This window comes from uncultured Roseivirga sp., assembly GCF_963973945.1.
Taxonomy (GTDB): Bacteria; Bacteroidota; Bacteroidia; order Cytophagales; family Cyclobacteriaceae; genus Roseivirga.
Window position 1 is genome coordinate 865,071 of sequence record NZ_CAXBBV010000001.1, and the last position, 57,671, is coordinate 922,741.

Annotated in this window: 44 protein-coding genes, 1 tRNA gene and 1 pseudogene (2 of these 46 cut by a window edge); 31 read left to right on the forward strand and 15 right to left on the reverse strand. The window is 37.6% G+C overall.

Annotated elements, in window-relative coordinates:
* The 3 genes from AAC026_RS03785 to AAC026_RS03795 form a co-directional block, all read right to left on the reverse strand.
* On the reverse strand, nucleotides 1-409 hold the 5' portion of the coding sequence (locus AAC026_RS03785) for a hypothetical protein (RefSeq protein WP_339695135.1). Its footprint begins 149 nt before the window's first position; only the first 409 of its 558 coding nucleotides appear in the window; it begins with the start codon at nucleotides 407-409; the stop codon falls past the left edge of the window.
* A gap of 2 nt (nucleotides 410-411) precedes the next feature.
* Nucleotides 412-1,320: a 6-bladed beta-propeller gene (locus AAC026_RS03790; RefSeq protein ID WP_339695137.1), complete on the reverse strand. Its 909-nt coding sequence runs from the start codon at nucleotides 1,318-1,320 to the stop codon at nucleotides 412-414.
* 564 nt (nucleotides 1,321-1,884) lie between these two features.
* Nucleotides 1,885-2,106 carry a hypothetical protein gene (locus AAC026_RS03795; protein WP_339695139.1) on the reverse strand — a complete coding sequence of 74 codons (222 nt, stop codon included), beginning with the start codon at nucleotides 2,104-2,106 and terminating at the stop codon, nucleotides 1,885-1,887.
* 574 nt (nucleotides 2,107-2,680) lie between these two features.
* Here AAC026_RS03795 and AAC026_RS03800 point away from each other — a divergent pair.
* Nucleotides 2,681-2,840 (forward strand): annotated as a pseudogene (locus tag AAC026_RS03800) (IS1595 family transposase); the annotation flags it as partial.
* A 211-nt stretch (nucleotides 2,841-3,051) separates the two neighbouring features.
* Here AAC026_RS03800 and AAC026_RS03805 read toward each other — a convergent pair.
* Together AAC026_RS03805 and AAC026_RS03810 are read right to left on the reverse strand one after the other, a co-directional pair.
* Nucleotides 3,052-4,230 (reverse strand): RsmD family RNA methyltransferase, encoded by a 1,179-nt coding sequence (locus AAC026_RS03805; RefSeq protein ID WP_339695141.1) that lies wholly within the window; start codon nucleotides 4,228-4,230, stop codon nucleotides 3,052-3,054.
* Nucleotides 4,231-4,233: 3 nt separating this feature from the next.
* Nucleotides 4,234-5,217 (reverse strand): aspartate-semialdehyde dehydrogenase, encoded by a 984-nt coding sequence (locus AAC026_RS03810; RefSeq protein ID WP_339695142.1) that lies wholly within the window; start codon nucleotides 5,215-5,217, stop codon nucleotides 4,234-4,236.
* A 104-nt stretch (nucleotides 5,218-5,321) separates the two neighbouring features.
* Between AAC026_RS03810 and AAC026_RS03815 the strand changes: the two genes are divergently transcribed.
* The 4 genes from AAC026_RS03815 to AAC026_RS03830 all read left to right on the forward strand — a co-directional run bounded on the left by AAC026_RS03815 (nucleotide 5,322) and on the right by AAC026_RS03830 (nucleotide 14,394).
* Nucleotides 5,322-12,002: a lamin tail domain-containing protein gene (locus AAC026_RS03815; RefSeq protein ID WP_339695144.1), complete on the forward strand. Its 6,681-nt coding sequence runs from the start codon at nucleotides 5,322-5,324 to the stop codon at nucleotides 12,000-12,002.
* Between the two features lie 573 nt (nucleotides 12,003-12,575).
* Complete coding sequence (locus tag AAC026_RS03820; protein WP_339607342.1) at nucleotides 12,576-12,962, forward strand: TraR/DksA C4-type zinc finger protein; 387 nt, start codon at nucleotides 12,576-12,578, stop codon at nucleotides 12,960-12,962.
* Nucleotides 12,962-13,531, forward strand: a complete 570-nt coding sequence (gene scpB / locus AAC026_RS03825; protein WP_339695146.1) for an SMC-Scp complex subunit ScpB — start codon at nucleotides 12,962-12,964, stop codon at nucleotides 13,529-13,531. The genes AAC026_RS03820 and scpB overlap by 1 nt, the downstream gene beginning before the upstream one ends.
* Before the next feature lie 50 nt (nucleotides 13,532-13,581).
* The gene (locus tag AAC026_RS03830) at nucleotides 13,582-14,394 is read left to right on the forward strand and encodes a pseudouridine synthase (RefSeq protein ID WP_339695148.1); all 813 of its coding nucleotides are present in this window, start codon (nucleotides 13,582-13,584) and stop codon (nucleotides 14,392-14,394) included.
* A 119-nt stretch (nucleotides 14,395-14,513) separates the two neighbouring features.
* Here AAC026_RS03830 and AAC026_RS03835 read toward each other — a convergent pair.
* Nucleotides 14,514-14,586 (reverse strand) — tRNA-Phe (locus tag AAC026_RS03835).
* 99 nt (nucleotides 14,587-14,685) lie between these two features.
* On the opposite strand from AAC026_RS03835, the gene AAC026_RS03840 reads away from it, so the two are divergent.
* Together AAC026_RS03840 and AAC026_RS03845 are read left to right on the forward strand one after the other, a co-directional pair.
* Nucleotides 14,686-16,008 carry a 4Fe-4S dicluster domain-containing protein gene (locus tag AAC026_RS03840; protein WP_339695149.1) on the forward strand — a complete coding sequence of 441 codons (1,323 nt, stop codon included), beginning with the start codon at nucleotides 14,686-14,688 and terminating at the stop codon, nucleotides 16,006-16,008.
* Nucleotides 16,009-16,022: 14 nt separating this feature from the next.
* A complete protein-coding gene (locus tag AAC026_RS03845; protein WP_339695150.1) occupies nucleotides 16,023-16,820 on the forward strand; it encodes a (Fe-S)-binding protein in 798 nt (265 codons plus the stop codon).
* A 57-nt stretch (nucleotides 16,821-16,877) separates the two neighbouring features.
* Here AAC026_RS03845 and AAC026_RS03850 read toward each other — a convergent pair whose 3' ends face one another.
* A complete protein-coding gene (locus AAC026_RS03850; RefSeq protein ID WP_339695152.1) occupies nucleotides 16,878-17,726 on the reverse strand; it encodes a hypothetical protein in 849 nt (282 codons plus the stop codon).
* Nucleotides 17,727-17,731: 5 nt separating this feature from the next.
* Nucleotides 17,732-18,400 carry a DM13 domain-containing protein gene (locus AAC026_RS03855; RefSeq protein WP_339695154.1) on the reverse strand — a complete coding sequence of 223 codons (669 nt, stop codon included), beginning with the start codon at nucleotides 18,398-18,400 and terminating at the stop codon, nucleotides 17,732-17,734.
* A 142-nt stretch (nucleotides 18,401-18,542) separates the two neighbouring features.
* Here AAC026_RS03855 and AAC026_RS03860 point away from each other — a divergent pair, with 142 nt between their 5' ends.
* The 4 genes from AAC026_RS03860 to AAC026_RS03875 all read left to right on the forward strand — a co-directional run bounded on the left by AAC026_RS03860 (nucleotide 18,543) and on the right by AAC026_RS03875 (nucleotide 28,413).
* A complete protein-coding gene (locus AAC026_RS03860) occupies nucleotides 18,543-19,043 on the forward strand; it encodes a hypothetical protein (protein WP_339695155.1) in 501 nt (166 codons plus the stop codon).
* Nucleotides 19,044-19,082: 39 nt separating this feature from the next.
* Nucleotides 19,083-21,146 (forward strand): OmpA family protein, encoded by a 2,064-nt coding sequence (locus tag AAC026_RS03865; protein WP_339695157.1) that lies wholly within the window; start codon nucleotides 19,083-19,085, stop codon nucleotides 21,144-21,146.
* Between the two features lie 90 nt (nucleotides 21,147-21,236).
* Nucleotides 21,237-22,400, forward strand: coding sequence for an AIR synthase related protein (locus AAC026_RS03870; protein WP_339695159.1), 1,164 nt, complete (start codon nucleotides 21,237-21,239; stop codon nucleotides 22,398-22,400).
* Nucleotides 22,401-22,887: 487 nt separating this feature from the next.
* The gene (locus AAC026_RS03875) at nucleotides 22,888-28,413 is read left to right on the forward strand and encodes a hypothetical protein (protein ID WP_339695161.1); all 5,526 of its coding nucleotides are present in this window, start codon (nucleotides 22,888-22,890) and stop codon (nucleotides 28,411-28,413) included.
* Between the two features lie 9 nt (nucleotides 28,414-28,422).
* Here the strand turns inward: AAC026_RS03875 and AAC026_RS03880 are convergent, their stop codons facing one another.
* The 7 genes from AAC026_RS03880 to AAC026_RS03910 all read right to left on the reverse strand — a co-directional run bounded on the left by AAC026_RS03880 (nucleotide 28,423) and on the right by AAC026_RS03910 (nucleotide 35,364).
* Nucleotides 28,423-29,208, reverse strand: coding sequence for a Rossmann-like and DUF2520 domain-containing protein (locus tag AAC026_RS03880; RefSeq protein WP_339695162.1), 786 nt, complete (start codon nucleotides 29,206-29,208; stop codon nucleotides 28,423-28,425).
* 67 nt (nucleotides 29,209-29,275) lie between these two features.
* Nucleotides 29,276-30,571, reverse strand: a complete 1,296-nt coding sequence (locus AAC026_RS03885; protein ID WP_339695164.1) for an aminotransferase class V-fold PLP-dependent enzyme — start codon at nucleotides 30,569-30,571, stop codon at nucleotides 29,276-29,278.
* Nucleotides 30,572-30,665: 94 nt separating this feature from the next.
* Nucleotides 30,666-33,197 carry a cytochrome c biogenesis protein CcsA gene (gene ccsA / locus AAC026_RS03890; protein WP_339609254.1) on the reverse strand — a complete coding sequence of 844 codons (2,532 nt, stop codon included), beginning with the start codon at nucleotides 33,195-33,197 and terminating at the stop codon, nucleotides 30,666-30,668.
* Between the two features lie 21 nt (nucleotides 33,198-33,218).
* The gene (locus tag AAC026_RS03895) at nucleotides 33,219-33,617 is read right to left on the reverse strand and encodes a cytochrome c maturation protein CcmE (RefSeq protein WP_339609256.1); all 399 of its coding nucleotides are present in this window, start codon (nucleotides 33,615-33,617) and stop codon (nucleotides 33,219-33,221) included.
* Nucleotides 33,618-33,685: 68 nt separating this feature from the next.
* Nucleotides 33,686-33,946, reverse strand: a complete 261-nt coding sequence (locus AAC026_RS03900) for a CcmD family protein (RefSeq protein ID WP_339609258.1) — start codon at nucleotides 33,944-33,946, stop codon at nucleotides 33,686-33,688.
* 5 nt (nucleotides 33,947-33,951) lie between these two features.
* Complete coding sequence (gene ccsA, locus AAC026_RS03905; protein ID WP_339695166.1) at nucleotides 33,952-34,614, reverse strand: cytochrome c biogenesis protein CcsA; 663 nt, start codon at nucleotides 34,612-34,614, stop codon at nucleotides 33,952-33,954.
* 72 nt (nucleotides 34,615-34,686) lie between these two features.
* Nucleotides 34,687-35,364, reverse strand: a complete 678-nt coding sequence (locus tag AAC026_RS03910) for an ABC transporter permease (RefSeq protein WP_339695167.1) — start codon at nucleotides 35,362-35,364, stop codon at nucleotides 34,687-34,689.
* A 184-nt stretch (nucleotides 35,365-35,548) separates the two neighbouring features.
* Here AAC026_RS03910 and AAC026_RS03915 point away from each other — a divergent pair, with 184 nt between their 5' ends.
* The 20 genes from AAC026_RS03915 to AAC026_RS04010 form a co-directional block, all read left to right on the forward strand.
* Nucleotides 35,549-36,835, forward strand: coding sequence for a nucleotide sugar dehydrogenase (locus AAC026_RS03915; protein WP_339695169.1), 1,287 nt, complete (start codon nucleotides 35,549-35,551; stop codon nucleotides 36,833-36,835).
* Nucleotides 36,835-37,890, forward strand: a complete 1,056-nt coding sequence (locus AAC026_RS03920; RefSeq protein WP_339695171.1) for an NAD-dependent epimerase — start codon at nucleotides 36,835-36,837, stop codon at nucleotides 37,888-37,890. The genes AAC026_RS03915 and AAC026_RS03920 overlap by 1 nt, the downstream gene beginning before the upstream one ends.
* Complete coding sequence (locus AAC026_RS03925) at nucleotides 37,890-39,023, forward strand: DegT/DnrJ/EryC1/StrS family aminotransferase (RefSeq protein WP_339695173.1); 1,134 nt, start codon at nucleotides 37,890-37,892, stop codon at nucleotides 39,021-39,023. Before AAC026_RS03920 ends, AAC026_RS03925 begins: the two co-directional genes overlap by 1 nt.
* A 203-nt stretch (nucleotides 39,024-39,226) precedes the next feature.
* A complete protein-coding gene (locus AAC026_RS03930; RefSeq protein ID WP_339695175.1) occupies nucleotides 39,227-39,751 on the forward strand; it encodes an ArsR family transcriptional regulator in 525 nt (174 codons plus the stop codon).
* The gene (locus AAC026_RS03935) at nucleotides 39,744-40,250 is read left to right on the forward strand and encodes a UpxY family transcription antiterminator (protein WP_339695177.1); all 507 of its coding nucleotides are present in this window, start codon (nucleotides 39,744-39,746) and stop codon (nucleotides 40,248-40,250) included. The genes AAC026_RS03930 and AAC026_RS03935 overlap by 8 nt, the downstream gene beginning before the upstream one ends.
* A 103-nt stretch (nucleotides 40,251-40,353) precedes the next feature.
* A complete protein-coding gene (locus AAC026_RS03940) occupies nucleotides 40,354-42,990 on the forward strand; it encodes an SLBB domain-containing protein (protein ID WP_339695179.1) in 2,637 nt (878 codons plus the stop codon).
* An 85-nt stretch (nucleotides 42,991-43,075) separates the two neighbouring features.
* On the forward strand, nucleotides 43,076-44,131 hold the full coding sequence (locus AAC026_RS03945; RefSeq protein ID WP_339695180.1) for a hypothetical protein: 1,056 nt from the start codon (nucleotides 43,076-43,078) through the stop codon (nucleotides 44,129-44,131).
* Nucleotides 44,131-45,177 (forward strand): GDP-mannose 4,6-dehydratase, encoded by a 1,047-nt coding sequence (gene gmd, locus AAC026_RS03950; protein ID WP_339695182.1) that lies wholly within the window; start codon nucleotides 44,131-44,133, stop codon nucleotides 45,175-45,177. Before AAC026_RS03945 ends, gmd begins: the two co-directional genes overlap by 1 nt.
* Complete coding sequence (locus AAC026_RS03955; protein WP_339695184.1) at nucleotides 45,174-46,244, forward strand: DegT/DnrJ/EryC1/StrS aminotransferase family protein; 1,071 nt, start codon at nucleotides 45,174-45,176, stop codon at nucleotides 46,242-46,244. Before gmd ends, AAC026_RS03955 begins: the two co-directional genes overlap by 4 nt.
* Nucleotides 46,245-46,315: 71 nt before the next feature.
* Nucleotides 46,316-47,620 carry a hypothetical protein gene (locus AAC026_RS03960; RefSeq protein ID WP_339695186.1) on the forward strand — a complete coding sequence of 435 codons (1,305 nt, stop codon included), beginning with the start codon at nucleotides 46,316-46,318 and terminating at the stop codon, nucleotides 47,618-47,620.
* On the forward strand, nucleotides 47,617-48,828 hold the full coding sequence (locus AAC026_RS03965) for an oligosaccharide flippase family protein (protein ID WP_339695188.1): 1,212 nt from the start codon (nucleotides 47,617-47,619) through the stop codon (nucleotides 48,826-48,828). The genes AAC026_RS03960 and AAC026_RS03965 overlap by 4 nt, the downstream gene beginning before the upstream one ends.
* The gene (locus AAC026_RS03970; RefSeq protein ID WP_339695190.1) at nucleotides 48,828-49,940 is read left to right on the forward strand and encodes a hypothetical protein; all 1,113 of its coding nucleotides are present in this window, start codon (nucleotides 48,828-48,830) and stop codon (nucleotides 49,938-49,940) included. The genes AAC026_RS03965 and AAC026_RS03970 overlap by 1 nt, the downstream gene beginning before the upstream one ends.
* Before the next feature lie 17 nt (nucleotides 49,941-49,957).
* Nucleotides 49,958-51,868 (forward strand): asparagine synthase (glutamine-hydrolyzing), encoded by a 1,911-nt coding sequence (gene asnB, locus AAC026_RS03975; RefSeq protein ID WP_339695192.1) that lies wholly within the window; start codon nucleotides 49,958-49,960, stop codon nucleotides 51,866-51,868.
* Nucleotides 51,869-51,877: 9 nt separating this feature from the next.
* Nucleotides 51,878-53,035, forward strand: a complete 1,158-nt coding sequence (locus tag AAC026_RS03980; RefSeq protein WP_339695194.1) for a glycosyltransferase family 4 protein — start codon at nucleotides 51,878-51,880, stop codon at nucleotides 53,033-53,035.
* A 45-nt stretch (nucleotides 53,036-53,080) separates the two neighbouring features.
* Nucleotides 53,081-53,887, forward strand: a complete 807-nt coding sequence (locus AAC026_RS03985) for a class I SAM-dependent methyltransferase (RefSeq protein WP_339695196.1) — start codon at nucleotides 53,081-53,083, stop codon at nucleotides 53,885-53,887.
* Nucleotides 53,888-53,930: 43 nt separating this feature from the next.
* Complete coding sequence (locus AAC026_RS03990; protein WP_339695198.1) at nucleotides 53,931-55,013, forward strand: glycosyltransferase; 1,083 nt, start codon at nucleotides 53,931-53,933, stop codon at nucleotides 55,011-55,013.
* Between the two features lie 10 nt (nucleotides 55,014-55,023).
* On the forward strand, nucleotides 55,024-56,157 hold the full coding sequence (locus AAC026_RS03995) for an N-acetyl sugar amidotransferase (RefSeq protein ID WP_339695200.1): 1,134 nt from the start codon (nucleotides 55,024-55,026) through the stop codon (nucleotides 56,155-56,157).
* Nucleotides 56,154-56,774, forward strand: a complete 621-nt coding sequence (gene hisH / locus AAC026_RS04000; RefSeq protein ID WP_339695202.1) for an imidazole glycerol phosphate synthase subunit HisH — start codon at nucleotides 56,154-56,156, stop codon at nucleotides 56,772-56,774. The genes AAC026_RS03995 and hisH overlap by 4 nt, the downstream gene beginning before the upstream one ends.
* The gene (locus tag AAC026_RS04005; protein WP_339695204.1) at nucleotides 56,768-57,541 is read left to right on the forward strand and encodes an AglZ/HisF2 family acetamidino modification protein; all 774 of its coding nucleotides are present in this window, start codon (nucleotides 56,768-56,770) and stop codon (nucleotides 57,539-57,541) included. The genes hisH and AAC026_RS04005 overlap by 7 nt, the downstream gene beginning before the upstream one ends.
* A protein-coding gene (locus AAC026_RS04010; RefSeq protein ID WP_339695205.1) for a bi-domain-containing oxidoreductase crosses the window boundary here: on the forward strand, nucleotides 57,541-57,671 show its start. 1,987 nt of this gene lie beyond the right edge of the window; the window shows 131 of its 2,118 coding nt (coding positions 1-131); the start codon lies at nucleotides 57,541-57,543; its stop codon lies beyond the right edge, outside the window. The genes AAC026_RS04005 and AAC026_RS04010 overlap by 1 nt, the downstream gene beginning before the upstream one ends.

A 57,671-nucleotide genomic window follows, 5' to 3' on the forward strand; every position in this document is an offset into this window, starting at 1 on the left:
TGTCATCATAAATCATATAAGGATAGTCATAGGACATTTGAATGTTTCCAATATTTGATTGATAAGAAATTGGCACAATAAATAAATGATTATTTATCATATTCTTATGTTCAATAGCAGCTATTGCTTTTTGTATACAAGATGAACAGTCGCTACCAGTAAAATATAAAATTAGATGTGTATCTGGCAAAGTGTTATAGGCCGTATCAAGTATAAGATCATATTTTACAATTTTCTTTCCTTCTAAGGATTTCTTCATCTTTTCAACTTTTGAAAAAAAGGAACTTGTATCAATGCTTGAGTAAGAAACATCAGCGGTATCTAAATTATCAACTCTAGAACTACATCCTACAGAAAATAGTATCAAGAATAAATGGGCAATTAAAAAAGTGAAGGTAGAATACTTCATATTTAATTATTTAGCGAAAATTGTTCAATTGATTGGGTTGAGTAATTAAAAGCAACAAGTTTATTTTTGCCAACAGAAAAGCTTAAATAATACCCAGTCAAATTTAACTGATATATAAGGATCGGTTTTATTTCACTATCGGAGATAGAGCATTTCAAAATTTTATTAAAACTAACATTGCCCTCTACGTTGTGAGAGGTAATTAAAGCATACAAATTATCGCCTACCAATTGAACATCCCTTATTATAATCATAGAAGTATTGCGCTGAGGTAAAACCTGTTCTTTATATTTTACTAAACTATTTTTAAAGATTTCCAAGTAACTTAAGTCCAAACTTTGCATGAGTTGCCCTGTTTTACTATAGAGTTCTATCGTAGGGCTGTCTGATTGATAAGCAACTATTAAGTTGTCATTAATATCTGAAAGTATATGGCGTTCTACATCAAAAGACTTATTAGACCATTTTCTACCCAGCCCAAAACGCTTTAACTCACCATTGTCCATAGAATAAGACAGCAGGGGTTTTTCACTTCTAAAATCACTAATATAAAGAGAGTTACCAAAAACAGAAAAATCTGTACTTATACCAATGGCTGGCAGTTTATATGCCTGATTAAATCTACTGTCTTGAGTTGTATATTCTTTAACAGAACCTGAGCCATTGTCAAATATATATATACTACCATTGGACAAAGTGAAATTTCCTGCTGCATTTACTTCTTCTGGCCCAGGGCCAACGGTTTGCATCAAACGTTTGAAAATTAAGTCGTATGAGAAGATACCAATTAACCCAGTTTTTCCATCTAAATAATAGAATTCATCATCAGAAAACTCAATATCTTCGATTCTACTAAAAAAAATACTGTCCTGAAATGAATCTACTGAACTATTCATTGTTAATTCAATCATTTTCAAGTCTTCATTTCTTCTTGCACAAGAAGAAATGAAGACTATCAAAGAGCATGCGGACAACAGCCTTAATTTCAGCATCAAACTCATAGCAGCTCTATTGGACCTTCGCAATATTTACATACTTCATCACAACATACCTTTACATATGCTTGTGAATAACAATCTGAACCTTTGCATTCGATCCTTGATGGGTCACCTTGGCAGCTTGTATCAGTCCTACAGCCAGAATACAGATTTGACGGTGAAACGAGAAATATTATAATCACAATTGAGGATAATATTATTATAAAATTTTTTGTATTCATATTCAATTACTTATGTTTATAATGGTGTAGCTGGTTGAGGACATGTAAATCTAAGTCCGTCACATTCAATCCAAGGGACATCTCCACTGCTACCCGATTGACAATAGCTTGTGCCAATACAAAATGGTATCGCGGTAGTCTTTGGACAATCAACCTCTACCCAGCAACCGGCAAATAGTTGATTACCAATAAGCCCAAGTAGCGTGATTAGCGATAGAAAGTAAAATGATTTAAGTTTCTTTTTCATAGTTGTTAATTAATAAGATAGTAATGGACCTTCACAATAATGGCAAATGCCATTGCAACAAGCTCTTAAAAATGCTTGAGCTTCGCAAAAAGAATATTCCTCTGTAGCATTACAGTTAACTTCTTCTCCATTGCCACAATCCGCAGAAGCAATACAAACAGATGGATTATTAAAAGCGATAGAGTAAAACCCTAAACAGAGTATAGGTATTAAAAACGATATTTTTTTCATGTGCTTGATAGTTAGTTATTGTTGAACTACTTTAGGGCATCTCCAAACAATACCATCACATTCAACTGAATTTCCATCGGGTGTTGAAATTGATCTGCAGTCTACAGCACCACTACAACCTAAAACTATAACCCCACCACCTGGTGTTTCGCAGCCAGTGGACGCTCGACAAGACTCAAAGCTATATCCGAAATTAGCCAGTAGCATAACCGAAAAAAGGATTGTCCCGAGTAGGACACAAAATTTCCTAGTAACCATGATAAACAATATTTAGAAATACTAAATTTATAAAATTTTAATTTATACGGACTTTATCAGTATAACGAATACTACATTTGAAGCAATTCAAATAGTATACCCACTTTTTAAAAAGTGTACGGAATGAGCTCATTAATTGCGAATCGTACTATTCAATTTTATTTGATATTAAATATTTTAATCTGTAAAACCAAACATGATATAAAATAATTTTAATGTTGTATGTATAGATCATTTTTTAATATATGAATGTCTAATTGACTCTTGAATGGATTGTAGTCTTGTAGTTAGAAACCCTGAAACGGGTGTATACTACCTTTGCAATGCTAAGAGAGAGGTGTTAGGTAGCTCTCATAAGGCCGAGAGGTTACCTAAAGGCTTACCTTGACGAATTTGTCTACAAATTCAACAGAAGGTATTTCGGAGAAAAACTATTCGACAGGCTCGTCATCACCAATGTTACAGCTTATGATTAATTACGGATATTCAGAAAGATTTATAATCAACCCTGATTTCAATTACTGAGATCAGGGCTTTTTGTGCTAGCTAGCTCTGCTCTTCTTATTTTTCCTAGTCGGCTTGATCATAGGGTCTGTCAAACATTAGCGTGTTCTTTGGTGGATGGAGACCAAAAATCGAATGAAAGTGCTTAAATATTACGGTTTGCCTTGGCTTATGCTATGCACTTTATACTTTCTCACACAACACTGCCTTTTTACCCGTTTGATCAGTAGTGGCAAAAATATAGTGATTACCTCCATCTGTGAGCCCAGTTTTCTTTCTTATCTGGTCCACCGTCATGGGGTAATTCCGAACCGTAATATTGGCTTTCATATTCGGTATGGCTTTGCGAAGTTCTTTTTTATTGAAACTGATTTCACTAATCACTTTAAAACTTCTGCCAGGGAAATTGTTCGCTGGTGTTTTAGAAGTGTACAAATGCGAATTTACATGAAGCTTTATTAAACCAAATTGGCTAGCGATACTTTTAAAAGCACCTGCTTTCAAAATGGACACATTGGGTTCATATAAATAACTTTCAATGCCTCCATGGGCCAGATTAATACCCTGCTCTTCTTCATAGTTGAACTCAAATCCCACTTCGGTATTTGTCAAGTCAATGGCTTTAATGATTGGGTTTTCATTCGCCTTATCATCAATAATAAAAAGGAGCTCTTTCACCTCATTATTTACTGCAACAACATGCGCTTCGGTTACTACTCCAAGGTCTTTTATTGCACCTTTAATGTCCAATAGGGGCGAAGTCTTCATTAGTATTGACTTGCCTTTGGACTTCATTAGAGGAAGTAATGAAAGCACATTGGGCTCACAGTCTTCAATTCTAAAAACCTTCTGATCATGGTTTCCTCTTCTGGCTGGATCTAGAAATATGAGGTCAAACTTTTCGGAAGTTTGGTATAAGAAATCTTTCGCTTCGGCATTATAAAACTCCGCGGAGGTTAGGCCCAAGGAGTTCATGTTATGCCGCGCTATTTCTACCAAGTTGTCCTGCCTTTCAACATAAAAACCTTTTTTGAAAGACTTTGAAAGGAAAGAGAAATCGATGCCCATTCCACCAGTTAGGTCTACAAATTTTTCACCTGAGAACAGCGAAGCCTTATACTCCGCAGTAATAGCAGAAGATGATTGTTCTAAACTAAGTGGTGGAGGATAAATAAGGTCAGTTGCCGAATACCAAGTGGGTAATTTAGTTTTCGCCTTTTTTCTAGATTGAATTTGCTCAACGGCCTCTTTTAACGGAATATCGGCATGCTGTTTTGCCCGAAGCATTAAAGTAGCGGGATCATCGTTTTCATGATCCCGAATAAACTTTTGAACCGCAGGTGTTAGCAGTGCTTCAATCAAAAATTAGCTGTTTTTAGATAAGTATTCAGCAATTTGAACCGCATTGGTAGCAGCTCCTTTTCTTAGATTATCAGCTACAATCCACATGTTTAATGTGTTCGACTGGCTTTCGTCTCTTCTCAAACGCCCTACAAAAACAGCATCTTTTTTATGCGCTGTAAGTGGCATTGGGTAGAGGTTGTTTTTAGGATCATCCTGTACAATTACACCATCAGCATTCTCTAAAATACCTCTTAATTCCTCTAGGTTGAAATCATTTTCGAATTCAACATTTACTGCTTCCGAATGCCCACCAACTGTTGGAATTCTTACGGTAGTAGAAGTTATGCGAATGGAGTCATCACCAAAAATTTTCTTGGTTTCATTCACCATTTTCATTTCCTCTTTGGTGTAGCCGTTGTCCAAAAACACATCGATATGAGGCAAGGCATTCATGTCTATTTTATGCGGATAAGCCATATTTCCTTGGACTCCGTTACGTTCGTTCATCATTTGATCAACAGCCGCTTTTCCAGAACCCGTTACCGATTGGTAAGTAGAAACCACGATTCTTTTAATCTTGTACTTTCTGTGCAAAGGCCCTAAAGCCACCACCATTTGGATGGTCGAGCAGTTTGGGTTAGCAATAATTTTATCTTCTGAAGTAAGACTTGAGGCATTGATTTCAGGCACAACCAACTTGTGGTCAGGACTCATTCTCCAAGCAGAAGAATTGTCGATAACGGTTGAACCAGCAGCAGCAAACTTTGGTGCCCATTCTAATGAGGTGCTTCCGCCAGCAGAAAATATAGCGTAGTCAGGTTTTAACTCTACTGCTTTAGCTAAGCCAATAATTTCGTATTCAGTGCCCTTAAAAGACATTTTCTTACCGACAGATCGCTCTGAAGCAACAAGGAGTAACTCATCAAATTTGAAATTTCTTTCGGCTAAAACTTCTAAAATCTCTCCACCTACAAGTCCGGTGGCGCCAACTACTGCTATTCTCATTTTTTATTTCATTTTTTTTACACTCATAATCAGATGACTATAAGAAATGCAACCATATTTTTCGTACTTTAACAGGCTAGAATCTAAACACTTGTGAATCTCAGATGAGGTTAAGTATATCAATTGCCATAGCAGCTCTTGTTCTGCTTACCGCAAATATAGCGTTAAGTCAGATTAACACCTTTCCTTCTAGTGAAAGTTTTGAACAGGCTTTTACTACGGGCAATCCAGTGGCTTTTATTCCTAACTGGACGGGCAACGAAGTTCAGAATGGCTCAAGAATATTTCAAGGTGCAAACGGAAGAACAGGTACAAGTTCGCTGAATATTATCCCTACCTCTACTTTTTCTGGCGAGGTTTTAATTGCGCTGGACTTCACAGGAGTTAATAGTCCACTTTTGTCTTTTTACGCCTATTCTAAGCAAAATGGCGCAGGAACTTCAACCAGGCCAGTTTTGGTTAGCTTTTCAACCTCTATTGATGGCGGTAATAATTTCTTAGATAACGTGTCCATTGGCGATGCCACTACTTTCCCAAATGATAATACCACAAGCTATACCAAATATGAGTACGAGTTGCCCAGTCAGGCATCTGGCCAAAGTAATGTAATCGTCAAACTGAAAGTAGAAAGAGGTGATGGCTCAGGTTCGGCTGCCGAATTTGTGATGGATGATGTAAGCGTTGTTGAACAAATTTTGCCATTGACCATTAGTTCAACAAGTGCCCCTAGCTCAACTTCTGTAGTGGTTAATTTTAATCAGGAAGTAACGCAAGCCACAGCCGAAGACATAGCGAATTATAGTTTAGATAATGGAGTAAGTGTAGTTTCTGCTTCGCGAACAGCCACGAATCAGGTAGCGCTTACCACTTCGGCAATGCCAAATTCAAATTATCAACTAACGGTGAACAATGTTGAAGATGCGGCAAGCACCACACCAGCGGTTAATTTAACCTCTACCTTTAGTTATGTTGAACCGCTTTCAATTACGGCAATTCAGGTACTTTCTAAAAATTCGATTGAAGTAAGTTTCAATTTGAATCTCGATCAAAGCACAGTCGAAACTACATCGAACTATACAATTGATAATGGAATTGGCAGCCCAACTTTGGCCGTAAGAAGTGCAACAGAACTAAACAAAGTGGTACTTACGCTGGGTGTCGACCTTACGGAAAACAACTTTGGACTAACGATTAATGGCGTTAAAGATGAATCAACATTGGCAACTACTTCGGGCCTTAGCACTAACTTTTCTTACTTACCGTTGAAGGTTTCGAGTATTTCAACCCTTTCAAATACTCAGGTCGAAGTCATTTTCAATCAGAATGTTGAAGCCACTTCTGCCAATACAGCAAGCAATTACAGCCTTGATTTTGGCTATGGTGCACCTTCCTCAGCAGCTAGAAATGTAGCTGAATTTAATAAAGTAGTACTCACTTTTGGGGCAGAGTTAGCGAGTAATACCTATCAACTGACCATTAACAACGTGGCCAATGAAAGCGAAAATGCTTTGGCTTCTGCGCTACAGACTTCGGTTACCAACGCCACACAAACGGCTTATCGAACTTTAGTAATCAACGAAATTTTTGCTGATCCTACAGGTGCTGCTCAGCCTGATCCTCAAACACTGCCTTCTGGAACATCAGATGAATTTATAGAACTGTATAATGCTGGCAGCAAAGCCATTGATTTGGCCAATTTTGATTTAACAGGTGGGATCGTTGCTAGCTATGTGCTGCAGCCGCAGACTTATGTCATTTTAACTTCAACTTCAAACGTTGTCGATTTTCAAGCTTTTGGAAACGTAGTTGGTGTCACTTCATGGAATGGACTTTCTAATGGAGGCGAACAGCTCGTACTGAAAGATAACCTTGGCAATTTGGTCGATAGCCTAACTTTCAATATTAACTGGTATAAAGATGTTGCCAAAGCAGATGGCGGTTGGTCTATCGAGCAGATAAACCCTGAACTTGTTTGTAGCGATATCAACAATTGGCAAGCCTCAACTAATGCCCAAGGTGCTACACCTTCTGGGCAAAACTCAGTTTACGATAATAGTCCAGATGTAAAGGCGCCCAACTTGACTGAAGTTAGGGTTGATTCGCCAAGTCAATTGACTTTGTTTTTTGATGAAATTATGGATGATGCATCGCTTGATGGAGCGGTTTACACTTTGAGCAATGGTGGAGCAATTGCTTCAAAAACGGTGAACCAGACAACCCGTAAATCTGTGGTGTTGACTTTAAGTACACCGATGGTTTCAGGAACGATTTATACGGTATCATTAACGGGAGCCACGGACTGTGCTGGAAATACCATAGACACAAACACTTTAGAATTCTTGTTTGATAATTTGGCGCCAGTACTTGAAAGGTTTGTTTTTAAAGATAGCACCACTATTGACGTTATTTTTGATGAAGAGTTGAACCAAACTTTGGCAGAAACAGAAGCCAACTTTTCGATTAATTTGGGAATAGGAAACCCAACAAAGGCGATTGTTGATGCCAATAATAACAAGCGTGTAAGGTTAAGTTTAGGTACTGCACTTTCTGTTGGTTCGGCCCATCAATTCACATTTCAAAACTTAGCGGACACGCTGGGAAACACGGTTAGTCTAACCTCAGTCGACCTCGATTTTATGAATCAAATTGACACAGTTGTAGTACTGTCTGCTCAATTGCTTGATGTATATTTTGATGTTGATGTAGACGAAACCACGGCAGAACAATTGACCAATTATTGGGTAGATGGCAATATTGGAAACCCTGTTACCGCTTCGCTGGACAACACAAACCCGAGATTGGTTCACTTGGTATTCAACACCAACTTTGTCGAAAACAAAAATCAGTACATTGATTTTGAAGGAATTCAAGCCAGCAATAATAGCTACTTACAGTTACTCAATACCACTTTTGTTTATGACACCGATGACCCAGATATAGATTCTGTGGTGGTAGTTGACGAGCGTAACCTTAGGGTTTATTTTGATGAGATTCTTGATGAAACTTCCGCAGAGTCGGTAAATAATTACACTGCAAACAATGGTATCGGCAACCCCGCTTTGGTAACCAGACAGGGAGACAAACGCTCAGTAGTTCTGCAATTTGCACAGGCATTTGAGCAAGAAGTGAAGAATCGTTTATCCATTACTGGAATTCAAGATTTATCGGGCAATGCAATTTTAACCCAACGAAACGAAGACTTTACCTACGACCGACTAGCGCCTCGCTTGGTAGGAATTAGCCTTGCCAGCCCTACAAAAATTTTGGTAGAATTTTCGGAAGAAGTGGTAAAAGAGATTGCTGAAAACGCGGGAAATTATTCAGTTGATAACGGAATAGGCTCTCCATTAACCGCAATTCGTACAGAGAAAAATACCAACATTGTAGAGCTTACTTTCGCCACTTTAGGAAACAATTCTCAAAACACACTTCGCATTTCTAACATTTCCGATGTGTTTGAGAATGGGCTTCCAGTTGATTTAACGGCTACTTTTTCAAGCTTCAAACCGAACTTCGGAACGTTTACTGTGCTGAATGACACCACGATTCAGATGCAGTTTACCAAAGCACTAAATAAAACTTCTGCCGAAGATATTGAGAACTATGGTTTCGATAATGGCCTAGGGTTGAAGTCGGCAGTGCAAGACCCCGCGGATGCTTCATTGGTTACGCTGAACCTTACAATTCCTTTAAAAGAAGGGTTAAAGTACCGTTTGGTAGTGCAAGAGTTGTTGGATGCGGACGGCAACACATCTGAAGTAATCAGTTATGATTTTATTTATAGCACACACATTGTTGACATTCAAATCTTAAGTCAGAACAGTTTGGTGCTTACTTTCGATCAGGAATTAGATGAAGCTACTGCTGAAACAGTACAAAACTATATTTTGAATTCTGGTATTGGAAATCCTATTTCTGCGGTGCGAAGTTCAGATGACTTTAAGGTGGTAACCCTTCTATTCAATACCAACTTTGTAGAAGGAATTAACTATGAGTTGACGGTTCAAAGCCTAAAGGATTTATTCGGCTTCACGATAAATAGTTCAAGAAATAAACTGAGCTATGACCTTACTCCTCCCGTGATTTTAGAAGTGAATTCAACTTACCTAAATGAAATTGAGGTAGTATTTAATGAACCGCTCAATGCGGCAACAGCAAGAGCTATCAATCATTATTCATTGAATAACGGAGTTGGAAACCCAACATCTGCTACTTTGGTGGCGGGCTCTTCTTCAAAGGTGTTGCTTAAATTTGGAACTCCATTGACCAATGCTTTAGCCTATCAACTTACTGTGGATCGGGTGCAAGATAAGCAGGGCAAGGCGATGAATGCTGTAACTTTCGATTTCACCTTTTCAGCACCTATCGCTCCATCATTTCGTGATTTGGTGATTAATGAAATTTATTTCGACACAAAACCTACTTCCAGTTTGCCTAACGCGGAGTTTATAGAGCTTTATAATCGTGGAAATGAAAGTATTGAACTCCGAGACTTCATACTGACCGACAAACGAGATACCGCAATTTTCACTGCCCAAACTTTAGCTGCAGGTGAATATTTGGCGGTAACCACCCAAGGGGCGGTTGCACAATATTTAAATTACGGGAAAGCGATAGGTCTCAGAAATTTCCCTTCACTGTCAAACACAGGCGAATCGGTTTATTTATTGGGAAGAAATAGAGCCGTGATCGACTCAATTGCTTACGACCAGACATTTTATAATGATGCGACTAAAGCCAGCGGAGGCTTTTCAATAGAATTAATTAATCCTGAAAAGCCATGTTTTGAATACACCAATTTTGCAGCTTCTGTTTCACCAAATGGAGGAACCCCAGCCAGCCAGAATTCGGTGTTTAACGTTTCAGCAGACGCTGCGGCTCCGTCCCTAACAAAACTGGAAGTGATTTCTACCACAGAACTCAAGCTGACTTTTGATGAAGCGATGGACATAGGCACGCTAATCCCCTCAAACTTCACTCTGCAAAATGGAGTTTCGGTGACTTCTGTAAATGTGATCAATCCTTTTGGTAGAAGTGTACAATTAACCTTGAACAAAGAGTTTACAAAGGGCTTTGAACTTTCGCTTAATACAAGTGGCATTACGGACTGTTCAGGCAATGTGCTATCCTCTAATAGTTTCCCTTTTGTGAAAGGAGCGAGTCCAGATTATCAAGAACTTATTTTTACTGAAATTATGGCAAACCCAGCCCCTTCACAAGGATTGCCAGTAGTGGAATATTTAGAGGTATTCAATGCTTCTTCTAAAATAATTTCATTGGCAGGCTTAACACTTTCTGATGGAGCAAGCACAACTACCTTAGGCAATTTCGATCTGAGTCCTTCTGAATATTTAATTCTTACAGCAAGCTTCGATAAGGCAGAACTGGATCCTTATGGTAATGTGTTGGGTGTTACAAGTTGGCCAAGTTTAAATACAAGTGGCGATAAGGTTTCTCTTAAATTAGGAAGCCAGATCATCCACAGCGTAGATTACTCTTCGGCTTGGTATCGCTCCACTACCAAAGCGAATGGAGGATTTAGCCTAGAGTTGATTGACCTTAGTTATGCTTGTGTAGATCAGCCTAACTGGAAGGCCTCTGAAGCTGTTGTAGGAGGAACCCCGGGAGTTCAAAACTCTGTAAATGGAGTAAACCCCGATTTAGCTGGACCAGAGTTGGTAAAAGCGGTGGCGTTAAGCATCAACCAGATTCAGCTTTTGTTTAATGAAAAGCTTGCTTCTTCTTCGTTACTTACAAATAACATATCTATTTCAGGAGGAATTTCTGTATCAAACATTAGTGTGGCCTCTGATACCAAGTCTGCTACTTTGAACCTAAGTAGTGCCCTTGAGTCGAATACAGCGTATCAAATTACCGTGGAAAACATAACTGATTGCAGTGGGAACCTCATTTTGGCAAACGCTAGACAGGCGACTGTAGTGATAGCTGTGGAAGCAGAACCTTTGGATATTATTGTCAATGAAATACTTTTCAATCCTAAAACTGGAGGAGTAAGATTTGTAGAAGTTTATAACCAATCGAATAAATACATCAACCTTAAAAACTGGAGAATGGAAGGTAACTCAAACGATCGAGTTATTTCTACTGAGGATATTATCATTGCCCCATCTAGTTATAAAACCGTTACCACTGATGGCGATATTCTGAAAAACCAGTATGCTAGCACAGAGCTTTCTACCATATTAAAATTGAGCAGCCTTCCAAGCTTACCTTCAGACGCTGGGGTAGTTAGATTTGTGAATGCCAACTCCATTGTCATTGATGAAGTAGAATACGATGAGGACTATCACTCACCTTTATTAAATTCCGTAGATGGGGTTTCACTTGAGAGAATCCGTTTTTCAGGTGCTTCCAATGATGCTAACAATTGGCAGTCGGCTTCAAGTCAATCGGGTTATGCAACCCCCGGTTATGAAAATTCGCAAGCGCAAAGTCAGCCTTCTGGTTTAGCTACTTTTGACATAGAACCTAAAGCATTTGCACCAGATGTAGCAGGAAGTGCAAATTTTACAACCATCAACTATAATTTCAATACCGCAGGAAATGTAATTACGGTTTCAGTTTATGATTCTAATGGAAACCTGATTAAGAATGTATCGCAGAATTCACTAGTAGGCACATCAGGTTTTTTCCGTTGGGATGGAACCACCAACTCGGGTGGAAAAGCTCGTTTGGGTTACTATCTAATTCTGTTCGAAATTATAGAGCCTTCAGGTAAAGTTATCATCAAAAAAGAAACCGTGGCAATAGGTACTCGATTCTGATTTTTGGGTAAAAATTGACCCTTTTACATACAAAAAATTGAAGATGATGAAATTATGTCTTCAGTTTTACCCCAATGTGAAGGGATATGTCGAGTAAATCATTATATTAGGTGAGACTATTTTCAGAACCATCTAATACCCAACTAAATGAATTGTTTAATTAATAATGCAATCGATTTTAACCTGAAAAAGGGTAGAAAGATCGAAGTGATTAATCGGTACCTCAGGATGAAGTACAGGGTACAAATTGATAACTTTTCAATTATGAAAAGGATGCAATCCCTGAACGTTCAATACTGAAACAACTAGACAACCTAAGAAAAAAAGACCCACTGGGTCTTTTTTTATGACTTCACCACAATGGAATGATAAACAATGGCATACTTTGATTTAAGACCTTACATTAATTGAGCTCCTAATTATGAGGCTAATTTTCTTTATTATTTTTTGTGTTAAGAAACTATAATCTCATTATTCTGTTCTCTTAAAAATTAATTGAAAGCCTTTGCGTTTTCTTGGAGGTCGGCTATTTTAGTGCGACTTTTATACGAGTACATTTAAACAAAACCAAATATGAGCCAAGGAGAAAAAACGAGATATTCAGATAGTGAATTAAAAGAATTTGAAGCGCTCATCAACGACAAGCTAGAAAAAGCTAAAAGTGAGTTTAATGAATTGAAAAAAAGTATTTCTAAAGGAGGAGATACAGGCACAGATATAACTAATAACTCTACCAAGGTTTTGGAAGATGGAGCTGATACATTAGAAAAAGAAAACCTTAATCAGCTTGCTGCAAGACAACAGAAATTCATCAATAACTTAGAGAATGCTTTGATTAGAATTAAGAACGGAACCTATGGTGTTTGTATAGACACTGGTAAACTTATTTCTAAAGAAAGACTTAAAGCTGTGCCTCATACTATGCACTCTATTGAAGCTAAGTTAGCACAAAGGAGTTAGTGGATTTTCTGGGAAACCATATTGAGGCCCTCGTTTTTTGTTCCGAAAAGCCGATAAAAATAGAAGAGCTGAAATCCTGTATGAGTGAAATGTTCGAGGCAGATGTGCCAGAAAAGGATATTTTGACTGCGCTAAACAGGATAGAAGAAAAATATGCCGATGATCAATACCCTTTCACTATCATTAAAAGTGGAGGGGGCTACCATTTTCTCACCAAATCAGCATATCAGGCCAGTATTGGCATTTTACTCAAACAACAATCAAAGAAAAGGCTTTCAACTTCTGCGTTAGAAACCCTTTCTATCATTGCATATAAACAACCTGTTACCAAATCTGAAATGGAGCAAATTCGTGGTGTAAACTGCGATTATGCCGTTCAGAAATTGTTAGAAAAGGAATTGGTTGAAATTAAAGGTAAGTCTGAAAATGTAGGTAGACCATTGCTTTACGGAACCTCAGAAAAATTTATGGACTACTTCGGTATTAACAGTCTTAAAGACCTCCCTACCCCAAAAGACTTTGCTACAGAGGAAAACGAAATAGGCCAACCAACAGAAGGAGATTCCTAGATAAGCTTTTCGTACCTTTGCTTATATTCCAGTAGAGATACTGCATCATTATGGCAAAGAAATTCAGACCCAAAAAGCCTTTCTTCAATAAGGTTAAAAATACACCAAAGACTCCACCTACTTACGATCGCGAACTCGTACAAAAAGGGCGGGCAAGCGCAAGTGAAATACGGCTTAACCGCTATATATCTAACTCAGGAGTATGTTCTAGACGTGAGGCCGACCGATTGATCGAAGCAGGAGAAATTAAGGTAAATGGTGAAGTAGTAACCGAAATGGGCTACAAAGTAAAACCAACCGATAAGGTTTCTTACGAAGGAAACGTCTTGAAAAGAGAGAAACTAGTGTACCTAGTACTCAATAAGCCCAAAGATTTTATCAGTACCACAAGCGATCCTGAAGGCAGAAGAACTGTGATGGATTTGATCAAGAATGCTTGCGAAGAACAAATTTTTCCAGTAGGGAGATTAGATCGAGCTACTACTGGCCTGCTGATCTTTACTAACGATGGCGATTTGGCAAAAAAGCTTACGCATCCTTCTCATAAGGTGAAAAAGATTTATCAGGTTACGTTAGATAAACCAATTGATGAAGATGATTTTGAGAAAATCAAAGCTGGCCTGACTTTGGAAGACGGTCCCGCACCTGTAGATGACTTGGCTGTAACAAGCTCAGACGGCACTGTTTTAGGAATTGAAATTCACATGGGCAAGAACAGAATTGTCCGCAGAATTTTCGAACACTTAGGTTACAAAGTAGAAAAGCTAGACCGTGTGGTTTATGGTGAGTTGACCAAAAAGGACTTGCCGAGGGGTAAATGGCGCTTTTTGACTGAGAAAGAATTGATGAAGCTTAAAAAATAGTATGCATGCATACTATTTTAATTTCATTATGTATATTTGTTTATGCCCAGTGGAATGAAATTATTGTTAACTGAAGAGCAAAAAATAAAGCCTCCCATTTCTGGAAGGCTTTTGCAACGTGGTGCTGAGTGGATTCGAACCACCGACTCACGGATTTTCAGTCCGATGCTCTACCAACTGAGCTACAGCACCCTCAATTGGAGGCACAAAAGTATACAAAAAGTTTACCCGTACAAAACATTTTCAATAATTTCAGGTCTGAATATTTATTAACCCTAGAAGCCCTAACCTATGCAGTATATATCTCAAATCGTTTTCTTGATTGTAGTGGCTGTAGCAACGTATTTTCTGTACCAACGCATTACTAGAATCAGAAAGAATATTTTTTTAGGAAAGGCTTCTGGAAGAACCTCTAGTCCAGAAAGGTGGAAGACAATGTTATTGGTGGCCTTGGGTCAGAAGAAAATGTTCAAGCGCATTGTACCTGCTTTTTTACACATGCTTATTTATGTAGGCTTCTTGGTAATCAATCTTGAAGTACTTGAATTCGTAATTGACGGAATTGCGGGAACACACAGAATTTTTGCTCCAATGCTGGGAGGCTTCTATACGGTGCTCATTAATATCTTTGAGTTTCTAGCTGTGGGGGTAATGTTTTCTTGCATTGCTTTTCTCATCAGAAGAAATGTAGTGAAGGTGAAGCGTTTCCAAGGCAATGAAATGAAGAAGTGGCCAACATTAGATGCCAATCTTATTTTAGTGATCGAGATTGTTTTAATGTTTGCTATACTTACTATGAACGCTACGGATTCATTGATTCAAGGTCAGGACGAGCATTACCCACAAACTGGAGCTTTCTTTTTTAGTGGTTTAATCGTGCCGCTTTTCGAAGGGATGCAGTTATCTACCCTGATCTTTATCGAGCGTTTTGCATGGTGGTTCCATATTGTCGGAATTTTAGGTTTTGCAGTGTATGTTACTTATTCCAAGCATTTACACATCGCTTTGGCCTTTCCAAACACATGGTATTCGAACCTAAACCCTAAAGGGAAAATGGAAAACATGGCAGAAGTTACCAACGAAGTGAAAATGATGTTGGGCATGCCTACTGAAAATGCCAATGAGCCTCCAGCAGAAATTGCAAGGTTTGGTGCCAAAGATGTAAATGATTTGAGTTGGGTAAATATCATGAATGCCTATTCTTGCACAGAATGTGGCCGCTGTACAGACAACTGTCCGGCAAATATGACTGGCAAGAAACTTTCTCCTCGAAAAATCATGATGGACACGCGTGATAGAGCTGAAGAAGTGGGCGCTAGTTTGGCCAAAGGAGGTAAAGGGTTAGAAGATGGTAAATCGCTATTGGGTGATTACATTACCAAAGAAGAAATTAATGCTTGTACAAGCTGTAACGCCTGCGTGGAAGCTTGCCCAGTTAATATTGACCCACTGGCCATTATTTTACAAATGAGAAGGTACGTGGCCATGGAAGAATCAGGGTCGCCTGCTTCATGGAACAGCATGTTCCAAAACGTGGAAACCAATTTTGCACCATGGAAATTTCCACCAACAGACAGGTTTAAATGGGCAGAGGAAATGGAGTCTAAATCTTAAGAACGAAGGAAATCATGAGTGATAATTTGAATAATGTACCCGTTATGGCCGATTTGGCCGCCAAAGGTGAGTCTCCTGAAATACTTTTTTGGGTGGGTTGTGCTGGTTCTTTTGACGACAGATATAAAAAAGTAACCCAAGCTTTTGTTAAAATATTGAATAAAGTAGGAATCTCTTTTGCCGTTTTAGGCCCAGAAGAAACCTGTACTGGCGACCCTGCCAGAAGAGCTGGAAATGAGTTTTTGTTTCAAATGCAGGCGGTTTCCAACATTCAAGTTTTAGATACTTACAATGTTAAGAAAATCGTAACGGCTTGTCCGCATTGTTTCAATACCATTAAAAATGAATATCCAGAGCTAGGGGGTAATTACGAAGTGATTCATCACTCTACTTACCTTCAGCAATTAATTAACGAAGGCAAAGTGGGCTTGAAAGGCGGTGGAGAATTTAAAGGAAAAAAAATCACTTATCACGATTCTTGTTATTTGGGTAGGGCGAACAATATTTACGAGGCTCCTCGTGAGGTTTTAGCAGCACTTGATGCCGAGCTAATTGAAATGAAGCGTTGCAGAACAAAAGGGCTTTGTTGTGGTGCTGGTGGTGCTCAAATGTTTAAAGATGCAGAGCCAGGTAACAAAGAAGTAAATGTTGAAAGAACCGAAGAGGCCATTGAAACAGGTGCGAGTATTGTTGCTTCGGCTTGTCCGTTTTGCATGACAATGATGAGGGATGGTGTGAAAAGCAAAAACAAGGAAGAAAACGTTGAAGTAATGGATTTAGCTGAATTGATTGCTAAAAACGAAGGCTTATAAGTTAAAAGCCTCTAGAATAATTGATTTCCAGAGGCTTCATTTTAAGATTTTCTCCATTTACAAATTAAAGAATACGCCAAAGGACACTGAGGGGCTTGCTAACACTCTTTTTCCTGAAGCGGCAAAACCTATGGCGCTCGAAACGCCCCATTTATCATTCCATTGATATGCGAGTTCTGGGGTAATAGCAAGGTATTCAATGTTGTTGGAGAATATTCCGTTGGAAGGCGTTTCAAGATCGTTTCCGTTATTCAATGAATTTACGCTTAGTACTTTTACATTGGCTAGCCATTTATCTCCTAGTTTGGTTCCAAGCTCGATACCAACTCTAAACTCATCTGAAAAACTTTCAGATCGATTATTGAAGGCAATTAAAGTTGATACCCATGATTTCCCCTTATTTAACCCCCTGCTTGCTTCTATGCCCAGTATTTGATTGAACTCTCCATCTCCAGTTTGTAGCACTTCTGTTCTTCCACCCATACTGTTCCCTAGCGGAATTCCAAACGTAATGGAAGCACTCACAACAATAGGTTTATCCACAATGATCCCATACTTAAAGCCCAAATCAGTATCTCCAAATGAGTTTACAGCATCACCCTCAGAAATCACATTTCCTGTACTTGCCGACTTTTGTTCGTTTAGCGTAGCTCTAGAAAAAAAAGGAACATAAGCAATCCCTGTCAAGCGTTTGGTCAATCCATATTCTCCATAGAAATTGGCAATATGAATACCCGCTGTAGAAATATCTAAAATATTACCATTGGGCGAATAATAGCTGCTAGATACTATGCCGTAATAACCAAGCTTAAAATAACCTTTGCCTTTAGGCTGTGGCCATCCACCTCCAGCATATGAATTTAGGTTAAGGCAAAGCAATATGATTAATAAATAAATGTTTCTCATGACGGTTAATTATAAGAGCCAGTACCAAACGGTACTCCAAAGGGTTTGCAATATATTAGCACATAATTGTAGGTAGTGAGCTGAATGTTTGCTGCAATAGAGTATGATTGAGCTCCTGAGTTTTTCATTAATTTCCCAACCTCTTCTCCTCCAGTAATACTGGTAGGTTGATTTGATAGATAGACGTAAAGCCCAGGTCCGTTTGAGGCTCGAAAGTTGTCATCAAAAATGAGAGTAAGATCTCCATTAACTTCTTGTAAGCTGAAATTTCCAGAAACAGAATAATTGTTTCTTCCCATAAAAGTGCCCTGTCTTTTGTTTGCCAATACCGAAGTGGTGTTTCCGGCATTCACTTTTACAGAATCCGCATTATTACCTTTTACGGCTTTAATGTATACGTTTCCTGCGGCAATGGCTTGAGCACTGCCAGTTTGCTCAATGCTAATGATAGACGGGTCTGAGCTTGACCATGTAATCATAGCCTGAACGGGCTCACCAAGTCCGTTGAAATAATCAGCACTGAAGGTATAGCTTTCTCCAACCTTTAGGCTATCTATGGCATTGTTAATGGAAATCGTTTCGGGAACCGCAATGTCTTCCACAATATCAGTTCCAATACAGCTAGAAAGCCAAGCCATTGAAAGAATTGAAAGGTAAAGTTTAATATGTTTCATTTTGAGTAATTTTCAGGTCTTGATTTCAAACTCCTCTAGTTCAAAGATTCTTTATCTCGCATCTACAACAACCGAAAAGGAATTATTATCCGTTATAGTTGGTTCAAAATGACAAGTGAACGACATTTGAATAAAAAAGACTATGCTAGCCGATTTTGACAAACTCAGTAAAAACTCTCGCATCTGGATATATCAGGCTGATAGAAAATTGACTGCCTTAGATCAGGAAAAATGCTTAGATAAACTTGATGTTTTCTTAAATCAATGGGCTGCACACGGCAATGATTTAATGGCTTCGGGGGTAATTAAATATGATTATTTTCTAATGATCTGTACAGACGAATCGTTTAATGCGGCCAGCGGTTGTTCTATCGATACCCAAGTAAGGTTTGTTCAACAACTTTCCTCAGATTTAGGAGTTGATTTTTTTCAACGTACCAACATTGCTTTTTTAATTAATAATGAAGTAGAACTGGTACCCTTAAGTCAAATAAAAACTGAAGTGGAGAGCGGGCGAATTTCTGCCGAAACACTTTTTTTCGACAACACTATTCAAACAAAAGGTCAACTGGAAAATGATTGGTGCGTTCAAGCTGGTAAAACTTGGCTAAACAGATACTTTAAGCAGACTACAAGCGTATAGAGTATTAGCATTCAGCTTATTTCGCTAATTTACACGGTAATGAGGAATCGGATAAAATATATAGGCATTTTAATGATTGCCCTCCTAGTAGGGTGTAAATCTTCACAAAATTTTTTAGGGGTAGATACCCCAACTCCTCCTTCTAAAAACAACCGGCCTACAAATAACCAAACTAACAATGTGGGGAGCTTGACTGGTGGTGTAGAGGCCGAAATAGAAAAACCTAAAGAAGCCAAGGTTAAGAAAAGTTATGAGAATGCAAATTATAATCTAGCAATAGAAGACTATAAAAAGGAATTGGAAGCTGATCCTGAATCTCCGGTATTTAACTATTATGTTGCTGAGTCTTATCGTAAGACCAACCGAATTTATGAAGCAACCAATTATTATGCTAAAGCCATAGAAGGTGGTTTTGCTGATGACGAAATGGAATTGCATTATGCACAAGCTTTGAAGTCAACAGAACGGTACATCGATGCTAAAAATGTGCTTCAGACCTACCTTCAATATGCCACAGTAGAAAGTTTTGTGGATCGAGCAAAAAGTGAACTGAATAACCTCAATAAGTTAGATAGTATTAGCTTGAATGTTCGAAATATTGATGTCAAGAATGCGGAAGGGATTAATACTGAAAATGCAGAATACAGTCCTTACTTTTTTAACAATGAACTTTATTTTGCTACGGGTAGAGAGCAAGCAAAATTTGAACGCTATGGAATTCCCTTTACCGATTTATATAAAGTACAAACCAACGGACTGAATATGGATGCTTCATCTATTGAAAAGCTTTCAGACTTATTCAATGATGAAGAAATAAATGAAGGTTCCATTGCCTTTTCGCCCGATGGAAATTCGGTGGTTTTTGCAAAGGGTAACTCTGCTGATAAAAGAGGGCGTTTCAACATAGACTTATTTATTTCAACTAAGAAGAATGGAGAATGGTCTGAGCCACAGCTTATGCCTATCAACAGTCCAGATTCTTGGGACAGTAGCCCTACTTTTAGTGGCGATGGAAAAACAATCTATTTTGCTTCTGACCGACCAGGTGGTTTGGGTGGCTCAGATATTTATAGAACAAGGCTGAATGAGAGAGGTCGCTGGGCCGATGTGCAGAATATGGGGCCAACCATCAATACGCCCGAAGATGAAATGTTTCCTTACGTTTCGCCAGATAATAAGCTTTACTTTTCTTCAACTGGCCATGCTGGTTTTGGAATGCTCGATGTTTTTGTGGCCATTAATGAAGGCGGAAATATTACCATCGCAAACATGGGGCCTTCTATCAATTCATCCTACGATGATTTTGGCTTAGTCTATTCTGATTTTCCTTTTGAGGGATTTTTTAGTTCTAATCGCCCAGGCGGAAAGGGAGATGACGATATTTATACGTTCGTAGACAACTCTTCTGACCTGAAGAAAATCGAGTACATTTTAGCAGGTGTAACTTATCAACTGAATGAAGACAGCACGCAAAGTGTTTTACCTGATGTGCGAGTAAAGCTTATGAGCACCGATAATCAAATTGTTGACGATCAAGTAACGGGCCGTGGCGGAGTCTTCCAATTCAAAGTAGATCCTGAAAAAGAATACATTTTATTAGGTGAAAAGGCGAACTTCTTTGCGAAAAGACGAGCATTTTCAACCATAGGAGGAGAGGTTAAGCAAGAGGACTTAGTAGAACGATTTACCACAAAAAAGTTTGAATCCTCTTTAACCTTAGACCCTATTATTCTTGAGAAAACAATTGTACTTCAGAATATTTACTACGATTTGAACAAAGCTGAAATTAGACCAGATGCTGCAATAGAGTTAGATAAACTGGTTGAGCTTTTGAAAGATAACCCAAATATCAAAATCGAGCTGAGTTCTCATACCGATTCACGTGCAGAAGATGCATTTAACTTAGACCTTTCTGAAAGAAGAGCTCAAGCAGCTGTTCGTTATTTGATTCTAAAAGGAATTTCTCAAAACAGGCTTGTAGCTAAAGGTTATGGAGAATCTCAGTTGATTAATGGCTGTGGTAACGATGCAGACTGCACCGAAGAACAGCATCAACAAAACCGTAGAACGGAGTTCAAAGTGATTGAATATAAAGACAATTAAGCTGCATAAATTTGTAAGCAGATTAAAAACCTGAAAAAAGAGCCCCGTCATACGGGGTTTTTTTATTTTTGTGATCTTAAATTATCAGATATGAGCGACCGGTACATGCAAAGAGGCGTTTCAGCTTCAAAAGAAGATGTTCACAACGCAATCAAGAATTTGGACAAAGGAGTTTTTCCTACTGCTTTTTGCAAGGTTGTTCCTGATTTTATGGGTAATGATGATGCTTTTTGCAATATCATGCATGCCGATGGCGCGGGCACAAAGTCAGCTTTGGCTTATATGTATTGGAAAGAAACGGGAGACCTTTCGGTTTGGCGTGGCATTGCTCAAGATGCCATTATTATGAACATTGATGATTTGCTCTGCGTTGGAGCTACAGATAATATTCTTCTGTCTTCAACTATTGGTAGAAACAAAAACCTAATTCCAGGTGAAGTTATTGCTGAGCTGATTAATGGTACCGAAGAAGTACTTCAGATGCTCAGAGATAATGGTATGAACATTATTAGCACTGGAGGTGAAACTGCTGACTTGGGAGATTTGGTAAGAACCGTTGTAGTGGACAGTACGGTAATCGCCAGAATGAAAAGGGAAGATGTAGTGACCAATGAAAAGATTAAGCCAGGCCAAGTCATTGTTGGTTTAGCTTCCTATGGTCAAGCGACCTATGAAAATGAGTACAATGGAGGAATGGGCTCGAATGGGCTTACTTCTGCTCGCCACGATGTATTCCATAAAGACTTAGCTACTAAATTTCCAGAAAGTTACGATCACGCAGTGCCTTCTGATTTAGTGTATTCAGGTAACTATCAATTGACAGATGCTGTAGAAGGAAGTCCACTTGATGCAGGCAAATTAGTGTTATCACCGACAAGAACTTATGCCCCTGTAATGGTGGAGATTCTCAAGAAATTTCGAAATCAAATTGGTGGGTTGATTCATTGTAGTGGAGGAGCTCAAACCAAAGTGCTTCACTTTGTTAATTATGTTCATATTGTAAAAGACAATCTTTTTGAACTTCCTCCTTTGTTTAGAATGATTCAGGAAGAAAGCGGCACCAGCTGGAAAGAAATGTACAAGGTTTTCAATATGGGCCATAGAATGGAGGTTTATATTGATGAAGAATTTGCTGAAGAAATTATCTCTATTTCAAAGAGCTTTAACATCGATGCCCAAATTGTTGGTAGAGTAGACACTTCGAAATCTAAAGAACTGACAATAAAGTCAGCTTACGGAAACTTTACTTACTAAGAGAAGCTGACTTTATTGAATTAACAATAATTTAATATTGTGCATTTTAGGAGTGATGGCTTGATATTAAGGGAGTTCAAAAATCTAATTTTGTAGCTTATCACTACCATCGCTATTTATTTTTATCAAGTTCAAGAGTCCAATCTTCGCAACCTGTTTTGTGTCTAACTGCTAATTACTGTATGCAAGTAGCGTAATATTATTTTTGATTAACAAATTAATAATATACATTTGTCACCCTTTCGCCTAGGATTCAGAGCAAAGCCACCAACTTTGCATCATTAGTATTTTCCTCAACCCACTATTTTCTTAACCATTTGATTTTGGACAAAAGCTGTTCAAAGGAGTATTCAAACATTTTTCAATGTTGTAGAAAAAAATCTATGACAAGAAGTTTTAACTAAAACAAAAGGTGAGGTACGTGTACTTAGTTGGTACTTTTTTCGGGAGAATAATCATGGTCTTGCTGGTCCTCAGCAGCCTAAACATGACGTTGTTAGGGCAATCTCATATAACCTCTATCAATTACGTTAGTCCATTACCTACTTCGGTTCCATCAACTGTGTTAGTTACAGCTCCAAGTGATGCTATTAATGACATTCAGCCAAGCTTACCCTATAATGTGAATTATGGAACAGGTGATAATTTAAAAATTGAATCGTACACTGTAGGTGGAAGACTTTACAACAACTTTGTTCTGCCTGACACTTTGATTATTAGAAGAACCGATGATCAGGCATATATTAATATTTGGTACACACTAACAAGCATTACTGATCCATCATTTGGGCCACTTACTCCTGGTGAATTGGATTTAGACGCAGATGAAGTGGGAGATGCTGACGCACTTTACCAATCTGGCATTCTCAATGCAGGCTATGATAATATCATGGTAAATACTGATGATGAGGGGTTGAACACTATTCAAGCACAAGTAGAACGTTTGGATGTTATTTGGTATACAGGCTTGGTAACCTGCGAACCCGATAGTGCTGTTTTTCCGATTATCGAAAGAGGGGGCAATGATCAAATAAAGATAGCGGCAATACTATCTTTGGATATTAACGGAGACCCAGCTACATATGGGGCGATGATCGATATTGAGGACTCTGACTGGCCTGACCCAACAAATGCAGGTATAAATGGAGGTCGTTCTTTTGACAACTTTCTTATTTTAAGAAGACAGGACACTGGATTAGACCCATCGCCAATTATTAATATTGGTACCATCTTTGGGCAAAGTGCTCAAAGTTTACAAGGGGTTGCGGTTTCCTTCGATGAATTAGGAGTATCTCAAAATCAAGTGATTTATGGTTTTTCCATTTTTGCTTTTGATACCAATGCAACTGACCATGATTTAACTGATATCTTCACTTTTCCGACCAATACTTTATCCAGTAATTCTGGGCTTGATTTGGTAGCAGGTTTATCGGCTGGAGTTTCAGCAGATAATTGTTTAACACCTGGAACTGGCCCAGGGGGGTATAAAGCAGCTCTAACTACATGGTTGAAGGCAAATGTTGGCGTAACTACTGCCACTGACGGAAGCACCGTAACAGACTGGCAAGATCAATGGGTGGGAAATCATGATGCAACTACTGGAGTTGCTGCGCCTACATACAGAAACACTACTAGTAATATCAACTTCAATCCAACAGTTGATTTCACTAGTGGGAGCACCAGTCTTACAATTGCCAATAACTTGGCATTTAATACAGGCGGACCTTATACCAGAAAAGGAATCAATCTAGCTTTCAGAACAAGTACTTCTGATATTAACACTCGGCAAGTACTTTATGAACAGGGAGGAAATACTAGAGGTATAACTGTTTACCTACGTGATGGGAACATTTACCTTTCGTCTTGGAATAGAGCAAGTGACGGTAGCGGATCTCCATGGAACACCACAACGAATGTAGCTACTATAAGTACAGGCTTAACTACTAATACTGAGTACATTGTTACACTCGAATTCAATGGAAATACATCTTCAACAGGCACTGTTAAAGGGTATTTGAATGGGCAGAGTTTTGGAACTTTGAATAATGTTGGCCTACTCTATAGTGATACTGATGGGATTGAGTTCGGTGCTTCAGATGGTGACTCTAGATATGACAATGGTAGCAGCAGTAGTCCAAACTCATATTATGGTGAAATCTCAGAACTGATTTACTGTAATGAACCTGGTGCTTTTCTTCTGACTCAGCGGAATAGAATTGAAAGCTATTTAGCAATAAAGTATGGAATTACGCTCAACCAATCTACCCCAATTAATTACGTAGACTCTCAAGGAGCCATAACATTTAATACCACTAATAGTGCTGCGATTGGGGGGTACTTAGAGTATAATAAAGACATTGCTGGAATAGCGAGAGACGATAATTCGGAATTTGAACAGATAAAATCCAGAAGTGAGAACATTGGTTCTGTGGTTACTATGGATCATGGTGGTTCGTTTAGTGACAACAACTCATGGTTGATTTGGGGAAATGATAGTGGTGATAAGGATGATGACGAAACCACAGATGTTCCTCCGCTGATTACTAGAAGGGTAGAAAGAGTGTGGAGAGTGGGAGAAACTGGTGAAACAGGTAATAATAGTGTGTCTTTCGATATTTCTGGTTTTACATTTAATGGAGGAACACCTGCCGAATCCGATTATAGCTTGCTCATCGCGGGCAACTCTTCTGCGGGAGTATTTACTTCTTCTCAGATTATAACAGGAGGGACTTTAAGCGGTAGCACAATTACTTTTTCGGGAGTAGACTTTCAAAATGGAGAATACTTCACCTTAGGTACAGGTTTTATAAGTTGCGGACCAGGTAATGTGACTACAAACTTAACTTTATGGTTAAGAGCAGACAACGGGCCAAATACAACTGTTAATGGTGCTGATGTTTCGTCTTGGGGTGATTTTTCAGGTGGAAATGACGCTACAGGGGTCTCAAATTACCCTAATTATGTAACCAACTCCATAAATTTTAACCCTGCGGTAAACTTTGACGAGAGTAACTCTGAACATCTTGGCGGAAGTGCGGGCTTTAACTCTACGGCCTATTACTTTGTTTTCAATCCTGATGTGTTGAAATTTCATTCAACAACAGCTGATGTAATAGTTGGTTTTGACGGATCTACGGCCAATAACTTGGGCGGTTTTGGAATAGGAAATATGTCAGGCTCTACGAGTAATGAACTATTCACCCATTTAATGGGAACCTCCCCGACTTGGAGATCTATGGTGAAGAGTGCTTCATACGGAGCAACCTCTGTAGCCCCAGGGCTAAATTTTCTTATGGGTGTAAGGAATAATGCTGGAGCTAATGGAACAGATATCTATATTAACGGAGCTAAGAGAAATGATTTTACCGAAGGGTCATTTCTTACTTCATCTGACGTGTACTATAATCTGGGTAATTTTGCCACTAACACTTTAAGTGCTAATGCTTTTTATGATGGCCAAATCGCAGAACTCATTTCCTTTTCAGTACGCCCTGATGACACCAATGAACATCTTAGAATTCAGAGTTATCTAGCTATCAAGTATGGTATAACGCTAGATCAAGGTTCTGCACAAAATTACCTAAACTCCTCTAGTTCGGTAATTTGGAATGCTACAGATAATTCATCTAATAACAACGATATAGCAGGTATTGGCCGAGATGATGATTCTTGCTTTGAGCAAAAACAATCTAAAAGCGTTAATGCTGATGCTATAGTGACCATTGGTTTAGGAGGAATTGCAGCAGATAATAAATCCAATCTTAACAGTTTTACAGCCGATGAATCATTTATGGTTTGGGGTAACGACAATGCTGACAGAGAGCAATCGAACGCTGTAAATGCTGCAAATGATGGAGGTTCTCCTGATGTTCCTACAGGAGTAACCGAGAGAATGAGAAGAGTTTGGAGGGTAGACGAAACGGGAACAGTGGGCAATACCACTATATCGTTTGATCTTACTGGTTTAGGTTACTCTTCATCTGCCGCGGATTTTAAATTAATACGATCTAGTAGCTCTACTATGGCTTCTGGTACAACAGTAGGTGGTGGAACCTTTAATGGGAATGTGTTGACTTTCGAGAATGTTGATTTTTCAGATGGAGATTACTTTACCTTAGGAACCGCAGTAGAGCTTTGCGGTCCTGGTGGGGTAACAAGTGGTTTGGCTATGTGGTTAAAAGCCAATAATGGCCCTGATGCCATTACAAATGATGCGGTTGTTAATACTTGGACAGATCAAAGCACCAGTGATAATGATGGAGCTAGAAGTACTCCAGGGCTGCCACCAGTAGGGCCAAAACTGAGAACTTCTACTTTTAATTTCAATCCGGTCGTTCGCTTTTCTGACCCAGGCTCAACCGACCTTGGTTTTATTAGAACAGATAATGGAAATGTAGTAAGCGATGATATGACTTTAGCTACAGTTTTCTCTACTACGCAAACTGGAGGAAATACTACAAATTTTGAAGATTCTCCTGTTCTGATGAGCTCAGGTAAGACGTCCAATTCTGCGGATTACGGTTTAGGTTTGGCTAATGGTTTGGTTCATTTTAATGCCTCAAATAGCTCTGGTCGAGATGCCAATAGCACAAGTACATATAATAATGGAATCCCGCATATTGCAATGGGGACAAGAGTAAAAGCTGTTTCGGGAGCCGTTGAATTGTATGTTGATGCCGCAAACGTAGGCTCGGGAACTTCAGATAACGTTTCTCTAAATGGAGGCACGGCTATGGGTATTGGTAATAATGATGATTACACGGTAAATTCCCAACTTCAAGGAGATATAGCCGAAGCAATTGCCTTTTCAAGAGTTTTAACAGCAAATGAACGTATTCGAGTGGATTCATACCTTGCTTTGAAATATGGTATTACGAGAGCTGGTGGTACTGGGGAAAAAGATTACTTGGCTTCGGACGGTGGAATTACATGGGACTGGACAGAGCAGCCAACCTATAATTACAACATTTCTGGTTTGGCACGAGATGATAACTCTTGTTTCCTTCAAGAGACTTCTAAAAGCTCCAATGCTGGTACAATAGTTAAAATGGCTACAGTTAGCCCTATAGGAGTTGATGATTCGTTTTCGGTATGGGGAAGTGAAAATAAGCCGCTGACTGGTACAAAAGCAGACGGAAATGTTGAATTCAACACTGCTCAAGTGAAAAGTAGATTGTTCAGAGAATGGTATGTTCAAGAAACAGGAACGGTTGGGCTTGTTGATTTAACCTTTGATTTATTTTCAATTGGGGGCCCATCTGGTGTGGGAACTAATAACCTGAACCTGGTAAGGCTAATGCTAGATGCGGATGGAGACTTTACTTCCGGAGTTACGTTACAAGCACCTACTACAATCGATGCAGTAAAGAAGACTGTAACTTTTAGGGTCAATTTGGCGGACACTCAGTTTTTCACCTTAGGAGCAACTGAAAAATACGCTTTGCCAATAACCTTAATTTCGTTTGATGCTAAGAATATCAATAACGAGTCGGTTCAACTTAAATGGACAACTGCTAGCGAGATTGGTAATGCTTTCTATACGATTGAAAGAAGTGCTAACGGAAAGGATTTTACGGCAATTGGAGCTCTTGAGGGAGCTGGGAATAGTGATGAAATACTGAACTATACCTATAATGATTTAGAACCTTTGAACGGAACATCTTACTATCGTTTAAAGCAAACAGACTTCAACGGAGAATTTGAATATTCAGAAATTAAAAGGGTATCTCTTAGTAAGAACCAGTTTGAAACCAAAAATGAGTTTAGTGTTTACCCTAATCCAATTGTTTTTGGAGAGAAATTTAAACTTGCTTATAAGACACCTGAGGATCAGATAATAGAACTTCAAGTAGTAACTACAAGTGGGGTGGTGGTGAGTCATTCAAGCCATGAGATTAAGGTGAGTTCTAGTTATTTGGAACTAGAATCTAAAGATTTACCTAAAGGCTTAAATCTGATTAGAATTATTGACCGTGATAGGAAAATCACTACAATCAAGATTTTAGTGAGGTAAGATTAAAGTCTATTCTTCAGAATAATAATCAATAATGTTTTGAGATATAGATCGATAGATTTCCGCTATATCTGGGCTCTTCGATAAGGCTTCGAAATGATTATCTAGTGTTTCTAAATCTCCCCTTTTAGCTGGGCCAGTTTGAGCATTACTTGGGCCTATTTCGAGCGACTTGTTGAGTGTTTCAATGATTAGTGGCTCAAGCAAACCAAAGTCTAGGTTTCTATCTTCCAGAATACTTTTTGAAATCGTGAACAAATGATTTGTGAAATTGCAAGCAAATACGGCTGCCAAGTGAATAGTTCTTCTATCGCGGCTATCCATCAACTGTACTTTATTGCTAATGCTTTTGGCCAAAATACTTAAGGCATTTTCGGTTATTTTGTTTTCCGCTTCAATCCCAATTGGAATTTCAGAGAAATCGACTGCTTTGCCTTTGCTAAAAGTTTGAAGTGGATAAAATACCCCTTGGTTTTCAGTTCGGGCATAACCCAAAGCATTCATTGCTACAGACCCTGAAGTATGGGCTAAAACGGCATTTTCTGGAAGTAGAACTTCAGGAGCAATTTTCTCTATCACATCATCAGAAACAGCCAAAATAAATACTTGAGCGCTGCTATTTTCAAAGTTGAGTTTGTTAGTGGCTTTGGCATTAAAGAAGTCTAAAGCAAAGTGTTTGGCTTTGCTTATATCTCTATTGTAGATATCGGTAATTATATGTCCAGCATTTTCAAATGCTCTGGCCAAGTGCCAAGCAACATTCCCGGTGCCTATAATGCCTATTTGATAGCTCATGGTTCGAAGTTAGAAAAACGAATGGAATGGTTGATATCGAAAGCGCTGTTCTTCTCTCCAATAAAGTTTACTTAGGTGTCTCTGCAATTTTAAGCATTGCTTCTGTTAATCGATCTAAATCATACTTTGTAGTATATACATGCGGGGTAATTCTTGGTCCATTTACTCTTTCCCACTGCACTGGGCTTGTATGTATTTTGTATTCATTAAAAAGCCTATTGTGCACCTCTCCTGCTGTCATTCCTACCACACCGAAGTTGCATAGTGCTCTGCTAAATTCTGGTTTTAATGAAGTGTATGGAATAATGTTTTTATGTTGAATAACCTCTTTGGCCCAATATTGCTTCAAGTATTCTAATCTGGCTCCTTTTCGCTCTTGGCCAATTGCGTTATGAAAGTTGAGTGCTCCGCCAATGGCTTGCTCGGTAGCAAAAGAGCGAGTACCAATGTTTTCGAACTTTCGAATATTCGTTTCTTGGTCTTCGGGTGAAGCCAAAAGTGGCCATATATCTTTTATTTTTTCCTTTCTAATGTAAAGCATTCCTGTTCCGAAAGGTGCACAAAGCCATTTGTGAAGACTGGTTCCGAAATAATCGCAACCGAGATCAGAAATTTTAAAATCTAGATGAGCGAAAGTGTGAGCACCGTCTACAACGGAGTCAATTCCTCTTTTTCGGGCTTCGGTACAGAGTTTCTTGGCTGGCATAATTTGGCCCGTCCAGTTGATCATATGGGTAATGTGAAAAACACGTGTTCGTGGCGTTACCGCATCCGTAAACTGTTTTACAATAACATCATCGTTTTCATTGGGTAAATCTAAATCCAACCAGACCAATTTTATTCCATCCCTTTTTTCACGCTGCCGCCACGCATTTATCATGTTTGGGTAATCATATTTGGTCAGAATTACTTCATCTCCCTTTTTTAAGTTCATTCCAAATATTACCGTGTTGATGGCTTCGGTGGTGTTTCGGTTGATGGCTATTTCATCTGGAGAGCATCCTGCGAGTTCGGCAAGCTTGTCCCGAACAGGTTCACGGCCTTGATCAAGAATCCGCCACATATAATAAGAGGGTGCTTCGTTAGCATATTGGTAATAGCGAATAACAGCATCTTGCACCACTTTTGGCTGTGGGCTTACACCACCATTATTGAAATTAATGATGTTTGGGGAAGTAGTATAGGCCTGCTGAATCCTTGCCCAAAGTTCCTCGTCTTGGGCAGCAGCCTCAGGAGAAAGCTGATTTATTTCTACCATTGCCTGACTCACATCTTCGGCAACAGATTTTTTAAAAAATGAAGAAAGCGAAAGACTTCCTGCCGTTAAAAAGGATTTTTGGATAAATGACCTGCGTGAATTCATAGCCTAAAAGGTTTAGTGAACTCAAATTAGGCATTTTTCAGCGTTTTGAAACCCTTGATTAGAAGAGAGGTAAATATGTCAGACTATGGCAGTTTTACTCAATACCTTTGTCTCTCATTTGCATGAATTCAATATAGCGTCTTCTAACGGCTATAATAAAGCCTGCAATCATCACCAATGTACCAATCCAAAGCACATTAATGTGAGGCTTCTCCAATGCCTTCATAATAATGAAATCCTTTTGGGTTGTGTTTAAGCCTAAGGTTACGGAGCCCGTATCAGGGTTGATGCTTTCCACTGAAATCTTGGAAGCTATTTCTTTAATTACATCAGGTTGTTTTCCGACTTGCCCATTTTGTATAATGAAAATAGGTTGAGCTAGATATTTTTCATTGTCTTCCGCATATACAATAATGTTGGCCCTAACAGCTACATCTTCTGGCCCAAGGTCGGCAAAACTCATCCGGTCAAGCCTTTCTAAGCCATTGAAGTCGGCTACATAATCATTAATGAAAAAGCGTTCCCCTACTTTTACTTCAACCTCTATTTTTTCGCTCCACTCAATGTCTTCTTCAAAACTTGGCTTCACCGAAACATAGGAATAGATATCTCTTCCCCAGAGTTTTTTAATGTCGGGAGAAACTACATCGCCCATTTGCGGGTTAACCTGAATTCTAGGGTATAGGGTAAATTCCTTACCAGTTTCTAAATCCTTATAATCTGTTTGGTAGTAGAAGTTTTCAGGGCTTTGAACATACACAGTATCACCAGCTTGGGCATAGGTTTTACTATCAATAACAATGTTTTGCTTAACTACTTTGTAATAAGGATCTTCAGTATTGTTTAGGTTAGATTTCTTGACATAACCTGGAATGTCATTGACCTTCATCAACTCATTGCGGTAAGTAATTTCATACCTTTCCATAAAAGTAGGTTCATTCAAGAAAAGTGGAATATTAGTTTGGTTTTGATCGTCTGTCCATTCCTTACTGATGATAAAAGTACTTCTTGAAATGGCCTGAGAATAACCTTCTGAAAACATAATTCCAATCAACATCATGGCGATACCAATATGGGCAACGGAGCCACCCACTAGCTTGAAACTTTTACTTCTTAATAACTCGAATAATATTTTTGAATTGGCTACTATCGAATACATGCCAGCTACCAAAACAACAATGTAAACCAGATTGTGAACGTCAGCTAAAATGAAGATAGTAGCACTTAGTAATAATGAAATCAGTAGAGGAAAAGTAAGTGAAGCAATAAGTTTCTGTTTATCCATTTTCTTCCAAAAGAAGAATTGGCCAGTTCCACTCAGTAGAGCTACAGCAATGGCAAACCATACTTGCCCATTAGAGTAGAATTCTACTTGATTGGCTGGTTGAGCAAGAGTAGAAATTCCTCCAAAGAACTCTATGACAGCATTGAATACAGGGAAAGAAGTAGGAATTAGAACTTGGAAGGCCATTAGACAGAGTGTTAATGCACCTATGAAAATCCAAAATTCGCGTGAATAGGTTGATGCCTCTTTTTCTGAAGAAGGAATTTTATTCCATACCCTAGCAGCAAATACGATTGAGATAATCAAGAAGAACATCAAGTAAATAAGCAATTGCCCTGAGAGACCTAAGTCGGTAAACGAGTGTACAGACGCATTTCCTAAAATTCCACTTCTGGTTAAAAAGGTGGAATAAAGAATAAGAATGAAAGAGATGATTACTAGAATGATGGATGTTTTTAAAGCTGTTGCGCTTTTCTTAAAGGTAATCATGGTATGAATACTAGCCACCATAATTAACCAAGGCACATACACCGCATTTTCAACTGGATCCCAGTTCCAATAACCTCCAAAGTTTAGGGTTTCATAGGCCCAGTAGCCACCCATAATAATGGCAGTGCCTAAAATCATGGTACCGAAAATAGTCCAAGGCAAAGCAGGTCTTACCCACTCTCTAAATCTACCAGTCCAAAGACCAGCAATGCAATATGAGAATGGGATTAAAGAACAGGCAAAGCCTAAGAAAGTCATAGGAGGGTGAATAACCATCCAATAATTCTGCAAAAGTGGGTTTAAGCCAGTACCGTCTTCAGGAACGAAATCAGGATTAATCAAAAAGATAGACTCATTCATTACGTCTCTGAGTAATAAAAATGGTGAGCTACCAATCTTTAAATCTCCAATTACTACTCCTAAAATCATAGAAGCTAGGAATGCCTGAACAACCGCAAAAACCGTCATAACTGGAGCTTCCCATTTACGGTTGGTTTTGATAATAATAAATCCTAAAAGAACATTCCAAAATAACCAAAGCATAAAACTACCCTCTTGACCTTCCCAGAAAGAAGCGATCATATAATAGGGCGGTAGATTTTTAGAAGCATGGCTCCATGCATAATGGTACTCAAAATAATTATTGTAAATAATTATAAAGAGCGTAACCACCACACCAATAACTGAAAGACCGTGTAGTATAAAAGCGGTACGACTGAAGCTTATCCATGGAGATTTTCCTACTTCGTTATTATTAGTGGCTTTGAAATAACCAAAGGCAGCCATTAATGAGGTAATAAAGGAAATGATAATAAGAAGGTGGCCAGTATTGCCTATGCCAGTGTGTACCATAATTGGTTGCCTTGTTTCAGGTTAAAGTTCCGTTTCCTCGTATTTGGAAGGACATTTTAGAAGGATTTTATCTGCCACAAATTTTTCATTGTGGTAAGATCCAATGACTACAACTTTTTCTGATCTCAGAAAATCTGATGGCATTGGTTCATTATAATAAACGGTTTGTTCAAAGTTGTTATCATCTAGCATAACAAACGATACAGAAAGCTTGTCTGGGCTAGGATTAACACCAATCACTTGGCCAACCGTATTCTTTTTTAATTCTCCAACAACATGAATTTTCTTACTACTTCCGCTTTGAGCCATTTCTTTGGCTATATCGAAAGAAACATAAGAGCTAGCACTGTTTTGTGTAGAGATGATGATAGCGATGGCAATGGCGATCACTACGATTCCGATGATACTCGATTTTTTCATAGCACGAACATTTTTTTGGGTTCAACGGGATGAACCTCGAATTGGGTGCAAAAATACAACACAAACGGCTATGAATTAGCCTTTTCCTTAAAAACCTCTTTTTCTAGCTTGCTTATCTTTTTATCTACTGAAATAGTGTAGACACCAAGACCTACAAAGAGAATCATAATAACGGCTACTACTACATAAATTTTACCATTGGAGCGCATTGTATCGGCCATTTCAACGGTCTGGTCTTTATAGCTGTCATCAGTAATTTCATACGCGCCATCTTGAGCAAGGGACGCTAAGCTGAAACAAAGGAAAAGGATTGTGAGAAATTTTTTCATAATTACTAATCTTCTAAAGCACGTTCGATTCTTCGAGTTCTAATATTTAATGAGGCAAGCCAAACCCCCATGAGCGTCCAGCCAATTACCGCTGGATAGAAAACAACCCTCAACTTGCTGTCTAGGTCATAAGAGTTAAACCCTGGGTTTCCCCCGTTGCCTGGGTGTAATGAATTAGGGTCTAGTCTAGGGAGGATAAAAAGCAATGGTATCATTGCTGCATAAGCGAAGATATTATAAACGCCACTGACACGAGCTTTTTGTTGTTCGTCTTTCATTGAGTTACGCAAGACTAAATAGGCGAAGTAAATTAAAAGACAAATAGCGGCAGCATTTTGCTTGGAATCACCACTCCAAGGCTCTCCCCAGGTATAGTTAGCCCAAACAGCTCCGGTAACAATACCTAGAATACCTAATAAAACACCAGCCTTGGCCATTTCAATAGACTTGTCGTCATAGCTAATTTCTCCTGACCTTAGATATTTAATGGCATAAATCATTGATACAGTGAGTAGAATAACCATTCCAAACCACATGGTAACGTGAAAATGAAGGTTTCTTATGGTTTCATTGAGAATGTTTAGTCGGGGAGCATCCATTAGTAACCCAGCCAATAAGGTATAGGTTACCAAGATTATGGCTAAGGCTTTCCACCAGTTTTTTTTCATGATATTTAACTTTTAGTGGCTCTTTGAACAAGCGCTTACACGAGGGTTATCTCAGAATAGTTACGCTTAATTTTATGATCGCCAAAGATAAGGGAATAACAAGTAGGATACCGCGAATACAATGGCATTTATGGCTACCAGTATAAGAATTTCGTCCGTACTCACCGACCGCTCTAATCCGTCCATGGCATTTTTAGATAGTTTAATAACCATGAGCATAATGGGAAGGATTACAGGAAAGCTTAAGACGGCCATTAAAGAAGTACTGTTTTCGGCTTTAGCAGCAATACCAGAAATCATAGTTAAACTTGATGCTAACCCTAGCGAGCCAAGTACGATAGAAATGAGAAAATAGAGTAAATCAAATTTGGCACCTTCATTATCGCCCCTTGCCATTACAAAGCTATATATGACGAAACCAGCTAGAGCAAGAGCTAATAGCAAAAGGGCGTTGTAAATAATTTTGGAGACAATGATTTCAATAGGACTAGCTATGGAATAATAATAAAGAGCACGTCCCCTCGATTCTTGAATGAAGCTTTTCGCCACCGAATTTACAGCCGTAAAAAGGATAATAATCCAGAAAAGGGCATTCCAGGTTATGGGGTCAATTGCACCAGCTTTCAACCCAAAACTCATATAGCAAACAAAGATGGTGCTGGCTAGGTAGAGTATCATGCCGTTTAAAGCATATCTCTGCCTCCATTCGGAGAGCAACTCTTTTCCTATTAGGGATAGAATTTGATTCATTTATAGGCAAAGATAAATGCTTTCTTAACAGAGTATTCAAACTTCAATTGAATTTATACCTCAATATGGGTATTGATTCATTATAATCTAATGTTAAGGGTAATTGAACTGAGAGAATAAACTCTTTTATTCCACTTGAAGAATCTTTTATAATCCCTATTTTCGTGCCGAACAAATTTTTGGCATGTCAGAGAATAAGATTGCAATTATTGGATTGGGCTATGTTGGCCTTCCGTTGGCAGTAGCTTTTGCGGAGAAGTACAAGGTTTTTGGATTTGATATCAATCAACCGAGAATTGATGAGTTAAATAATGGTCACGATCGTACCCTTGAGGTAGAGGATGATCTACTTTCTTCGGTTTTGGCAAAGAACGATGCTAAAACAGGTCTCTTTAACACAAATCAATTAAGTGATATTAAGGACTGTAATGTTTTTATTGTTACGGTACCAACCCCAATTGATGATGACCAAAATCCAGACCTAACCCCATTAATAAAAGCTTCCGAAACGCTAGGGGCAATATTGAAAAAAGGAGATGTTGTTATTTATGAATCTACTGTATACCCTGGAGCAACTGAAGAAGACTGTGTGCCAGTTCTTGAAAAGAAATCGGGATTAAAATTCAATGTTGATTTTTATTGTGGGTACTCACCTGAAAGAATTAACCCAGGAGATAAAGAGCATACAGTTAAGAAGATTTTGAAAGTTACCTCTGGTTCAACACCAGAAATAGCTGAAAGAGTTGATCAGCTTTACAAAAGTGTAATTACTGCAGGAACATATAAAGCGGCTTCAATTAAGGTAGCTGAAGCGGCAAAAGTAATTGAAAACTCGCAACGTGATATTAACATAGCTTTCGTGAATGAACTGGCAATGATCTTCAATAAGATGGGAATTGACACGGTTGATGTTCTAGAAGCTGCTGGTACAAAATGGAATTTCTTGCCATTTAGGCCAGGCCTAGTAGGAGGGCATTGCATTGGTGTTGACCCTTATTATTTAGCTCAGAAAGCTAAAAAGACTGGCTACTACCCGCAAATTCTCTTGGCAGGTAGAAGACTCAATAATAGTATTGGCCCATATGTTGGTAGCCAAGTAGTCAAGCTTTTGATGAAAAAAGGAAAGGTTATCAGAGATTCAAAAGTGCTGGTTTTGGGTATTACTTTTAAAGAGAACTGCCCAGACATTCGTAACTCTAGAGTGATTGATATTATTCAAGAATTGAAGGAGTTTGAGGTGAATGTAGATGTATTTGATCCATGGGCAGAGCCGAAAGAAGTTAAGCATGAATATGACTTAGACTTGGTTGATGAGTCTGTACTTGATTTAAAGTCTTATGACGGAATTGTATTGGCTGTGGCTCACAACGAGTTTAAAGCGATGATGCTGCCTGATAATTTGAATTCAGACTCTATTATTTATGATGTAAAATCATTCCTTCCAAAAGAAACTATCACAGCTCGATTATAATGGCAAAAATTCTAATTACAGGAACAGCAGGTTTCATCGGATTTCATTTGGCAAAAAAGCTACTTGAAAGAGGAGACGAAGTTGTAGGGCTGGACTCTATTAACGATTACTACGACATTCGTGTTAAGTATGGGCGATTGCTAGAAACTGGTATTGACCCTGAGAAAATTGAGTATAATAAACTACTTCAAAGTTCGACATTCAAGTCTTATCGCTTTATTAAGTGTCAATTAGAAGATGCTGAAAATCTAAATCGATTGTTTGAGGCAGAGAAGTTTGATAAAGTGATCAATCTGGCTGCTCAAGCCGGAGTGAGGTATAGTCTTGAAAACCCAAAAGCTTATATCGATAGTAATATCGTTGGTTTTGTCAATGTTCTGGAAGCTTGTCGGCATAATCAAGTTAAGCATTTGTCATACGCAAGTAGTTCATCAGTTTATGGTCTGAATGAGACTCGCCCTTTTTCTACGAGTCATAATGTAGATCATCCTATTAGTCTGTATGCGGCTAGCAAAAAGAGTAATGAGCTTATGGCTCATACCTATAGCCATTTGTTTGGGCTGCCAACAACTGGCTTAAGGTTCTTTACCGTCTATGGTCCTTGGGGAAGACCTGATATGGCATTGTTTCTGTTTACCAAGGCTATTTTGGATGGAAAACCGATACAGGTTTTTAACAATGGGGAAATGTCAAGAGACTTTACCTACATTGATGATATTGTTGAAGGCGTAACCAGGGTCAATGATAATCCTCCCAAAGGCAATGAAAGCTGGTCTGGCTCTCAACCTGACCCTGGGTCGTCTAGAGCACCATATAAGATTTACAATATAGGTAACAATTCACCAGTAAAACTGATGGATTTTGTGACTACAATTGAGAAGGTTTTAGGCAAGGAGGCTGAAAAGCATTTTATGCCGATGCAGCCAGGTGATGTTTCTGCGACTTATGCGGATGTTCAAGATTTGATTGATGATTTAGATTATAAGCCAGCTACATCGTTAGAGTTTGGAGTAGAGAAGTTTATTGAATGGTACAGGAAATTTTATAATAAGTGATGGAGTCGATAAGAATGGTTGACCTTGTAGGTCAGTATGCTAAAATAAAGGAAGAAGTAAAGGATGAAATCAATAAGGTTTTAGATAGTGCTACTTTTATTAATGGCCCTGCTGTCTCTGATTTTCAGTCTGAATTGGAAAAATACCTGTCTGTTAAACATGTAATCCCATGTGCCAATGGAACAGATGCACTTCAGGTAATTATGATGGCCTATGATTTTCCGAAAGGTGCCGAAGTAATAGTTCCTTCATTCACTTATGTAGCAACAGTAGAAGTTATAGCTCTTCTGGGGTTAAAACCAGTATTTGTAGAGGTTTATCCCGATACCTTCAATATTGATATAGAAGATTTAGAATCAAAAATCACGGGTCAGACAGTGGCTATTGTGCCTGTTCATTTATACGGACAATGTGCGGATATGGAGCGCCTAATGAGAGTTGCTAAAAAGCATGATTTAAAGGTTTTTGAAGATACAGCTCAAGCCATTGGAGCTGATTATAAATTCAGTGATGGAAATACTATAAAAGCTGGAACGATTGGAGATGCCGGGGCTACTTCGTTTTTCCCTTCCAAAAACTTAGGCGCTTATGGTGATGGCGGAGCCATTATGACGAACAGTGACGAGCTTGCGGCTAAGTTGAGGATGATTGTCAATCATGGGCAAAGTGAAAGGTATTATCATGATTCTATCGGAGTGAATTCTAGACTAGACAGTATCCAAGCCGCTATTTTAAAGGTGAAACTAAAATATTTAGACAGTTATAACACAGCTCGCCAAGAAGTTGCAGATAAATATAATAGTGCTTTTGTCGCCACAGACGAGATAATCACACCAGTCACTGCTGATTTCACTAGTCATGTTTATCATCAATATACGATTAAGTTGAAAGATGCGTCAAAGAGGAATGAGTTGAACAAGTACCTTGCTGCTCAAGGAATTCCATCTATGATTTACTATCCAGTCCCTAACCATCTTCAAAAGGCTTATAGTTATTATGGCTATAAGAAAGGGGAATTTAAAATCACAGAAGACCTTTGTTCTAGAGTGATTTCTTTTCCTATTCATACCGAAATGGAGAGCGAACAACAAGATTTTATAATTGAAAATGTGTTAAAGTTTTTCTCTTTATAGAGATGCTTTATTATTGACTTGTCATTGTGTTTTTGACAGGTTAAAAAATTAACATACAAATATTAAGAGGTTTATTGCTATTTGAAAATATTGAGTAAATTTGTTACTCAATATTGAGTTCTGACTTGGGACTTACGAGGCGAAGCTGTATCATTTGATCAATTAAATTGGCAAATAGCGCATAGCCTTAAAAGCTTTTGATAATGCTTGAAGCACTTATTTCTTCGAAAACACGAATAAAATTACTTTTAAGACTTTTCTTGAACCCAGATTCTAGTGCTTATTTGAGAGGCTTGGCAGAAGAGTTTAATGAGAGCACAAATTCTATTAGAATTGAATTGAATAGGTTTGAAGAAGCAGGAATGCTTGATTCTGGGTTGGTCGGAAATAAAAAAGTTTTTAAAGCCAATAAAAAATATCCTCTTTTTCAAGAAGTTCGGAGTATCCTTTTGAAGTATACAGGTCTTCAAGACGTGATTGATGAAGTAGTTGAAAAATTAGGGGATTTAAGCAAGGTGTACCTTGCAGGGGATCTGGCGCTTGGTAAAGATTCAGATGTTGTGAGTTTGATCTTTGTTGGAAATCCAGACCTTCATTATCTTGTTCAGTTAATTCAGAAAGCAGAATCATTAGTGCCTAAGAAAATTCAATACTTAGTATACTCTAATGAAGAAGCCGCCATAATGACTTTCGACCCAAATCAAAACCTTTTAATTTGGAATGAATAATCAGCAAAGAACATATTGGACAGCTTTTTATACCAAACCACGTAACGAGAAAAAGGCGGCTGAGAGGTTAACTTCAAAAGGTTTCAATGTCTATTGCCCGACCAGAACTGTACTCAAGCAATGGTCTGATAGAAAGAAAAAAGTGGTAGAGCCAGTGTTCACATCATATTTATTTGCTAGGGTAGATGAGGCTTGCCGGTTAGAGATTTTGAAAGACGCTTCGATTGTTTCTAATGTAAGATGGTTGGGCAGGCCTGCAATTATTCAAGAAAAAGAAATCTCTGAAATAAAATCCTTTCTAGAAGAGTTCCCTTTATCAGAATTGTCAAATGAAAATTTCCAAACGGGGAGTAGAGTCAGTATCAATTCTGGAGCGCTATCAGGTCAATCAGGTGTGATTAGAAAAACGCAAGGCAATAGAGCTTTTTTACTGATTTCGAGTTTAGGAGTAGAGCTTCAAGCGGAAATAAGTATGAATCATTTACGAAAAGTCAGCTGATTTTTAGCCTGAATAAAATAGTATATATTTGAAGACTTTATACGAGTCTTGTTATTGTAATATGATGAATAGAGGTTACCAAAACTTTCAAAAGGCACTCAAAATGAACATAGTTAAAAGCTTGTTCAGCTTTGTTCGAATATTAGGCTTAATCATTTTTATTTCCTGCTCAAGCAATACCTTAGATGCTCAATCCTTAGGAGGCATGGATTTGAAGTCTGTAAAGGTTGATGAACTCTCAGATGAGCAGATTTTGAGCTACATGAAGCAGGCTGAAGAGAGAGGTTTGACTCAGTCTGAATTAGAATTATTGGCTAGACAAAGAGGGGTTTCGGAAAGTGAAATCTCAAAGTTGCGTAGAAGGGTTGAATCCTTGAGAAATAACAGAGAGAGTTCAAACATATCTTCATCCGAAAAAAGGAGTTCACGAACTGAACCTACTTTATTAAGTAGTGAAGATGTTTTGGGAGCTCTTTCTGGTGATGAGGCTATTGAATTAACCGTAGAGCAAAGGAAAATATTTGGCTTTGACCTGTTTCAGAAGAAAAGTCTCTCTTTTACGCCAAACCTAAATTTACCTACTCCAGTGGATTACCAATTGGGACCGCAAGATGTACTTGTTGTTGATTTATGGGGGGCCACACAAGCATATTTTCAATTTGAAGTTTCTCCTGAAGGAACAATTAGACCAGAGAATTTATCTCCTGTTTATGTAAATGGATTAACCATAGAAGCCGCTTCAAATAAAATTATTGACCGATTGAGCCAGATTTATAGTGGACTTAAAGCTCAAGGGAATAACCCTCCTACTATCTTTCATCAAATCAGTCTTGGAAACATTCGCACCATCAATATAGAAGTCGTTGGTGAGGTTGCTAAGCCAAGTATGTATTCGCTGCCATCGCTTTCAACAGTTTATACCGCGTTACATGCAGCAGGTGGTCCAACTGAGAACGGCACCTTTCGCAAGATTCGAGTAGTCAGAAACAATAAACTACTTTCTACATTAGATGTTTATCCCTATTTAACAAGCGGAATTCGTTCAGGTGATGTTAGATTGAAAAATGGTGATGTTATAATAGTGGAGCCATTTTCTAGCAGAATCGAGTTAGATGGAGAAATTAAACGAGCTGGGTTATTTGAATTAAAGGACAATGAACGCTTCAGCGACCTTTTATTATATGCTGGAGGTTTTACAAGCAAGGCATTTAAAAGTACTGTGACCGTAAAGCGAAACGGTGATCGTGAAAGAGAAATAATTGATGTCGATCAAGAGCAATTTGAAGAGTTTCAGCCTGCCGATGGAGATTTAATAGAGGTCAGTGCAATCTTGGATCGCTTTTCTAATAGAGTGATCATAAATGGAGCTATTTACAGAGAGGGAGAATACCAACTTACAGATGGTTTGTCTTTAAAAAAAATAATTGAGAAGGCAGGAGGTGTAAGAGGAGATGCTAACATGTCACGTATCACAATCTACAGAACAGGTGATGATTTTTCTCAGTCTGTCATTCCAGTAGATTTAGCCGCACTTATGAAAGGCGATATTGCGGATGTAATCTTATCGAGAGAAGATGTGGTTCAAATAACCTCTATTTATGATTTAAAAGAAGAGTATTATGTTCAAGTTTCTGGAGAAGTGTTAGAAGGAGGGGTTTATCCGTTTTTCAATGGGATGACTGTTCAGGATTTAATTATTCTATCTGGAGGGTTAAAAGAATCAGCCTCTGGTGCTATGATAGAAATTGCTAGAAGAAACAAGAATGGAGGTGTTAATTCGGCCGCTGATATTATTACACTTTCTATCGATCAAACCCTATCGCTAGACTCAGAAGACAGAAACCTTATATTAAAGCCTTTTGATCAGGTATACATCCGAAAGTCACCAGGCTATACCATTCAACAACAGGTTACTGTTGAAGGAGAGGCATTAGCAACAGGTGTTTATACCATCAGTAGAAAGGATGAGCGAATTTCTGATGTAATTAAGAGGGCGGGTGGTCTAACCCCATATGCAGATGCTTCAGGTGCTATTCTAATTAGGAAAACAGAGTTTTCAAATTCGAAATCTAACGATCAAATTAGTCAAGAGTCATTACAGCAGTTAAGACAAAAGGTACTCAATGATGAGTCTGAGTTGAAGAATGTTAGCCAAACTCAGTTAATTGAAAGGTTGAGAAAGCTGGAGGATAGGGTTGAGACGGATACACAAAATGATTTAGTAGGAAGCAAACTGAAAAAAGAACTGATTCAAGACATTTCAGAGCAGGACTCGCTAGTGAGAAATATTGAAATTAAAGAAGAAGAACCTGTTGCTATTAATTTACAGAGGATAATTGATGAGCCCGGCTCAAAATATGATCTTATTGTTAAAGAGGGAGATGTGATATCCATACCAGGAAAATTGGAAACAGTAAGGGTTGCAGGAGAGGTTACCTCTCCTTTGAATGTAAGGTTTGATGAATCCTACAGTTTTAAGGATTATATTGAACGCTCTGGTGGCTTTTTGATTAGTGCAAAAAAGGGTAGAAGTTATGTACAGTATCCAAATGGAGAAAGAAGGAGTGTAAAGAGGTTCCTGTTCTTTAAGAAATATCCTAAGGTACAAGCTGGCTCTACTATTTTTGTTAGCAGAAAGCCTGAACGAGATGGTATGAGCGCCCAAGCTTGGATTGGAATAGGGTCTGGTTTGGCTACGATCGGTTTGGTAGTTGTTCAAGCGATTAGATTAACGAATTAATCCTATTAAGTTATTATATGACTCTTATGAAATTAATTGATATCTCATTATTGGGAGTTCAATCTGGACAAAATGGAAGAATCAAATGAAAGTAACCTTTGATGAATTTTTGAACGAGGTTATAATTCGCAGGAGAGCTATTATTATTAGTCTTCTAGGAGTTTTCATTTGTTCATTCATGTATATCCTTGTAAAACCTTCGGTTTTTCAGGTAACTGTGAAACTTATTCCGAGAGTTTCTGAATCTGGAGGGTTGAATATGTCAGGTTTAGGAGGTATAGCAAGCTTGGCAGGTATTAATGTCGGGTCTAATAAAGTTGGAGATGTAATACCTCCTAATATATATCCAGAAATATTAAGTTCCTCGCCTTTTAGTCTCGAAGTTATGAAGTTGGGGATTATAACAAAGAATGGTGAATTAAAATCATTTGAAGAGTTTTATTTCCATGACATACAAGAATTGACAATAAATAAAATTAAAAAGTATACTCTGGGTCTTCCGTCTTTGTTAACTCCTTCAAATGATGTGCAAATGGCTTCCAATGACAGTCAGATGTTGGGTTCCTTTGACTTAAGACAATATGAAGTGATGGAGTATCTTAAATCGAAACTGTCCTTAACAGTAAGTAAGGAGGATGGAATAGTAAGTCTAAGTTTTAGTACTATTGATCCATATGTTGCCAAGCAATTGACAGAAAATGCTATTTTCGTCTTAAAATCAAGGATAAAAGAGTATAAGTTAGAAAAGCTAAATTCTGAATTGCTTTTTTTGGACTCATTGTATCAGGCTAAAAGGTTAAGTTATGAAAAGGCTCAGGTGAGTTTGGCTGATTTCAGAGACAGAAATGCTAACTTATCTACCTCGAGATCAAAAATAGAAGAAGATCGTCTCGAAAAGGAATTTAATCTTGAATATGATTTACTTTCAGAGATTTCCAAGGAATATGAAGGAGCAAAAATTACTTATAAGAAAGAAGAACCCTCTTTTATGATGCTGGAACCTGCTTTTTTGCCTTTGGAACCAACTGGTTCTGGAAGATTACTCACGCTTATAATGATATCAACTGTTGGGGTAATAGTAATTTTAATTTTGATTGGTGTTAAATTGGTTTTAGAAAGAATTAAGGAAAATTATTTATAATGAAAAAAGCTTTAATTACGGGGATAACAGGACAAGACGGGTCTTATTTGACTGAGCTACTTTTGTCGAAGGGATATGAAGTGCATGGAATTGTGAGGCGTAGTAGTTCGTTTAATAGAGAAAGAATACAACATTTAATCGATGATAAGGAGATTCATCTAAACAAGCTTTTTTTACATTATGGGGATTTGACAGACTCAAGTTGTTTGAATAGGATTTTAGAAAAATGTGAGCCAGATGAGATTTATAATTTAGGTGCTCAAAGTCATGTGCATGTCTCATTCGAAACTCCAGAATACACTGCCGATGTAGACGCTGTTGGAACGCTTAGGTTTTTAGATGCCATCAAACAGGTTGGTACAAAATCAAAATTTTATCAAGCCTCAACTTCAGAGTTATACGGGAAAGTTCAATCAATTCCTCAAGATGAGAATACGCCATTTTATCCAAGAAGTCCATATGCCGTGGCTAAGTTGTATGCTTACTGGATAATAACCAATTATAGAGAGGCTTATGATTTATTTGCATGTAATGGAATTCTTTTTAATCATGAAAGTGAGCGTAGAGGAAAGTCTTTCGTTACTCGAAAGATTACCGTAAATACTTCTCAAGTAGTGCTTGGCCAAAAGGAGTTTTATTCAGTAGGAAATTTAGACTCTCAAAGAGATTGGGGCTACGCCCCAGAGTATGTGGAGGGAATGTGGCGTATTTTGCAAGCAGAGAAACCCTCCGATTATGTCCTTGCAACTAATGAGACACATTCTGTGAGAGAGTTTATAGAAGAATCTTTTAATGTACTAGGTGAAGAAATCTATTGGGTTGGGTCAGGAGTTGAAGAAAAAGGTATAATGAAATCCACTGGTCAACCCGTGATTTTTATTGATCCTGTTTACTTCAGACCAACTGAAGTAGATTTATTAATTGGAGATTACTCAAAGGCCCAAAAGGAATTAGGCTGGAGACCAAAAGTGCAGTTTAAAGAATTAGTAAAAATTATGACACTGTATGATTTTAATATTATGAGTAAAAAGGTCACTACTACATGAATATCCCAATTTATAAGCCGAGTCTAAGAGGAAATGAATCACGTTATGTAAATGAATGTCTTGATTCTACATGGATTTCTTCAAAAGGGGATTTCATTTCAAGGTTTGAAATGGCATTTTCAAATTATACTGGGATTCAATTCGCATCAACCGTTTGTAATGGGACAGTAGCGCTTCATCTGGCAATGTTAGCCTTAGATATAAAGCAGGGTGATGAAATAATTGTGCCTACTTTGACATATGTTGCATCGGTCAACGCAATCAAATACGTTGGTGCAGAACCTATATTTGTTGATTCTAATAGGGAGACTTGGCAAATTGATGTAAACGATGTTGAAGAAAGGATAACATCAAAGACAAAGGCAATTATGGCTGTTCATCTTTATGGTCATCCTTGTGATATGAAACAATTGAGTCTAATTGCCAAAAGGCATGGTCTCTACTTAATTGAAGATTGTGCTGAAGCAATAGGTAGTTTTATTGCAGATAAGCATGTTGGCACTTTCTCGGATATAAGTACTTTTAGTTTTTTCGGTAACAAAACAATTACTACTGGCGAAGGAGGAATGGTTTGTACAAATGATCCAGTCCTTTTTAAGAAAATATATAAGTTTAAAAACCAAGGCTTACATGAAAGCCAAGAATATTGGCATGATGTAATTGGTTATAACTATAGAATGACTAACCTATCCGCTGCCATTGGCTTGGCTCAGATGGAAAGAATTGGCGAAATTCTTGCGAAGAAGAGAGAAATATTTTTTCAATACGTAAACAGATTAGCGGGAAAGGTTTTATTCCATAATGAACTAAATGGTTTTACTCACTCTTATTGGATGTGTTCAGTTTTGATGGAATCAAAGGCTCAAAGAAACCAGATAAGGGCTGTTTTAAAGGAAAACGGAATAGAAACGAGGCCACTTTTCCCATTGGTGCACCTTATGCCAATGTATAGTTCGTGCACTGAAACTTTCCAGAATGCTGAGTATTTAAGTGATAGGGGGTTGAATTTGCCTAGTTACCCTGACCTTAGTGAGAGCCAAGTAGATAAAATTTGCTCATTCTTCTGATTATAAAAAATAAATATGTGGATTTGACTTTCTTAAGAACAGTATTTTCATTAAAATTCTGCATTTACTGTTTGGAAAGTAAAGGATTTCAATTCTTTGTTGTTTTTACTCTTGGTTACCTTGGGGCTCAAAGATTTTTGCTTCCACATTTTTATGCGTATGCTTGTGTTCCCATTTTTATTATAGCTTTACTTCTTCGAGAAAGGCAAAGACCCCAAAGTAATGCTTTAGTGATTTTTTCTCTTTTTCTGAGTGTTGATAATGGAGGGGAGGTTTATGGTATTACGGGGGCTATAATTAGATATTCAATTTACATTTGCTTGACTTATCTATTCTTTAGTTCAACACTTGATGTTAGACGATTACTAATTGTGACTGCTCTTATCGCATTGCCAGTATTTCTGACATTTTTGTTAAGTTATTCGATAAATTTTCAGACGCTCTATAGGGATGGAATATTATTACTATTACTCCTTTCTTTTAGCTTTATTCACAAAGATAACTTTTCGATTCAGATACATCTTTTAGTATTCGGTATTATAGGTTATATTATTGCAGACTTTTTAAACTTCATTTTGATATTTAGAACAATATCGGATGACTATCTCAGTTATAATTCAACAAAGGCCTTGATTGTCTTACCATTCTTTTATTTTTTGGTCGAGAAAAGAAAAATTTGGGCATTTCTGATTTTTATTATTACAAACGTAGTGCTTATAGCATATGGTACTAGAATGTTGTTTTTGTCTTTCTTGGTGGCTGCAGCCCTAGGTATTATCACAACGAAATCTCTTTCTTTAAAATTCATTGTGATTATTGTTTTGATTGGTCTTGTCACAATTCAGATACTTAGTTCATTTAATTTTATACCTGAATCATTAAAGGCTACTGGCGTAATTGTACAACTGTTGAGTGATGGAGATTTTCAGGACAAATTAAGGTTAATAGATCCTACTAGATATACCGAACACTTCCTTTTTTTTAACAGGCAATGGTTTGATATTTTGTTTGGTTCTGGCCTTGGTTCTGGCTTGTCAGACCCGACAAATGAGTTTTACTTTGTTGGTGTTGATGCTACTGCATTTAGCGTGGAGGAGCTTTCAAGCAGATACTTTTATAATCTTCACGATACTTGGATTGACCTAGGGCTTCGATTTGGGCTCCTATTGGTCGGTCTTTTTTATTTTCTAATCTTAAGAAGCGTTTTTTCGGATAGAGGAATATGCAAGCTTATAGGTTTGGTTTTATTTGTACTATTTACTTGTACTACTTACACAACCTCTGGACTTCTTTTAATCGCTGCTTTTTCAAAAATAATTTATGGTATTTCAAATGAGAGTTCAAGTTTGAAAGCCTCCTACCACATCAACAGTTGAAGATTTCATCTAGCTTAAAAACCCTTACTTATTTGACTCAAGCAAGTCTTGTTGGCTCGGTTGCTTCATATGCTCTCACAATTTACCTTGCTGGTTATTTAGGGACGGAAAAATATGGTTTATATTCTTATATATTAGCTATTGCTGGATTTTCAACCATAATTATAACTTATGCCACTGATCAAACTGCCCCATCTCTTGTTTCAAAAGGCGTCTCTTTACAGACCATTTTTAATAATGTCTTAAGCATTCGTCTATTGTGGTTTGTTTTAATTATGGTCATTCTAATCTTGTGGAAATGGAATGAGCCAGTTGTGTTGTTCGGTGCTTTAATTATTAATTTATCCTCATTTAACACTTCTTATTATCATGAAATAAATAGAGATAATACAAAATATGCTGTAATATACTTGTTTGAAAGGCTATTATATGTTCTAATAATAGTAGCTGTTAATTTGGTGAGTCAGGTTAATATAGTGACCATATTATTAGTATATTTTTTTATTGTCTCTTTAAGTCTTTTCGTTCAGTTCTGGAGATATCGTTTTTACATTCGCAACTACTCCATATCTACTCCCAAGAATTTATGGCAGGGAATAAGTTCGAACTTACCGTTGGTTATTATTGCAATATCCACATACGCTTATGGTGGGTTGAGCAGGTTAATTATCGAGGATAAAATTGGGTTATCCGCCTTGGGAATTTTTTCATCAGGTATGCAGCTTACAGTAGTTGCAACCATTTTTTTGGCTCAAATTGAGAGAGTTTGGAGAATACCATTGTTTGATTCGTTGGAAAAAAGGAACGGTTTACTTTTCTACAAGACGATTAAAGAATGGTTGATTTACTCGACATTACCTATTTCGATAGGTGCTCTTTTTGTATATTTGTTTCGTGGTCTTATTGTTGATCTTTTGTTTGGCCCAGAGTATGAAGAACTTAAAAGTTTACTGCCTTACATATCATTATTCTTTATCACTATCAGTTTGCTTTCCCTTGTCAATAATTGCTGGGTAGGTTTGAATAAATATCGAGAGTTCTTAATTATATCTGTTGTATTTAGTTTAATATTGCTTTTTGTGCTTTACCTATTGCCTTCAAGCATTACTCTAAATGAATATATAATTGTGATACTTTCCGTACAAGTTTCGCTTCTGGCATTTTCTGTAGTTCGAATTATTAGGCATCTAAAAATATTGAATGTCTAATGGAAAGAAAGGTCGTTATATTTGACTATTTGGTAGAAGGAAAGGAGTCGGGGCACTTGATTTTAGATGATGAATATTGGCTCAATTATTTTAGTCGTTTCGAATATGATTTTACGCTTTATACTTCAAGTTATTCTCGCGACTTTCAAATAAAGAGAAATCCTAACTTAGGAAATAGAGTTAAGGTACTTATGGGTATATCTATCTTTTCCAGTTTGGGTTCTCGATTTCATGCAATAGGGAAAATAATAAAATCCCCGAGGTTTTATAAGTCTAAGGTTATTATACAGGGGTTTGATGAGGTATCGATTCTCGTGTTTTTCCTTTTAAATGCAATGAGAAAAAATCAATTTATTTTGATTTTGACAAATAATATATCATCAGGTCGTTTAAGTAAATCTCCCTCCATTCTCAAGGCTTTATTGAAAATAATATTTTACGCCTCTGATATAATAATTTTTCATTCTGAAAAGGAGAAGGAATTGATAGAAGAAAAATTTGGATCTAGGTTTAATGAAAAACTTAGGAAAAAGAAATACCACTTAATAGGTAGGAATTGTAAACTGTCTGCTCAATCTAAAAAATCCAATATTATTTCATTTTTTGGACCAGTTAAAAAGGATAAGCCATTAGAGCCTCTGATTGATTTAATTAGGAGTGATAGTGAAAGAAGGTTCCAATATAATATTTTCAATATTGATAAAGAAAGTGCTACACTTATGAGTGAATTCAAATATTTTGATCATGTGAAAATTTCATCTGGCTTTATGGATGATCACGCTTATGAGGAAGCTGTGATGAGATCAAGATATATCTTTTTATCCCATAACACTGAATTTGAGCCTAAATTGAGCGGTAATTTATGCGATTGTTTTGCTAATGGTATACCATTTATTTCAAATAGTATTTATCCCGCAAAGGAATTTGTTGATGCTTATGGTCCCTTAGGATTTTTTTTTGATATAGACAGGGATGAGACCTGGCCTTTAAAATTTCTGACAAGTGATTCTGATAAGATTCACAATGATTACGTTGGAAATATTGGACGGCTTCAAGAGGACTATTCCTATAGTCGTTTAGTAGAGAATACTAGGGTTGTGTTAGAAGAGTAATAAAAATTTACTTATGTATGTGTGGTATTTTTGGAATTGTAAACCTTAGCCAAAGGAAAGAAATAGACTCTGAAAGGTTTAAGGACTCAGCAATGCTCATGAAGCACCGAGGTCCAGATGCTTATGATCAGTGGGGTATTTCAGGGAAAATAAAAATGGCTCATTTGAGGTTAGCAATAATTGATCTATCTGAAGGTAGTAATCAACCATTCCAGTCCTTGTGCAAAAATTTCACTATTGTATTTAATGGAGAAATATATAACTATCTTGAATTAAGGAAGGAGTTAGAACTTCTTGGGCATGAATTCAAAACATCAAGCGATACTGAAGTTCTATTAAATTCATATATACAATGGGGGGAAGGTTGCACCCAAAAATTTAATGGAATGTGGGCCTTTGCTATTTTTAATAGCAAAAATGATTCACTTTTTTGTTCAAGAGATCGGTTCGGAATAAAGCCCTTTTGTTACTCAATTACTGAAGATAGTTTGATTTTTTCCTCCGAGATTAAATCGATTTTGAATTTCTTCCCACATTTAAGAGTTCCTAATTATAATATCATTTCGAACTACTGTAGGAATAGTTTAGGCGCACAGGCTGAACAAACTTGGTTTGACGGAATAGTGAGATTAATGCCTGGTCATAACCTAACTATTAAAGACGGGGAGATTAGTATCTATAGATATTGGGAATATCCATCTAAAACGATTGATATATCAATTGAAGAGGCAAAAAAGGAGTACAAGAGGTTATTTATAGATGCTGTAAAGTTAAGAATGAGAAGTGACGTACCTGTTGGCACAACGTTGTCTTCTGGACTCGATTCAAGTTCTATTGTTTCAGTTTTGAGAAAGTTTTATGGTGAGGATCATAAGACGTTCACAGCCGTTTTTCCCAAAAAGGACTTTCAGAAAGAAGAGACCAGTGTGTATGCTAGTAATATTGAGATAAATGAGGGTGATTTAGTAAGGCGTTTAGCAAAAGACCTAGCCTTAGATGCATATTTGTTAGAGATTTCTAATGATGATTTTGTAGAAGAGCTATCTAATCTTATTTATCATTTAGAGTCAGGACATTCATCTCCAGCCATATTACCACTCTCTAAGGTTCAAGAATATGCTAAAGAGCATGTAACTGTTTTAATGGAGGGACAAGGAGCAGATGAACTTCTAAGTGGCTATATTATCAATACCTTTCCTGCTTTATTATGGGAGAATCTTAAAAGGCTTAGATTCAAATCGATCATTAAGGAAATCAAGGCGTTTAAGGTACAATACTCGATTGTTTACTCCTTCAAAATGTATCTCAGACAAATGAATAATTGCTTAATAGAAAGTATTTACCTTTCATGGTCTGGTACTAATGCCATGTTTGGGCCTAAGCTGAAAAAATTTAAAAGAGTAAAAGATTATCCATTAAGAGGCCCTAATTTTGATCAAAAATTTAATTTTGACCTCTTTAAATCGCATTCTGGAGGGCTGGTTAATTTGCTGCATTATGGCGATGCCATTTCAATGCGTCATTCATTGGAGAGTCGTAATCCGTTCATGGATGTCAACCTAGTTGAGTTTGCCTTTAGACTTCCGTACAACCTAAAAATGCATGACGGCCTGGGTAAATACATACATCGAAAATCTATGGACGGGATTGTGCCTAATTATATCTTGAATAATTCACTGAAGTTTGGTTTTAATACGCCTCTCGGTAAATTCTTTTCAGATTATGAGAGCGTTGCTTTGAAAATTTTGCTTTCTGAAAGATGTTTGTCCCGCGGTTTATTTAGTGTGAAAGGCCTAAAGAAAATTATCGATCAACATATTAGTCAAAAGAGCAATCACTCAACTATACTTTTCCGCTTGCTCTCAGTTGAACTCTGGTTCAGAGAGTTCATAGATGTGAAAAAAATACAGAGTAGGAGCACAAATTAGACGAATAAGATGAGTGAAAAAGTAAAACTTGCGATTCTTCAAAGAGTTTGTACGAACTACAGGATTCCTCTTTTTTCCAGCTTAAATGTTCATGAGGATATTGAATCTCTGTTATTTATTGGAGAAGATTTACCCAATAGTAAAGTCAGAAACTCAAGAAACCTGGCAAAGGTTGAACATAAGAAGCTGAAGACCCGCTTTGTCAAATTTGGCAGAAGAATGTTCCCTTGGCATGTTGGTTTGATTGGAGAACTGCGAAAGTATAAGCCCGAGGTCATTCTATGTGAAGGGGAGAGTCATTTTTTAGGTTATCTTCAGGCAATTTGGTACAAACTGCTATTTAACAGAAAAGTGGCACTAATACACTGGTGCTTCATATCCTTACCAGGAGAAGAAGATAGAATCGATAGTTTTGCTTTCAAAATAAAAAAGTTCTTCAGAAGGTATTTCGATGCATTTTTATTGTATTCTTCCTTCAGCAAAAAGCGGTTGGTAGCCATGGGCGAAGCCCCGGAGAAAGCTTTTGTAGCTACCAATGTCGGAGATATCAGGAAGTTTATAGAAATGTCTGACAGTCTTTCGTTGACCAAGGAAGAAGCAAAGGACCGGCTCAATATTTCCGGTAGGTTCAATGTGATTTACGTGGGGACTCTTGATCAAAACAAGAGACCTGAACTTTTAGTAGAGTTGGCTAAAATCTGTCCCTCAAATAAATTTAATTTTGTGCTATTGGGTGATGGCCCGATGAAAGAGGAGTTGAGGGAGCAGGTGGCTTCGCTTGGGCTCCGAAATGTCCTAATTGCTGGAAGAGTGATCGATGAATTAGCATTGTATTACCGATCGTCAGATGTACTTTTAATTCCTGGCCGAGGAGGAATTGTTATATCTGAGGCAATGGCCTTTGGTATTCCTGTAGTAGTGAGCAAGGCTGATGGTACGGAATATGATTTGGTTAAAAACAAAATTACAGGCATACACTTAGACAACGATGATCTAATAAGCTTCAAAAAAGCTATTGATTTTTTGGCTGACAATAAAGAAGTTAGCGATGAGATGGGGAAGGAATCACGGAAAATGGTTGAAACAGAATTCACCACAGAAAAAATGGTTGAACATATGATTGCTGCTACTAGGTACGCGAGAACAAATAGAAAAAACAACAATTGAGCAAGATTGCTTAATCTTGTTAAGAATGGACTTATGATAACTGATATGAACAAAATAGATGATTATTTAAGCGGAAAAGTCTTATATGGCGATGATTTCAGTATAGATGAAATTGAGAAATGGTATCGTGCCGAAGAAGAGGGGTATGCTGGCCTTGTTCAGGATAGGGATAAAGAATATCGTTATGAGTACGAAGAAATGAATAAGTTATTTGGCTTTAAATATTTGGAGAATATTCCATCATTTGACCAAGTACTGGGTATTGGCTCGGCTTTTGGTAATGAATTTATTCCTGTTCTAGACAAAATTAAAAACCTGACCATAGTCGAACCCTCACAATATTTAAGGAGCGACAAACTTGGAAACATTGTGCCAGAATATGTGTCACCCAAAGTGGATGGCTCCTTGGAGTTTGAAGATGCCAGATTTGATTTGATTACTTGCTTTGCCACCTTACACCATATTCCTAACGTGAGCCATGTCCTATCCGAGCTAGTTAGAGTATTGGCACCAGGAGGTATTCTCTTGTTAAAAGAGCCTGTGCGTTCGATGGGAGATTGGAGAGTACCAAGAAAGGGGTTGACAAAAAATGAAAGGGGTATTCCAATACAATATTTTGATAATTTCTTCAATTCGCAACCCGTTAGAATTATTCGTAAATCTCATTGCGATTCGCTGTTCCTTTATAAAATACTGACTAAAGTTTTCAAAATTAAAATGGATAGTCCGAGCTATCAAAAAATGGATGCCTTAGTATCCAAATTACTAAAGTGGAATGTGAGATATGATACCAAAAGAATGTTTCATAAACTGGCCCCAGGAAGTATTTTTTATGTAATAAGGAAGAATTAATTGATTGTTGTGAAATTATAATTTTTCATTGCATGAATTAAGCATGAAAATTTTATTTATCGCTCCTTTGCCACCTCCGATTCATGGTCAATCCTTAGCTGCGAAAGTCTTTTTGGATTACATATCCTTGTACCATGAAGTAGATGTGGTTGATACTTGCAAAAAGAGTCATAAAGATGGTATCAACAATCTTGGGAGAGTGTTTGAGGTTCTGAAGATCTTGGTATCCGTCTTTAAAAAACAGCAAAAGGTTGATTTGATCTATTTCCATGTTTCAGAATCTCTTGGTGGAAATTTGAAAGATCTAATGATCTACTTGATCTGTTTAGGAAAGTTAAACAGAACTTATATCCACTTACATGGAGGGAGTCTTAAAAGGTTACTTTTCGATAAGTGGGCTTTGGTTAAGTTAATTAATCGATATTTTATTTCTAAACTTGCTGGTTGTATTGTTTTAGGCCCTTCCCATGTTCAGGTATTCGAAGGAATGATTGCATCTGAGCGCATTAAAATTGCTCCTAATTTTGCTGAGAATTTAATCTTTAAGGACATTGAAGCGGTTTCTAATAATTTCAATACGGGTAATCCTATTAGGGTTCTATATATGAGCAATCTAATTCCGGGTAAAGGATATGAGTATCTACTTAGCGCTTACCTAAATAGTAATGAACAGATAAAAAAATCAATCGTAATCGATTTTGCAGGTGGGTTCGAATCAGACTTAGATAAGCAACGTTTTTTAGATCAGATTAAACCATTTGATGCATTGCAATATTATGGAGTGGTTTCAGGAGTAAGAAAGCAGACATTGTTTCACCAGGCTCAGGTTTTTTGTTTGCCTACTTCATATTTTGAAGGACAGCCTATTTCGATTTTAGAGGCTTATGCATCTGGTTGTGTGGTAGTAACAACCTTGAAGGGAGGAATTGTTGACATATTCGAAGTGGGGAAGAATGGGTTTTCGATAGAAGAAAAATCAGAAGATTCAATCATCAAGTGTTTGGAATTACTAATACAACAAAGAGATCAACTGCACCAAATTGCACTAACAAATAGGACAATTGCTGAGCAAAACTACAAAATAGACACCTACAATAAGACTCTGAGGAGTCAGCTGGGCCTTTAACATTATTATTATGAGTGAATTTAAGACCTGTACCAGGTGCGTAATGGACACAACAGACTCCCAGATTACATTTGATGAGCAAGGTGTTTGTGACCATTGTCGCACATTCGATAGCGATATAAAGCCTAATTGGGATACAGGACAAAAGGGATGGAATGATCTGCAGTTAATTGTTGACCGGGTTAAGAAAGAAGGTAAGAGAAAGGATTTCGACTGTATAATGGGAATGAGTGGTGGTATAGATAGCTCATATTTATTATACCTAGCAGTAGAAAAGCTTGGCTTAAGGCCTTTAGTTTTTCATGTGGATGCTGGTTGGAATTCTCAGACTGCGGTAAATAATATTGAGGTGATGATTGAAAAACTCAACCTTGATTTATTTACTGAGGTGATTGATTGGGAGGAAATGAAAGACCTGCAAAGGGCTTTTTTTAGATCTTGTGTTCCGCACATAGATACTCCCCAAGATCACGCCTTCTTTGCTACCATGTACAAATTCGCAGACAAGTATAAAGTCAATAATATAATGACGGGAGCAAATTATTCCACCGAGTGTATTCGTAACCCAAAGGAGTGGATGTATTTTCAATCTGACTCAAGGCAAATCAGGGATATATTTAATCAGTTTGGAGAGAGTAAGCTCAATAACTACCCACTTACTAATATTTTATGGCATAAGGTTTATTTGCCATATGTTAAAAATATAAAAGTGATTACTCCGCTAAATTATATGCCTTACATTAAGACAGAAGCGGTTGAATTATTGAAGGATAAATTTGGATGGCAAGAATATCCGCAAAAACACTTTGAGTCGAGGTTTACAAAATTCTATGAAAGCTATTGGCTTTATGAAAAATTTGGCTTTGATGTAAGAAAGGTTCAGTATTCAAGCCTCATCCTTACGGGTCAGATGACTAGAGAAGAGGCAATCGAAAAGCTTAAATCAAAACCTTATGATCCAGAAAACATCCATCATGATTTCGAATTTGTGGCGAATAAGTTAGACATGGAGGTTTCCGAGTTACAAGCATGTTTTGATGCACCTAATAAGACATACAAAGACTATAAAAACCAAGAATCCATTTATAATATGGGGGCTACAATTATGAGAAGTCTTGGTTTAGTAAGGGGTGGAAAGCGATGATAGGAATTATTGACTACGGCTCTGGTAATGTTAAGGCCATAGCAAATATCTATAAAAAGTTAAATACGGATTACTTTATTACCAGCGATCCAACTGAGCTAGAAAAGGCTACCCATTTGGTACTACCTGGAGTAGGTGCGTTTGATCAAACAATGAACTTACTTAATAAATCTGGCTTAAGGGACGAGTTAGACTCACTTGTGTTAAAGAAAAAAATTCCTATAGTAGGAATCTGTGTTGGTATGCAAATAATGGCCGAATCAAGTGAAGAAGGTCAAGAAAGCGGTCTTGGCTGGATAAGAGGAAACGTAAAGCGAATAAATGAATCTACTTTGTTTCGTAAGCCAAAATTACCCCATATGGGCTGGAATAGTATTGAAGTCAATACTCAAACAGATCTGTTGCAAAATGTAGACTTGAATAAGGGGTTTTATTTCCTGCACTCCTATTATGTAGATGCCTATAATAATGATGACATTATAGCTACAGTTGATTATGGGAGCAATATCAACTGTATTATAAGAAGAGAAAACATAATTGGCATTCAGTTTCACCCTGAAAAAAGCCATCAAAATGGCATTGAAGTATTTAAGAATTTTTCTACAATCAAATGCTAAGATCTAGAATTACCCCTGTTCTACTAATCCATAATAACGGTCTAGTTAAAACGGTACAGTTTAAAGCTCCTAAGTATGTCGGGGATCCTTTAAATGCTGTGAGAATCTTTAATGAGAAAGAGGTTGATGAGTTAATAGTTGTAGATATAGATAAATCATCCAAAAATCTTGAACCCGATTTCGGACTAATTGAACGTTTAGCCATAGAGTCACGGATGCCTTTGTGTTATGGTGGAGGCATAAAAACACCTGAGCAAGCACAACGCTTAGTTAATCTTGGTGTGGAAAAGGTAGCCATAAGTAGTGCAATTATTAACGAGCCGAATCTTGTGCGAGAAATGTCTGAAGCAGTTGGGCAACAGAGTATTGTAGCTGTACTCGATATAAAAAAAACAGGATTAATGAAGAAATATCGTCTGTTTACCCTCAATGGAACAAAAGAGTCAAATAGAGACCCGTTCGACTTTGCTTTAGAACTACAATCCATTGGAATAGGTGAGATATTGGTCAATGCTATTGATCAAGAGGGGACAATGACTGGCTATGATAATAAACTCAATAGTAAAATGAGAGATTTATTAGATGTGCCTATTACTTTTTTAGGTGGAGCGGGAAGCTTAAGTGATATAAAAGATTTAGTTCAATGTTTTGGACCTGTTGGAGCTGGTGCGGGTAGTATTTTTGTCTTTAAAGGTAAATACCGTGCTGTTTTAATTAATTACCCAAATGAGGCAGATAAACATTCACTTTACAATCATTACAAATAATGAAACAAATTATTCAAGACCTTAAGTCTGGTCAAACAATTCTAGAAGAAGTTCCTGCGCCACTAGTTAAGAGTGGCGCAGTTCTTATAAAATCCACCAATACTTTGGTTTCGCTCGGTACTGAAAGAAT

Excerpts from the sequence above, each read along its gene's own strand:
- AAC026_RS03790 (WP_339695137.1), bottom strand. The coding sequence starts at position 1,320 with ATGATTGAATTAACAATGAATAGTTCAGTAGATTCATTTCAGGACAGT.
- AAC026_RS03795 (WP_339695139.1), bottom strand. The coding sequence starts at position 2,106 with ATGAAAAAAATATCGTTTTTAATACCTATACTCTGTTTAGGGTTTTAC.
- AAC026_RS03810 (WP_339695142.1), bottom strand. The coding sequence starts at position 5,217 with ATGAGAATAGCAGTAGTTGGCGCCACCGGACTTGTAGGTGGAGAGATT.
- AAC026_RS03815 (WP_339695144.1), top strand. The coding sequence starts at position 5,322 with ATGAGGTTAAGTATATCAATTGCCATAGCAGCTCTTGTTCTGCTTACC.
- AAC026_RS03820 (WP_339607342.1), top strand. The coding sequence starts at position 12,576 with ATGAGCCAAGGAGAAAAAACGAGATATTCAGATAGTGAATTAAAAGAA.
- AAC026_RS03830 (WP_339695148.1), top strand. The coding sequence starts at position 13,582 with ATGGCAAAGAAATTCAGACCCAAAAAGCCTTTCTTCAATAAGGTTAAA.
- AAC026_RS03840 (WP_339695149.1), top strand. The coding sequence starts at position 14,686 with ATGCAGTATATATCTCAAATCGTTTTCTTGATTGTAGTGGCTGTAGCA.
- AAC026_RS03845 (WP_339695150.1), top strand. The coding sequence starts at position 16,023 with ATGAGTGATAATTTGAATAATGTACCCGTTATGGCCGATTTGGCCGCC.
- AAC026_RS03850 (WP_339695152.1), bottom strand. The coding sequence starts at position 17,726 with ATGAGAAACATTTATTTATTAATCATATTGCTTTGCCTTAACCTAAAT.
- AAC026_RS03855 (WP_339695154.1), bottom strand. The coding sequence starts at position 18,400 with ATGAAACATATTAAACTTTACCTTTCAATTCTTTCAATGGCTTGGCTT.
- AAC026_RS03860 (WP_339695155.1), top strand. The coding sequence starts at position 18,543 with ATGCTAGCCGATTTTGACAAACTCAGTAAAAACTCTCGCATCTGGATA.
- AAC026_RS03865 (WP_339695157.1), top strand. The coding sequence starts at position 19,083 with ATGAGGAATCGGATAAAATATATAGGCATTTTAATGATTGCCCTCCTA.
- AAC026_RS03870 (WP_339695159.1), top strand. The coding sequence starts at position 21,237 with ATGAGCGACCGGTACATGCAAAGAGGCGTTTCAGCTTCAAAAGAAGAT.
- AAC026_RS03875 (WP_339695161.1), top strand. The coding sequence starts at position 22,888 with ATGACGTTGTTAGGGCAATCTCATATAACCTCTATCAATTACGTTAGT.
- AAC026_RS03880 (WP_339695162.1), bottom strand. The coding sequence starts at position 29,208 with ATGAGCTATCAAATAGGCATTATAGGCACCGGGAATGTTGCTTGGCAC.
- AAC026_RS03885 (WP_339695164.1), bottom strand. The coding sequence starts at position 30,571 with ATGAATTCACGCAGGTCATTTATCCAAAAATCCTTTTTAACGGCAGGA.
- ccsA (WP_339609254.1), bottom strand. The coding sequence starts at position 33,197 with ATGGTACACACTGGCATAGGCAATACTGGCCACCTTCTTATTATCATT.
- AAC026_RS03895 (WP_339609256.1), bottom strand. The coding sequence starts at position 33,617 with ATGAAAAAATCGAGTATCATCGGAATCGTAGTGATCGCCATTGCCATC.
- AAC026_RS03900 (WP_339609258.1), bottom strand. The coding sequence starts at position 33,946 with ATGAAAAAATTTCTCACAATCCTTTTCCTTTGTTTCAGCTTAGCGTCC.
- ccsA (WP_339695166.1), bottom strand. The coding sequence starts at position 34,614 with ATGAAAAAAAACTGGTGGAAAGCCTTAGCCATAATCTTGGTAACCTAT.
- AAC026_RS03910 (WP_339695167.1), bottom strand. The coding sequence starts at position 35,364 with ATGAATCAAATTCTATCCCTAATAGGAAAAGAGTTGCTCTCCGAATGG.
- AAC026_RS03915 (WP_339695169.1), top strand. The coding sequence starts at position 35,549 with ATGTCAGAGAATAAGATTGCAATTATTGGATTGGGCTATGTTGGCCTT.
- AAC026_RS03920 (WP_339695171.1), top strand. The coding sequence starts at position 36,835 with ATGGCAAAAATTCTAATTACAGGAACAGCAGGTTTCATCGGATTTCAT.
- AAC026_RS03925 (WP_339695173.1), top strand. The coding sequence starts at position 37,890 with ATGGAGTCGATAAGAATGGTTGACCTTGTAGGTCAGTATGCTAAAATA.
- AAC026_RS03930 (WP_339695175.1), top strand. The coding sequence starts at position 39,227 with ATGCTTGAAGCACTTATTTCTTCGAAAACACGAATAAAATTACTTTTA.
- AAC026_RS03935 (WP_339695177.1), top strand. The coding sequence starts at position 39,744 with ATGAATAATCAGCAAAGAACATATTGGACAGCTTTTTATACCAAACCA.
- AAC026_RS03940 (WP_339695179.1), top strand. The coding sequence starts at position 40,354 with ATGAACATAGTTAAAAGCTTGTTCAGCTTTGTTCGAATATTAGGCTTA.
- AAC026_RS03945 (WP_339695180.1), top strand. The coding sequence starts at position 43,076 with ATGAAAGTAACCTTTGATGAATTTTTGAACGAGGTTATAATTCGCAGG.
- gmd (WP_339695182.1), top strand. The coding sequence starts at position 44,131 with ATGAAAAAAGCTTTAATTACGGGGATAACAGGACAAGACGGGTCTTAT.
- AAC026_RS03955 (WP_339695184.1), top strand. The coding sequence starts at position 45,174 with ATGAATATCCCAATTTATAAGCCGAGTCTAAGAGGAAATGAATCACGT.
- AAC026_RS03970 (WP_339695190.1), top strand. The coding sequence starts at position 48,828 with ATGGAAAGAAAGGTCGTTATATTTGACTATTTGGTAGAAGGAAAGGAG.
- asnB (WP_339695192.1), top strand. The coding sequence starts at position 49,958 with ATGTGTGGTATTTTTGGAATTGTAAACCTTAGCCAAAGGAAAGAAATA.
- AAC026_RS03980 (WP_339695194.1), top strand. The coding sequence starts at position 51,878 with ATGAGTGAAAAAGTAAAACTTGCGATTCTTCAAAGAGTTTGTACGAAC.
- AAC026_RS03985 (WP_339695196.1), top strand. The coding sequence starts at position 53,081 with ATGAACAAAATAGATGATTATTTAAGCGGAAAAGTCTTATATGGCGAT.
- AAC026_RS03990 (WP_339695198.1), top strand. The coding sequence starts at position 53,931 with ATGAAAATTTTATTTATCGCTCCTTTGCCACCTCCGATTCATGGTCAA.
- AAC026_RS03995 (WP_339695200.1), top strand. The coding sequence starts at position 55,024 with ATGAGTGAATTTAAGACCTGTACCAGGTGCGTAATGGACACAACAGAC.
- hisH (WP_339695202.1), top strand. The coding sequence starts at position 56,154 with ATGATAGGAATTATTGACTACGGCTCTGGTAATGTTAAGGCCATAGCA.
- AAC026_RS04005 (WP_339695204.1), top strand. The coding sequence starts at position 56,768 with ATGCTAAGATCTAGAATTACCCCTGTTCTACTAATCCATAATAACGGT.